Below are 46,059 nucleotides of genomic sequence, written 5' to 3' on the forward strand. Positions count from 1 at the left end.
CCGCGCGGGCGCTCGCGTCTTGCGCCGCACGCGTGGCGAAGCGCTCGCGCACGCGCAGCGCCGGGCCGGAAAGCACCTGCCAGTACTGCATCAAGAAGTGCGACATGGCTCGCCTCCTGATCGATTCGATGACTCGAATCTAGGCCACTGAGAACGGTTCCACAAACAAGCTTTTCTGCAATGCATTGCACGCGGCGGACACGTCATCGTTCGCCTCATATCCAATGGCATCGAGCGCGATATCGATAGCGCCCGAAATTATTTGCCGCACCGCATCCGGGCCTCTAGGATCACGTCTCTCTCAACTGATGAAGTCCGCATCCATGAAGATCACTACGCCAATCAAGTCGGCGCTTCTCTCCGTCCTGCTCGTCTGGGGCGCGGCAAGCCTGCAACCGGTCCACGCGGCCGGCCAGACCGTGAGGGTGGGCATCATGTCAGGGGAGGACGAGGACGTCTGGCGCGCGGTGGCGGCCAACGCGGCCAGACACGGCCTGACGGTCAAGGTCACGACCTTCTCCGATTACACCCAGCCCAACGAAGCGCTCGCGCAGCATGATCTCGACGCCAACTCGTTCCAGCACAAGCCCTATCTCGACGCCCAGATCCAGGCGCGCCATTACGACATCGTGCCCGTCGGCTTTACCTATGTGCAGCCGATCGGCCTCTACTCGCGCAAAGTGAAGTCAGTGGCCGACCTGCCGCAGAACGCCGCCATCGGCGTGCCGAACGACCCGAGCAACGAGGGCCGCGCGCTCCTGCTCCTGCAGGCCAACGGCCTGATCAAGCTGCGCGACGGCGTCGGCCTGCTGCCGACCGCGCGCGACATCGCCAGCAATCCGAAGCATGTGCAGATCAAGGAGCTCGACGCGGGCATCGTCGGCCGAGCGATCGGCGATCTCGATGCGGCCGTCGTCAACACCGACTGGGCGATCAAGGCCGGCATCAAGATTCCGCAGGAACGCATCGCACAGGAGAAGGTGCCGGACAATCCGTATCGCAACTTCATCGCCGTCAACGCGAAGGATGCTCAGGCGCCCTGGGTCAAGACGCTCGTCGACAGCTATCAGCAGGCCAATGTGGCCTCGGCGATCCTGACCGTTTATCACGGCGCGACGCTGCCCGCATGGGAAGGCGCGTCTCAACGCTGAGATTGTCCCGACCGGAGCCGCATGAACGCGGCTTCATGTTCGGCCGAGCGCGCCATGAAAGCCGCGCAACGGTCGCGCGGCATCACGAGCCTGTCGTGCACGAGGCACAGGCGGCTCTCGCCCACGCTTTCCCCGTATGCCGAGCCCAGCGACGCGAGCCCGGCGATACGCGCCTCCAGCAACGCGCGGTCGTCGGCCCAATGCGCGCAGCGTCCGCACGCGGGCTGCGCATTCGCGCATCGCGCGCTCATTGCCCGAGTCCCGCCCAATACGGTGCGAACACATGCACCGACAGCAGGTAGCCGATCACGACATTGACCGCGACGCCCGCCGTGAACGCCGCGAGCGGCCTGATGCCGGTGCCGGCGAGCGTCGAGAAGCGCGTGGTCAGTCCGATGCTCAGGAAGCAGAATGTGAACGCCCACGTGCGCAGCGCGACGATCGGCGCGACGAACGCGGGCGTGACCACGCTGCGGTAGTCGGTGAGCGAGTAATGCGACGCGATCCACGTGACGATCGCCGACGCGACGACGAAGCCGATCACGAACTTCGGAAAGCGCTTCCAGATTTCGCTGGCATGCGCCTGGCCCTGCACGCCGTCCGCCGCGTCGCGATCCCAGCGCGTGGTCGCGATGATCGACAGCACGAACGCCCATATGCCGATCCAGATGTCGCGCCCCACGACCTTCATCAGCACGAACGCCTGCAGCGACGCATCGGGCGCGCCGGCCACCGCGCCTGCGGCATGGCGCGCGAAGTCGCCGTAGGCCTGGGCGGCGGCGATGCCGGCGGCATCCGCGAACTCGGAAGTGCCGATCCAGGCGCCGGCCACGCCGGTCGGCAGGCCGAGCGCGCGCGAGACGGCAGGCAGCGCGAACACCATCACGATCGCCCAGATGACCACCAGCGTGATCGCGACGGACGCCTGCTCGCGCCGCGCGCGCACCGCACCCGCGATCGCGATGGCCGCGGAAACGCCGCACACCGCGCCGCCCACGCCGAGCACCGCGGCAAAACGCTTATCGATGGAGAGCGCGCGCGCCACGCCGTAGATCACGAAGAAGGTTGCGAGCGACACGATGGTCGCCTGCCCGATCGCGACGGGCCCGGCCCAGACGATCAGCGTGAGCGGCAGCGTGGCGCCAAGCAGCACGATGCCCACCTTGATGTAGAACTCGACGCGCAACGCCGGCGCGAGCCAGGCGGGCAAGGTGAACAGATTCGATGCGATCAGCCCCAGCGCGAGTGCGATGAGGGGCGGCTCGAGATTGTAGGTGCTCGCCTGCGCCCACGCACCCGCGATGAAGATTGCCGCCGAGACGACGAAAATCACGAGGAAGCCCGGCACGAACTGCGCGACGGGCAAGCCCAGCGCCGCGATGGCGACGGAGAACACCGCCGCGAACGCGACGAACAGCGCGACGTATCCGCTCGCGTGCGCGGCAAGATCGGCTGCGAGCCGGCCGGCGCTCGACCACTTCGCCGGCGACACCGCGAGCCACTTGATGCTGCTGCCCGAGGCAAACAGCGCATAGGCGACGATGATCGCCAGCAAACCGATGGCGACCGCCCACCAGTCTTCCGTGCCGAACGGCCTGCGCTGCGCATCGGCCGTTCCTGCGTGTCCGGCGGCGGTGTCGCCGGCAATCGATCTGTCGCTCATGAGCGCGCCTCCGTCCGTTTCGAGCCACACGGGACCTTCCAGTATGGAAGCGTCCGCATCGTCATGGAAATGACTTTTTTGTCTTTGGATATAGCTTCGAGTAAGGCTCGTCCGCGGTGCGCGACGTCACGCGGGCCGGAGATCGCGCCCGGAAAAGAACTGATCGTCCGGCACGACGTTCAAGGCGATCGTCAGGCGGTTCGCGTAACTGAAGAACGCCGAGATTTCGAGCACTTCCGTCACGGCTTGCGGCGTGAATCCGATCGTGCGCAGCCCCTGCAGATCCTCTTCGCGAATGCCCGGCGCATCGCGCGTGAGGCGCTCGGCAATCTCGGCTAGCGCGGCTTCCTTCAGCGTGAGGCGCACATGATGAAAGCCCTGCGCGATGCGCTGCGCGCGCACGGTGTCGCCGAGCGGCTATCAGGACATGGTCGTGCCGTGGCGCTATGCGCAGGCCAACGGCGCCGTCGAGAAGGCCACCGGCTACAAGGTCATCTACCGCAACCTCGGCAGCGGCGCGGACGTGATCCGCGCGCTCGCTTCGGGCTCGATCCAGGTGGGTGAAGCGGGCTCGAGCCCGATCGCGGCCGGCCTCTCGCAAGGCGTCGACCTGTCGCTCTTCTGGATTCTCGACAACATCAACGACGCCGAAGCGCTCGTCGCACGCAACGGCTCGGGCGTAACGAAGCTCTCCGACCTGAAGGGCAAGACGCTCGGCGTGCCGTATGTGTCGACGTCGCATTTCCATGCGCTCGTCGCGTTGCAGCAGGCGGGCGTCGATCCGTCGTTGGTGAAGATCGTCAATCTGCGTCCGCCGGAAGTCGCCGCCGCGTGGGAGCGCGGCAACATCGACGCGACCTATATCTGGGATCCGGTGCTCGCGAAGGCCAAGCAGAACGGCCGTGTGCTGATCACGTCCGGCGAGGTCGCGAAAGAGACCGGCAAGGCGACGTTCGACGGCTTCGTCGCATCGCGCAAGTTCGCGCAGGACAACCCCGCGTTCCTCACCGGTCTCGTCAAGGTGCTCGCCGATACCGATGCGCAATACCGCAACAACAAGGCGGCGTGGACGGTCGACTCGAAAGAGGTGCAGGCGGTCGCGCAGGAATCCGGCGCGGCGCCCGCGGACGTGCCCGCGAGCCTGGCGCTCTACGCCTTCCCGAGCGCGAGCGAACAGGCATCGCCGACCTGGCTCGGCGGCGGCAGGCAGTCGGGCGCGGCGAAATCGCTCACGGCCACCGCTCAATTCCTCAAGCAGCAGGGCACGATCCAGAACGTGCTGGCGGATTATTCGACCGGCGTCGATCCGCGCTTCGTGCAACAGGCCGCGAAATGACCTCGCTTGCCATCCGCAATCTCGGCGTGACGTACGAAGGCGCGAGCGCGCCGGCGCTGCAAGGCGTCGATCTGCAGATCGGCAGCGGCGAGTTCGTCGTCGCGCTCGGCGCATCGGGATGCGGCAAGACCACGCTGCTCAATTGCCTCGCCGGCTTTCTCGATCCGACCGAAGGCGTGGCGTCGCTCAATGGCGAGCCGATCACGGGGCCGGGCGCGGAACGCGGTGTCGTATTCCAGAAATATGCGCTGATGCCCTGGCTCGACGTGGTCGACAACGTCGCGCTCGGCCTGCGCTTCGCGGCGTGAAGCGCGACGCGCGCCGCGAGATCGCGCGCCGCACGCTCGCGCTCGTCGGCCTCGCGCAGTACGAGCATGCGAAGGTCTACGCGCTGTCGGGCGGCATGCAGCAGCGCGTGGGCATTGCGCGCGCGCTCGCGAGCGATCCGGAAGTGCTGCTGATGGACGAGCCGATGGGCGCGCTCGATGCCCTCACGCGCGAAAGCGTGCAGGAGCTCATGCTCGATGTCTGGTCGCGCACGAACAAGACCGTGTTCTTCATCACGCACAGCGTCGAGGAAGCGCTCTTTCTGGCGACGCGGCTCGTGCTCATGACGCCCGGTCCCGGCCGCATCGACGAAGTGCATGAACTGCCGTTCTCGCGCGAATACGTTCGCAACCGCGATGCGCGCGCGGTCAAGTCGTCGCCCGCGTTCATCGAATGGCGCGAGCGGCTGACGCGGCGCCTGCATCGCCCTGTCGCGGAGGCCGTGTGAACGACCGCACTCACGATGCGCCTGTGCTTCGCGCAAGGCAGGCGTCCTCCGCACAGCCCTCGCGCCCGCCACGCCGCCCGCGCTATCGCGGCATGCCCGGCGCGGGCCCGACCGCCGTGCCGAGCACGCTATGCGTCATGGCGATCGCGCTGCTCTGGTGGGCAGCCACGCATTTCCACTGGGTGCCGCCGCTCTTTCTGCCCTCGCCCGATGCGGTGTGGCGCGCGTTCCTCGATGCGATCCACGGACGCCTTCAGGGCGGTCTGCCGCTCTCCGAGCATTTGCTATGGAGTGCGATCCGCGTGTTCGGCGCTTTTGCGCTCGCGGTGGTCACGGCCGTTCCGGTCGGCATTCTGATGGGCGTGAGCCACATTGCGCGCGGCGTGCTCGATCCGCCGCTCGAGTTCTATCGTCCGCTGCCGCCGCTCGCGTATCTGCCGCTCGTCGTGATCTGGTTCGGCATCGACGAGACCGCGAAGATCGTCGTGATCTGGCTCACGTGCTTCGCACCGATCGCGATGGCGGCGCGCGCGGGCGTGCGCAGCGCGACGGCGGAGCAGGTGAACGCGGCGTGGTCGCTCGGCGCGAATTTCCGCCAGGTGGTGCGGCATGTCGTGCTGCCCGCCGCGCTGCCGGAGATTCTGACGGGCTTGCGCATCGCCGTCGGCTTCGGCTGGACGACGCTCGTCGCGGCGGAGATGGTCGCCGCCACGGCCGGACTCGGACAGATGGTGCTCAACGCGTCGAGCTTCCTGCGCACCGACGTCGTCGTGATGGGCATCGTGCTGATCGGCGCGATTGCATGGATCTTCGACTTCGGCATGCGCGTGCTCGAGCGGCGCCTCGTGCCGTGGAAAGGGCGATAGCGCGGACGTCGTCGACGGCATCCGCAATGCGCTCAAGCGTGCGGCTTAGCGCGATGCCGCCGCACGCGATTCACCTCATGCCGCGCGAACCAGCCTCGCGGCGCTCCAGCATTGCGGGAGGCTTCACCTCCGCCGCCGCATTCGGATCCGTGCTCGGCGTCTCGCTCTCCGGCATCGTCGCGACTCACTTTGGCTGGCGCTGGTCCATGGGCGTCACGGTTCGGCGTTTGCGACACCGACGCTCTTCAACAATATCCCGGGTCTTGCGGCAGGCCCCTTCCTGACCGGTGCTGCAGCGGACGGGTTCGGTCTTCAGGCCGCCTTGCACTGGCTTCCTGTCCTGGCAATACTGCCGTTCGCGGTGTTTCTTGCCGGCAGGCGGTACTGCATCGCGGAAGCATCACGCGACGCACGGTCTGGCAGAAATATTTGAGTCATCGACGTCGCCGGTGAAGCGCCATGCCGGTGCCAGTCTCTCGACGGACACCGGATCACGTCTACCGCGCGACTTTCCACGATGGATTCGCCCTCGCACTGCAAGGCTTCAAAGTCAGCCACCCGGCGACGGATGCCTTGACGCATTCACGAAGACGAGTTTGCCCGCGACGTTCGCCAGAACAATCACGAGCACGTTCACCGCCAGACAAAGTAGTCCCAGGTTGAACCCGCCCAGATCGACATCCCGGACATACAGATTGATCGCCAGCAGTTGGCCTGCCGCAATCCCTAGCGCTACCGCAGATGCACGGACCTTGAGCGACAACAGAATGATCAGTACGCCGGGGAAAAACTGCGTCACACCGTAAAGCGTGGTATTGACCAGCGTCAGCATCAGATTGGGCAGGGAAAGCGTCATCACGATCGACACCAGCAGATAGAATGCAATCACGAATTTGGCGCCGCGCTTCTGCCTGTTCTCGGGCATGTGAGGCAGCAGGTTACGCGTGACGATCGGACCGATGGCAAGGCACAGGCCCGCCAGCACCAGCAGACCCGAGAGCGACGCGGCGGCCGCGACGAGCCCCAGCACCCAATCGGGCAAGAGCCGTGTAGCGGCGGCGAAGAACGCCTCATTGGGCGATCCCAGATGCAGACTCTGACTCAGCGCATAGTACGATGCCAGGACGAGGAACGGGTACATCAGCATGTACAGGGGCATGGCCATCTGCGTGCGCCGAATGGTGTCGCCGCTATTTGCCGTGAAGAAGAACTGCACGCCCACGGGCAACATGTAAAAGCCGAGCGCCTGAAACAGCATGGTGCTCATCGAGAACGTCAGTTGCCGCGTATTCATCGTGTTGCTCACGTGCTGGCTGGCAGCATGAAACACATGCGCGATACCCGCTTGCGAGGCGACTGCAACACCGGTGACGACGATCGCGACGACCATCAGAATATCCTTGAGCACGGCGATATACGCCGACGATCGCACGCCGGAAATCGTGATGTAGACGAACGCCAGCAGCGCTGCGATGAGCGTCAGATAGATGGGATCGAGTTTCCAGCCCAGCCCCTTGAATGCCGCCATCAAGCCGGTGAATTGCAATTCTCCCCAAGGCAGCAGAAAGAGAATCGCCGTAGCCGCGACCAGCAATTCCAGCGTGCGGCTGTTGTAGTAGCCCTTGAAAAGGTCCGGCAACGTGATCGCGTTGTAGCGCCTGCCGGCCTCCCATATCTTCGGTCCTATGAAATAGCCCAGCGGGTAGGCCAGCAGAATGTACCCGAGAAACCAGATACCGTAGGTCGGGCCTTTTGCATAGATTCCACCGGGGAAGCCGACCATCGTACCGATACTGTAGATCTCGCCCGCGGTCAGAAAGAACACCAGGCACGCGCCGAACTGCCCGGAAGCCACGAAGAAATCGTGCACGTCCTGCTTGCTCGATCCTCTCTTCGAACGCAATGCGAGATACAGCGATAAGGCGATGAAGCCAAGAAAAACCGCTGTTGCCATGATCGTCTCCTCAGTGTATTTGCACGGCCGGCTTGCCCGCGTCGCGGTCGAACACTCGCCAGCAGATCAGCAAGCAGCCGGAAGTCAGTACGAACCACGAAAAGATCCACGCATAGAGGAGCGGCACACCGAACACGTACCAGTCGAGGGAGGCGATCCACGGCAAGAGCCCGATCACGCCGGCATATGGAACTCCGATACCGATCAAGAATTTCAACATTGTTGTCTCCGTGCTCGTGATGAATTTATGAGTACGCGTTGGAGCGTGCATCACTCATTTTTTGCCCGCTAGTGCCAGATGCGGCTCATCGATGAGTCCACCGATTTCACGATTCACGAAGCCTCAGAGGTATTGATAAACCCACTATCGCGCATTCCAACATTTAATTTGTGGATACGGAGAGTCTCCGATATGGTGTACAGGTCCATCCACCGGGGACCATGCAACGCCATGCCGCAACGGAATCAGGACGCGTTGGAACGGTCCTGATTTCCTGAGGCAGAAACATGTTTGACCGCGTATTCGTCAACGCCGTGAGCGCTGACGGCAATCCGTTGAATCTTGCCGAAAAGAACGGCCGTTTTGCCAGTATCGGTCCGCAATGTCCTGACACCGGTAGCGCAGAGGTCATCGATCTCGCAGGACACCTGGTCCTGCCGGGCTTCGTCGATGGGCACATTCATCTGGACAAGAGCTTCGTCGGCGATCGCTGGCACCCTCACCGGCCCGTTGCCAGTCTGCGTCAGCGCCTCGCCATCGAAAAAGAGGAGCTTGCTTCCGCGCTTCCCATCGCCGAGCGCGCCGATGCACTGATCCGCCAGGCCGCATCGTTCGGCACCGTTGCAATGCGCAGTCATGTCGACGTCGATGCGACGACGGGTTTGACCCATCTGCACGCCGTCATGGGGGCGCGGGAAAAGTGGCGCGGCCTCATGGACATCGAACTCGTGGCGTTCCCGCAGGCGGGCGTCGTCTCCTGCCCGGGCACCGCGGACATTCTCGACGCGGCTGCGCGCGAAGGCGCACAAGTCGTGGGCGGCATCGATCCAACGACGCTGGATGGCGACGCCGAAGGTCAGCTCCGCATCATCTTCGGCATTGCGGAAAAGCGCGGCGTGAAGATCGACATCCACCTGCACGAAGCGGGACAGCAAGGCATCGATCAGCTACATCGCATTGCCGCGCGGACGAAGGCGTCGGGTATGCATGACAGGGTATCGGTGAGCCATGCATACGGACTGGGCGACGTCGCGCCCGAGGCGGTCGACCGGGCCGCCGCGGCGCTTGCGGAAGCCGGCGTATCGATCATGACGAACGCGCCGGGCGACCGCGCGTTCCCGCCGATCTTGCGACTGCGCGCAGCGGGCGTGCGCGTGTTCACCGGCAACGACAACATTCAGGATACCTGGTGGCCCTATGGCAACGGCGACATGTTGCAGAGAGCGATGCTCGTCGGCTACCGCTCGGGCTTCTATACCGATGACGAACTGCTCGTCGCGTTGCACATGGCGACTGAAGCCGGCGCGGCCGTGCTAGGAAAAGACGATTACGGACTGAAGGTCGGCAACGAGGCGACCTTCGTCGTCATCAAGGCGCCGAACGCCGCTGCCGCCGTCGCGGCCGTGCCGGGAGAGCGGGCCATCGTCCGAGGCGGGAAGTTCCGGGGCGACGCGTCCCGTTCGCAGTTCAAGTCCAGCAGCACCGGATTGCGCCATGGCGCCGCCCGGGAAATCACAACGTGAACCACTACGGAGAGGGTTGCATGTCACGCACCACTTACTACGCGCCTCGCGGCGGCCATCCGGCACAGACCGAACTGCTGACGGACCGCGCGATGTTCACCGAAGCATATGCCGTCATCCCCAAAGGCGTGATGAGGGATATCGTCACCAGCCATCTTCCGTTCTGGGACAAGACCCGTTTGTGGGTGCTGGCGCGTCCGCTGTCCGGGTTTGCCGAAACGTTCGCGCAATACATCATGGAAGTGGGCCCCGGCGGCGGCAGCGAGCGTCCCGAGCAGGACGAAAAAGCCGAAGGCGTGCTCTTTGTCGTGGAGGGCGAAATCGAAGTGACGCTGCACGGCCGCGCGCACGTTCTGAAGGCCGGCGGCTATGCGTTCATTCCGCCCGGCGCGGACTGGCAGCTACGAAATCGCAGCGACGACACCGCGCGCTTCCACTGGATTCGCAAGCACTATGAAGCCGTGGATGGCGTGCCGTTGCCCGAAGCCTTCGTGAAGAACGAGCAGGACATCAAGCCGATTCCAATGCCCGGCACCGACGGCCACTGGGTGACGACGCGCTTCGTCGACATGAACGACATGCGCCACGACATGCACGTGAATATCGTCACGTTCCAGCCTGGCGGGGTGATCCCGTTCGCGGAGACACACGTGATGGAACACGGCCTATATGTACTGGAAGGCAAAGCGGTCTATCGTCTGAACCAGGACTGGGTCGAAGTCGAAGCCGGCGACTTCATGTGGCTGCGTGCCTTCTGCCCGCAAGCCTGCTATGCGGGCGGACCGGACCGCTTCCGTTATCTCCTGTACAAGGATGTCAACCGGCACATGAAGCTGACGCTCAACGCACCGAGATAAAGCCGCAACGGGAAAGCGCGCCTTCCGTCCAGGCGCGCGCTTTCAATAATGGCTGCGCTGCCACAGGGTCGGCGGCGCGTCCAGCAGATGCCGCAGGCCGGCACGCTCGAATGTACGGTCCGCAACCGCCGACACGCGCTCGAGTATCTCCCCTTCGTCGATCGACAGCACGCGGTAATCCTCCATCAGGATCTTGCCGCCGACCATCGTCATGCATACGTCACCCGCATTCGCGAAGCAGGTCACGCGATAGACGGGCATGTTCATCGGCATCAGATGCGGCTTGAACAGGTCCACCAGAATGATATCGGCCAGCTTGCCCGCTTCGAGCGAACCCAGCTCCTCGTCGAGCGACAGCGCCTTGGCTGCATCGATCGTCACCATCTCGAGAACCTTGCCGTGCGGGAGGACGTTCGGGTCGCGGAAATGACGCCGATGGTAGTGCATGCATTGCCACATGTGGCGGAACATGTCGTAGCCCCGGTCGGGTGCCGCGCCATCCGAGCCGATCGCCACGGTCACGCCCGCATCGATGAGTTCCGGCGCAGGGCACCGCCCGATGATCGACATGATCGCGCTCGGGTTGTGCACGATCGAAGCGCCCGTCTCGATGCACGCGGCGATATCCGCTTCCGTCAGATCGATGGCGTGCGACATGAACGACTTCGCGTTCAGCAGTCCGAACTCGCGATGCGCGAAATCGAGCGTGCCCGCGCGATGACCGTCCTGAGTCATCCTCAAGCCCCGTTCGCGGGCCAATGCCGCATATCGCTCCGCCTCGCGGCGATAGTCGTGCTCGTATGCGGCGACGGCCGGGTAGTGCTCCGGAGCATAGACGGGCAGTGTCAGCGCAATCTGGATGCGGTCATCGGCGTCGCGATGGCAGGCATCGACGATGTCCTTGCAAACGTCGTACATCCGTTCGAAATCGACGTCGCGCGTCACGGCGCCGTTCGCACCGTGACGGGTGTACGCGCGGGGCTCGGGCGGACGCGAGGGGCCGACCGCGACGATCGAGCGGGTGCCGGTTCTGACCACCGCGTCGCAGTGACGCCGCGCATACACGGGATCGTCGACACGCATGATCGAATCGCCGCCTCCGAGCAGAGACACACCTGTTGTCACGCCCGCTTTCAGGCGCTCGAGCGCCGCCAGGTGCGACTCCATTTCCCAGAAGGCTTCGTCCGATGCGCGGGTATAGATCGCTTCGCACGCCGCCGTCCATGCTTCGCCGTCCGCGCCGCCGATCGTTCTGAGCATCGCGTGCCCGGCATGGGCGTGCGCGTCGATCAGGCCAGGCAGCACCGCCTTGCGATGCGCATCGATCACGCGCGCCGCCCGGTATCGCTGCGCGAGCGCGATCGTCTCTCCAACGGCGACGATGCGATCGCCCTTCACCGCCACCGCGCCATCCTCGATGACGCGGCGCGCGGGATCGAGCGTGATCACGCAGCCGTGCTGGATCAGTGTGTCGACGTGTTCCTGTTCGTTCATATGATGTCTTTTCTCGTGAGGCGCGCGCACGCTTATGCGACGTCGACCAACTCGCCGTCACGCGCGACGATACGTCCGTTCGCCACCACCAGCCTGCGCTTCGGTCGTGCGACAACCGCATGTGCGACGGTTTGCGCATCGACCAGCACGAGGTCCGCGCGTGCGCCGACGCGCAGGCCATAGTCCGCGAAACCGCATCCGCGCGCGGCCGCCTCGCTCACGCAGTCGAATGCCAGCGCCAGATCGTCGTCGCGCCGCAAGTCGTAGCGCAGGCCGATCAGCATCGCGCGTTCGAGCATGTCCGGCACGCCGTACGGAGACCAGGTGTCGCGAATCCCGTCGTTGCCGCCGAACATGGTGATGCCTTTGTCCCGGCAGATCTTGAGCGGCGGAACGGTGCGCGAAGGCGGCGCGCTCGTCAGCAGCGCGACACGCAGATGCGCGATCCGGTCGAGCAGCGCGTCGCGCTCGCGTTCCGGCAACGCGCCAAGGCAGAACGCGTGACTGACGACGACCTGTCCTTGCATGCCCAGCGCCTCTACGCGATCGAGCAGCAGTTTCAGCGTGAATGCGCCGACTGCACCGGGCTCGTGCAAATGGATATCGATGGGCTTGCGAGAGCGTTCCGCAAGCGCAAAGGTCGCGTTCAGCGATGCGACCGGATCGCCGTCGATCAGCGCGGGATCGAGCGCGCCCAGCACGTCGGCGCCTTCGGCGAGCGCGCTGGCGAACAGTTCGACCGTGCCGGGCCGGACCAGCATGCCCGACTGCGGAAACGCGACGATCTGCATGTCCAGCACGTCGCGCATCGTCTGCCGCGTGGCGAGCACGCCTTCGAGATTGCGCAGGCGCGCATCGGTATCGACGTCGACATGCGTGCGCAGCCGGGTCGTGCCTGCCTGCACGAATGCGCGCGACAGCGCGAGCGACTGCGCGGCCGCATCGTGCCCCGACGTCCTGCGCCATTCGCGCTCATTGCTGATGCGATCCGTAAGCAGCGGTCCGACCTCGTTGCGATACCAGGGCCGGCCCCAGTTGCTCTTGTCGATATGCGTGTGTCCTTCGACGAAGCCCGGCAGCAGCAACGCGCCGCCACCGTCTTCGACGATCGTGCCGGCCGGCGCGGCGGCTTGCGGCCCGAGCGCCTCGATATGGTCGTCCGCGACCGATACGGAAACCCGCTGGCCGTCCGCCATCCGGACGTTGAAGAGATGTAGGGCGCGAGTCATGGTGGTCATGCCGATTCGACGGAAGTGGCGATACGGGCCCGCAGCGTGCGTTGCACGGCGCTGATCAGGATGAAGACTACCGCGTTGGCGAACAGCGCGACGAGCCCCGTGTTGATGGACGTGAAGGCAACGGACGCGTTCGGGAAAACGGAAGCCAGCGTCATGCCGCCCCAGTTCACCAGTCCGAGCACGATACCGCCCGCGATGATGCCGCCGAATGCCGCTTCGCGCGTGCCGAACGGGCGCTTCAGGAAACTCGACGCGAGCATCGGCACCAGTTGCGTCAGGAGGCTCGACGAAAAGATTGCGAGGGCCACGAAGGTTGCCCCGCCGCGCAGCACGAAATACACGACGACCAGCGTAAAGAGCGGCAGCGCGATGCGGGCGACGCGCGCGACCTCCCTGTCGCTGGCCTGCGGCGCGAAGCCTTCGCGGTAGATGTTGCGCGCAATCGTCGTGGACGCGTTGAGCATGATGAGCGAACCCGGCACCAGTGCCGTAAGCAGACCCGCGCCGCCGACGATGCCGACGAACCACGGCGGGAACGTCTGCTTGACGAGGCGCAGCAGCGCGAGATCGGTTTGCGCGCCTTCCAGCCCGTGCACGGTCAGCACGGCGGCGAAGCCGACGAGAAACAGGAAGGCGATCAGCACCTGATAGAGCGGCATCAGCACCGTGTTCTTGCGCAGCGCGGACGCGTCGCGCGCCACGTACACGGCGGTGAAGCCGTGCGGATACAGATAGTAGCCGAGCGACGTCAGCAGCAGTGTCGAGTTATACCAGCTCAGATTGAAACCGTGCTCGGGCATGCGCAGCAGCTCGGGATGCACGGCCTCGATCCGCGCGAACATCTCGCCAAAGCCGCCGAAATAGTGCAGCGGCAAATAGGTGCCGAGAAAGATCGCGAGGGCGAGGATCAGCACATCCTTGAAGATCGCGATATTCGCCGAGCCGTGGATGCCGGAAATGGTCATGTACGCCACCATCAGCATCGCACTGATCCAGATGGCGGTGTTCTGCGAGATCAGACCATACGACATCTCGGAGACGATGATGCCGAGCCCGCGCAGCTGGATGATGAGCAGCGACACCATCGCGAACACGGCCACCACCGACACCAGCACGCCCACGGCACGGCTGTCGTACTTCGAGGCGAAATAATCGGCGAACGATACGAGCCCGTGGTCCTTCGCATAGCGCCAGATGGCGGGCAGCATCCAATAGCCGAATATGTACGCGAGACAGCCGTACGACAGGATGTAGAACGCCGGTATGCCCTTGCTGAAGGTCCAGCCGCTCGCGCCGAGAAACGAGAAGGTCGAGAATGCCTCGCCCGCCATCAGCAGGAAGGTGAGCAGCGAGCCGAAGCCGCGACCGCCGACGGCCCACTGTTCGAGACTGAGCGTCTTGCCGCGACGCGCATGGAGGCCGACGGCGAGCGCGAAGATCGCGAACAGTACGATGACGATCAGGGCGGCGTTCATTGTTCGCCTCGTGTGGGTTCGCCGGCGCGCGCCGCTTCGTCGCGGCTGTCGAGGTAGTAGATGAAGGCGAGGATGGCGGCCGTCGCGGCCATCCAGAACAGGTTCCACACGAGCAGAGACGGCACGCCCAACAGGAGCGGTGTATGGGCGGCAAGCGTGCCGCCCGAATAGATGCCGATGAATGGCAGCGCGGCAAGTAGAAAGCGAAGTTTCATGGGGTCCTTTGCATGTCCGGTCAGAATTTCTGCCGCAGCCCGGCGACGAACGCCAGCTGTGAAGTCGTCGACGACGGCGCGGCGATGCCGTCGATCCATGCGTGACCGATGCCCGACGAGGCCTTCTGATAAAGGCCGTTGATATAGACGTCGGTGCGCTTGGACAACAGATACTGAAGACCGGCCGAGACCTGGTGATAGTGTCCGCTCGTGTCGCCTTGCGACGTCTGGGTATAGGTGTAGCCGAGCGCCGCTGTCAGCGCGGGGCTCAGGGAATAGCGCACGCTGCCTTCATAGTTTCCGAAGCGCAGCGCGCCACCCGCCGCCATGTTGAAGTCGGTGCCGGTGTAGAGCAGCCCGAGCGTCGCGGGACCGAATGCGTAGGTCGCGCCGCCGCCCCAGATCTGCTGGCGCGTCGCGTCGGCGAGGCGTGTGCCGAAGACCGCGGCTGTCGACGCATAGTAGTTGTCCGACGCAACCGCGCCCACCGTGCTGCTTGCGGGCCGATTCATGCGCGCGTAGGCCGCGCCGACGTTGAGCGGTCCGCGCGTGTACGTGAGGCCCGCGCTCCAACTGTTGTTGTCGGAAAAGCCCGTCGCGTTCGAAAAGCCGTACAGCAGGTTCGCCTGCAAACCGGCCACGCTCGGCGAAACGTACTTGACGGCATTGTTCGTGCGGAACGTATTGTTGATGTCGTCGTTGTCGAACGGATGGGTCGAATACTGCACCAGCGTGCTGCTGATCTGCATCGCGCCAAGGATGTCCTGAACGGTGTTGTACTGGCGGCCGAGGGTCACCACGCCGAGCCTGTCGCTGCCCATGCCGACCCAGGCCTGCCGCCCGAACATCCGGCCACCCTGCCCGGCCACGCCGTTTTCGAGGTTGAAGCCGTTTTCCAGCCGGAAGCTCGCCTTCAGGCCGCCACCCAGATCATCCGTTCCCAGCATCCCCCAGCGCGGCCCGGACTCGTTGCCGGCCGTCGCCTGCCATGCCGAATGGCCTTGCTGGTTATTCGTGTAGGTCACGCCTGCATCGACGATTCCATACAGCGTGACGCTGGACTGCGCGCCCGCCGTGCCTGCCAGCATCGTGCCCGCGCCGAAGGCGATGAGCGGCATCCTCCAATTGCTTCCGATTTGCGTTTTTGTCATACGTGTCTCCGAGCCTGGTCGCGTCATGGGGCGTTGCTTCGGCCTTCCTGGCTGCGGCGTCGTGCCGTTGCTCGCCCGCATTCGAGCCTTTTCTGTCTGACGTCGAAGCGTGGACATACACCACCGCATTCAACGTCGCTCGATGTTATCCATCGCGCCCCGCATTCAAAAATTAAATGTATGAATCGATGTCAGTTGAAAATCGAATGGTTCCGGCGGCACTCGTGCGGTCGCCTGGCACCGATTGCGCGGTCGATGCGAGATTGCCGATCTTCGTCATGCGTGATAGAAGTCGGTGTCCGCACAAGGATCAAATTGCTCGATGAAACACGCTCCCAAGGCGCGCACACCGCTGTTCGACCTGGATCTGCTGAAGGCCATCGTCATGGTGGCCGATTGCGGCACGTTCACCGCGGCATCCGCACGGCTCCATTCGACTCAGTCAACCGTGAGCCAGAAAGTGCGGCGTCTGGAGGACATGGCGGGACACAAGCTGCTCGCGCGCGGCAGCCGCGACGTGACGCCGACGGATGCGGGAGAAACACTGCTCGCCTACGCGCGCCGGATGCTAGCGCTCAACGATGAAATGATCGAAGCGCTATCGGGTGCGATGGTGGGTCTGACGGTACGGCTCGGCGTACCCGAAGACTTCGTCGGCGGCCCGACGACCCATATGCTCGCGGCGTTCAATCGCAAGCACCCGCAGGTGAAGCTCGAAGTGACGAGCGGACTGAGCCGCGACCTGAGCAGCAGCTATGATCGCGGCGATCTCGACCTGATCCTCGTGAAGCAGCGGCGCAACAGCCGCGAGGCCGTCGCGTGCTGGCCCGAGCAGCTGAGGTGGATCGACAGTGCAAAAAACCCCTCGATCCAGCTCGATCCCATTCCGCTCGTCGCGTTCCCGCCGCGCGGGCTGTACCGCGACGACATGACCAATGCGATCGAAAGTCTCGGACGGCGCTGGCGTATCAGTTTCATCAGTTCGAGCCTGAGCGGCATCCAGGCCGCCGTTGCCGACGGCCTCGGCATCAGCCTGCTTCCCGCGCGCGCCGTCACGCCGGATCACGTCGTATTGACGCCGAAGAGCGGGCTGCCCTCGATCGAAACGATGGATATCGCGCTGCTGCATCGCCCGACCGCCGACGCCGTCGTCAAGGAACTCGGGCATGCGCTGTCGCGCATGTTCGGGCCGCAGCGTCGATAGCTCGTCCCGTATCCGTCGTAGGCAGCCTGTCATATGCTGACGGAGCGCACGGTAGCTACCATCCATACTTCAGTTCGACGCCAACGTAGTCCGCATTGCTGCCGCCTGCTTCGCGAATCGAGTCGCCCACCTGGAAGTGCACTGCCTCGACGGAACCGATCAGATTCGCCGCAATGGTCCAGTCGGCACGCAATTGCACGTACATCCCCGTCCACCGGCTGCCATGCCCGGCCGTTCCGGGCACCACGGCATTGGCCTGCTGATACACGGCGTCCGCGGTCGTCTCGCGCCACTGGAATCCGAGCGCGCCGAGCAGCGCGAGCCTGCTCGTCGGCTTGAGCGTGATGGAAGGCTTGACATGGATCAGGTTGGCATACCCCGTGTAGCCTGCGAGCGTGAAGTAGTAGCCGTTCGGGAACAGCGGGTTGAACGTCTCCACCCGTCCATCGCCGGGATGCCGGTCGCCCGACGCCGCATCGATCTGCACGCCCACGCGCGGACTCCACGGAAGATCGAGGCTATAGCCCGCGAGCGAGCCAACGGCCCACGCGCCGATGGTCTTGTTGCCGACATGCCCAGACTGGTACATCGATTCCACATCCCAGTCGACGCGGCCGACCTTGCCCGTGTAGCGAAGGTCGAAGACATTGCGGTGCTCGTCGCCCGTCGCATCGAGAAAGCGCGCATTCGACCGGTTGTACCGCGAGTAGTACCCCGAGAGATCGCCGGGTCCGACGCCCTGCCGCTCGAAGCGCACGCCGCTGAAGGTGAGGTGCCGGTTGGACACGTCGTCGAACGCGGTCACGTCGCGATACTGCACGGGCTGCGTCACGTAGCCGATGAAGCGCCATTTCTCGTACTCGTAATCCGCCCAGATCGCGTCATACGCCTGCCGCACGTTCGGGCCGTCGCGAACGGAAATGAAGCGCTGCAAGTCGAACGCCATTTCCTGGCGGCCGATGCGGAATTTCACCGTGCCGGGTCCCAGCGGACTCACCCACGCCACGAAGGCCTGCTCGAGGTCGAGCGGATTCTTGTCGACGGGCGACACCGCATCCTTGCCGAACGGCCTCGCATCTTCGAGCTGCGCGAAGAACTGAAGGTATGGGCCGATGTGCGCACCGGCGCTGACCTGCGCGCGCTGTATCAGATAAGTATCCGAATGTCCCGTGCCGATGCCGAAGAGCGGCGCGTCGTTGACTTCGAGGCGCTCGCGCAGATTGGCGCCGAGCGACAGGTACGAATCCGGATCGCCGCCGAGCGGAATGTACTTGAGGCTGTCGAGCGGCTGCCGGCGCACGCACTTGTCCGCCAATACGGACCAGTCTTCCTGCCAGCGGTTGAACAGCACTACTGGCCGCTTCGCGGTGCACGCGGCGGCGGTCGTATCGGCGGATGCCGTTTCCTCCGTCGCCCGTGCGCTGCCGCTCAGCGCCAGTGCCAGGCCGGCCACGAAAATGGAAAGGTACGAAACAGCATCCGTACGTGCGAACGGCCTGGGCCACACACGCGTCATAGTGTCTCCGTGTCGAGAATGGGGTGCAATACGATGCGCGCGACATTCCTCAGCGCATATTCGAAATGCAGTTCGCACCCGCCGTCCAGTGAAGCGGGCGAACTGCCGCGATGAGCGGTCTGGCAGGGGCTGCTCCGACTATTTCCTTGCGTCCGCCGCAGGTGCGTGAGCTGTCATGTCCGTCTGTCCGCGGCGCGCGTTGATCGCAAGCCACACGAGGACGACGAACGGCAGCAGCAGCGCCCAGAAGCCCACATGCCGATACGCGAGCGCCCCGGCAGTCGCGCCCGCAGCGAACGCGAGAATCGCCGGCAGCATCTTGCCCAGACGCGTTCGCGCCACGGCCTTCGCGTCGGCGGGCGCCGCCGGCGACAGAATGTCGATCGCATCGAGCACGGCCTGTGTGACGTTGCCCGTCATCACGGTGTTGGGCACGCCGGCACGCGCGACGAGCCGGCCGTGCGCGTTCTGCACGCCCATGGCCGCCGCGCCGACCATCCCGCAGACGACGACGGACGCGCTGTCCGACTGAACGACGGGCGACGCGCCGACGCCGGCCACGCAAAAGGCCAGCATGAGGGCCGCCTGCACGGCGTAGAGTAGACATGCGGCACGGTTGGGCGTCGCCGATCCCATGCTCTTCACGAGCACGCTGCTGACGACCACGCCGGCAACGAATGCCGGGAACGCCATCAGCTTCATGAAGACGCCTTGGCCGAAGCCCGCGGCCTCGGCTCCGATCAGCACGAAGTTCCCCGTGACGTGCGCGGTAAACAGCCCGAACAGCGCGACGAAGCTGAGCGTATCCACATAGCCTGCGATGGCGGCGAGCACACTGTCTTCAGATTTCATCGATCATCTCCCGTCCCAGGGATGACATCAGAGCCGACCGCGGCAGATCTCCTCGCGCATCGCACACGCATCGCATGTCGCGTCGTCCCACACTGCGCCTACTGCGCCGCTGCATGAATCTCGGCAATGTAGCCACCGGGGAATTGCACGACTGCCGCTTCACGCTTGTCCGAAGTGAACGGCGGGACCAGCACCGTGACGCCTGCCGCCTTCGCCTTCTGCAGGGTGTCGTTCAGATTCGCCACTTCGTAGCCGGTCATCTCATGGCCGAACGGATAGGGCAAATGGCCGTCCGTCGCAAGCACCGTCATCTTGCCGAAGCCCGATTCGATACGCACGCGCCGATAGGTATCGTCAGGCCGGCCGATCTCGACACCGGGCGCCTTGCGATCGTCGGAGACAACCTTACCGCGCGAGAATGCCACGAAGTTGCGGATCAGCGCATCGGCGCGCTCCGGCGACACGTAGACGCGGTTTTCCGGCACGGTCTGCAGCGAATCATAGTTCGGCGCCTGCGTGTGCCAATAAAGCTGCATGTTGACTCCGCCGGGCCACGCGATGATCGCGTCGCGTCCGATCGGGTCCGGGAACGTTGCGACCGTCACGTCCGCGCCGTGCGCCTTCGCCGACTTCACGGCCGCATCCATGTCGGTCACGAGGTATCCCGTGCGCTCGTTGCCGAACGGATATGGAACAGGCGTCTTGAAGCCGAACACGGAGATCGTGCCGACGGGTGTGAAGACGAGTTGCGACATCGTCTGGCTCGGCGTGGGCGTCACCTGAAAGACGCCTTGCTGCGACTTGTGACCGCCGAAGGTCGCCACGAAGCTGTCGGTGAATTTGTCGAAGTCGTCCGGCGCGACGTAGACGTGCGTGGTGTCATATTGCGGTCCGACGGACAGTGGCGGACTCGCCGCCGGTTTCGCGGACGCAACGGACGATGCGGCGAGACCGACGGCAACGAGCGTCGTCACAATCAGGGAGCGGAGGGTACGCATGATGGTGATGGTCCTCTAAGGTTCTTATTGAACACCGGCATGGCCGGAAGAATGTTTGACGCCGGCGAGGCATGTGGCCATGACGAGCGCAGCGATGAGTCCAAGGTGCTCGAAAAAGGCGTTCAACGCGAAAAAGTGCGCGTTGCCAGTCAGGTTCCAGAAGTCGTTCGCGACGAACATCGCCACGGCCGTCAATGCGGCGAGCGCGCCCGCGCCCAGCCACACGAAGCGATCGGCGATCACGCAGGCCGATCCGCCAAGCTCGACGACGATCGCGAGCGCTGCCCATAGCCATCCCGGGTGCAACCCGAAATGCTCTTGCTCGAGGACCGCGGCGTGAAAGTTCGCGAGCTTGGCGAGCCCGCCGATGACATAGGCGGACACGAGCGCCGTGCGTATGAGCATCAGCACCCACGGCTCCGCGAGAACCGCAGCGATCCAGCGAGGATTCTTTTGTGCGCCCGTGCTCATGTCAGACCGCCCAGCAGGCGCAGCCGAGCGCGCCCCAGAACGAGCGCGGATCGGACGCCGGCGCCTTGTTCGACCAGGCGCGCGCGTGATCGTGGCCATGGACCGCGCACCCGCTCGAGCAGCCGCACGATGCCGCCGCCATCTGCTGCAACGAAGCCTCGCCTTCCCCCTTCGAATCCTTCCACGCGGCAAAGCCTCCGAAGCGACGCACGGGCGACCAGTCAGGCATCGCGGACGGCGGCGCGTTGTCGTCGAGATGAGCGAACGCTCCGCCGCCATAGACGACGCGGCCGCCGACGATCGTCAGATCCGAGACCGTGCCGGCGATCTCGTCCTCGGGGCACGCGTAGAAGTCGCGGTCGGGAACGATCAGATCCGCGAGCTGGCCGACCGCGATCCGGCCTTTCGTGCCTTCCTCGTTGGAGAACCAGGTGACTTTCTCGGTCCACATCCGTAGCGCCGTATCGCGGTCGAGGCGATTGCGCTGCGGGTAAAGGCGCAGGCCGCCGACCGTCTTGCCCGTCACGAGCCACGCGAGCGACACCCACGGGTTATACGACGCAACGCGTGTGGCATCCGTACCCGCCGACGTGCGGACACCCTTCTCGAGCATGCGCGCGACGGGCGGCGTCGCTTCGGCTGCCGCCGCGCCGTAGCGTTCGACGAAATACTCGCCCTGATAGGCCATTCTGTGTTGCACCGCCACGCCTCCGCCAAGCGCCGCGATACGGTCCATCGAACGCTCGGAGATGGTCTCGGCGTGATCGAAGAACCAGTTGATGCCATGGAGCGGAATGTCCCGGTCGACCTTCTCGAAGACATCCAGCGCGCGGCTGATGGTCTCGTCATAGGTCGCATGCATTCGCCAGGGCCAGCGGTTTTGGGCGAGAATGCGCACGACCTCCTCCAGCTCGCCTTCCATCTGCGGCGGCATGTCCGGCCGCGGCTCGCGGAAGTCCTCGAAGTCCGCCGCCGAGTACACGAGCATCTCGCCCGCGCCGTTATGCCGGAAGTAATCGTCGCCCTGCTTGTACTTCGACGTCTTCGTCCAGTTCAGGAAGTCCTGCTTCTCCGCCTCAGGCTTCTGCGTGAAAAGGTTGTAGGCGAGACGCACGGTCATCTGCCCGTCGTCCGCGAGCTTGCGGATGACTTCGTAATCCTCGGGATAGTTCTGGAAGCCGCCGCCTGCGTCGATGACGCTCGTCACGCCGAGCCGGTTCAGTTCGCGCATGAAATGGCGCGTCGAATTGAGCTGATAGTCGAACGGCAGCTTGGGCCCCTTCGCCAGCGTCGCGTACAGGATCGACGCATTCGGCCTGGCGAGAAGCAGACCCGTCGGGTTGCCGTCGCTGTCGCGCATGATCTGTCCGCCAGGAGGCTCCGGCGTGTCTTTGGTATAGCCGACCACTCGCAGCGCCGCGGCGTTCAGCAACGCGCGGTCGTAGAGATGCAGGATGAAGACGGGCGTATCCGGTGCAACGGCATTCAGCTCCTCCAGCGTCGGAAGCCGCTTCTCGACGAACTGCTGCTCGGTGAAGCCGCCGATCACGCGCACCCATTGCGGGGGCGGCGTGATGGCCACCTGGCGCTTGAGCATGTTCATCGCGTCGGCGAGTGAGCGCACGCCGTCCCAACGCAATTCCATGTTGAAGTTCAGGCCGCCGCGCACGACGTGTGTGTGGTTGTCGATGAGTCCCGGCAGAACGGAGCGTCCCTTCAGGTCGATCACCTTCGTCGCGGAACCTCTCAGCGGCATCACGTCGGCGTTGTCACCGACGGACACGAATTTGCCGTCCTTGATGGCGACTGCGCTCGCGCTCGGGTTCGCCCGGTTCAGCGTGGTGAAGCGGCCGTTGTGCAGGATGAGGTCAGGGGCGGTTGCAGATACGGTCATGAACGGTTTTCCTTGATATCGGCACGATCGGCATTCTCGCGGCTGGTCTGCTCGACGGCATGACGCCCCGGCAGCATGCCGAGCATGTGCGCTGCGCCGCGCGCTTCGTGCCATGCCGTCGAAAGCGGCGAGCCCGAAAGAAGATGCCTGCTGACGGGAATGATCTGCTCGCCTCCCAGGATGCCGAGCAGGCCGACGAGCGCGACGAGCGGCGGCGCCGGCGAACGCACGTTCATCAGGCTGTAGATGACGCCGACCAGAACGCCGGCGCCCAGTGACAACAGATACATTTTTATCGACTCACCTCGGGTCGCGTCGTCGGATCATGAAAACGGCGGCCGGCGCGCGAACGCGCCAGCCTCGCCACTGTTGCGCGAGGTCGATCAGTGACCTTCGCTGCCGCCGAACATCGTCTTCGCATAGATCAGGCCGAGGCCGTAGCCGCCGCCGTGCTGGACCGACGTGGCGACCGTCTGGGTGTACGTCTCGCTGCGCGCCCAGTCGCGCTGCAGTTCGAGCAGGTATTGCAGCGAGGTCATCGGACGCGCGCCCGCCTGCACCATGCGCTCCATCGCGCGCTCATGCGCTTCGTCGGTGACGTCGCCGCATGCGTCGGCGATCACATACACTTCGAAACCCTGATCGAGCGCGGACAGCGCCGGGCCCACGATGCACACGCTCGTCCACAGACCCGCGAAAACGATGCGCGGCTTGCCGATTGCATTGACGCGATCGGCAATGCGCTGGTCTTCCCACGTATTCATCGACGTGCGGTCGATGATGTCCGCTTCCGGGAACACCGACTTGATCTCATCGAAGATCGGGCCGGAGAAAGTCTTCGAGGCGACCGTGGTCAGAATGGTCGAGACCGAGAACTCCTTCGCGGCCTTGGCCACGAGCGCCGCGTTATTGCGCAACAAGACAAGATCGATCGACTTCGTCGCGAAGGCCATCTGCGACTGGTGATCGATCATGATCAGCGTGTGATCGGACGGCGAAAGCAGCAGTTTTCCAGGCTTGGCTTGAGCTTGAGGCATCGTGTTCTCCAGGTTGAATCAGCAAACGTGACGTTGCGTGATGAAGACCGTTCCGCGTTGGGGGTGCACTCGAGATTCACGGGAGCACCTGAAACGCCGATCGCGGAGAAGCGATAATATTGGACCTCCTCAACCTAATAAATAGAATGGATCGAATAGATTCCATTCTGATTTTCATGCACCCTCTTCCCGATCTTGAAGCTTGGGCCATATTCGCCCGCGTTTCCGATCTCGGTTCGTTTGCCAAAGCGGCCGAGTCGCTTGGCATGTCGCAGCCCACCGTATCGAAAGCTATTGCGCGTCTCGAGCAACGACTCGGCACAGCGCTGCTGTATCGGACCTCGCGCCGCCTGTCACTGACGCCGACGGGCGTGATGGCTCTGGAACGCGCTGTCCGCATCCTGAACGAAGGCGAAGCGGTCGAGGCCGAGGCGTCCGCGCAAGCACTCACGCCGCACGGCACGGTGCGCGTCACCGCGCCGATGTCGTTCGGCCTCAAGTATCTGACGCCGCTGATTCCCGAATTTCTCAACCGCTATCCCGACGTCAACATCGAGTTGTCGCTGACCGATACGCTGATCGACGTCGTCGCCGAGGGCTTCGACGTGGCGTTGCGTATCGCCGAACTACCGGACTCCTCGCTGCGTTCACGCAAGCTCTGCGCGGTGCGCCGGCCGCTCGTCGCCAGCCCGGACTATCTGCGCCGTCACGGCCGGCCGAAGCATCCACAGGACCTCGTGGACCATGCGTGCCTGATCTACACCAATCTGCCGACGCCGTTCCAGTGGCGCTTTCACCACGAGTCGGAAGGAGAATACGTGGTGTCCGTGAAGGGCAGGATCAGCAGCAACAATGCGGACGCCATCAGCCCGGCGCTGCTTGCCGGACACGGTATGGCGCTGCAGCCGGAGTTCGTCGTCTGGGATGCGCTGTCCGAAGGCGAACTGGAGGAAGTCCTGCCCGACTGGCAGATCGCGAGGGTTCACCTCAATCTGATCACGCCGCCCGGCATTCTCAGGCCCGCGCGAGTAACGGCGCTGCTGGACTATCTCGTCGACTCTCTTGCGAACGCGCCTTGGGCGCACGCCGAAGAATGACTTCACCTGAATGCAGAAGGCGATAGCGCAAGCTATCGCTCCTTGCATGCGCTTGCCCGTCGACACGATCCGCCGAGTCATCCGGCTCATCCTCCGTCGTCTCAGATATCACTGCGATCAGCCGCAGCCGCGCTGATTCCACGGCTGCGTTACCCCGCTCTCTCCCTTGACCGGCAAGCATGAGCGAACAGAAAGCGCCGGGCGCACCGGGCCCGCCATTCCCTCGCGTCATCGCCGCGTCATTCGCATGCCTACCTCGCTACGGACGCCGCCACGGGCGCGAGTACTTCGTGCTTGTCCTTCACGCGCTGAGGCGCCTTGTGGACCATCGTGTATGCGTAATCGACGCCCATGCCGTATGCGCCCGAATGTTCCTTGACGATCGCCATCACGGCGTCGTAAGTGTCCCTGTGAGCCCAGTCGCGCTGCCATTCGAGCAGGACCTGCTGCCACGTCACCGGCACCACGCCCGCCTGAATCATGCGCTGCATCGCATAGTCGTGGGCTTCCTTCGAGGTGCCGCCCGACGCGTCTGCAACCATGTAGATTTCGTAACCGCCCTCTGCCATTGCGCATAGCGCAAACGTGTTATTGCAGACCTCGGTCCATAAGCCGGAGACGACAACTTTCTTGCGCCCGTGCTTAGCCAGCGCATCACGCACTTTCTGATCGTCCCAGGAGTTCATCGACGAGCGCTCGAGCAGCGGATGACCGGGGAATACATCCAGCAATTCCGGGTAGGTGTAGCCAGAAAAGCTCTCGCTTTCCACCGTCGTGATCGTCGTGGGAATGTTGAATACTTTCGCCGCTTTTGCCAAGCCGACAACATTGTTCTTCAGTACCTGGCGGTCGATCGACTGAACGCCGAATGCCATCTGTGGTTGCTGATCGATGAAGATGATCTGACAGTTGGAGGGCGTCAGTACTTCAAGATTTGGATTACTCATGATGTTATCCGCTCGCGTTTCGATGGAAGTGAAGAACCGCTCTGCCGCCAGCATTCCGGCAAGACAGATCGCTGTCGTCGGCCCGAATGATCTTCCGCATGGCCAACGCGCTTCGGAGTGTACGACATGATTCTCGAGTTTTGAAACCTGATTCGGATGTTATCTAAAAAGATGACTTGATCAAAAACATCCCCCGCATTTCCTCTTTAACGCATAAGAAGAAAAATTGGTACCAAAGAAATCGAATAGATTCGATTCCAAAAAGTGCACGCTTTAGAAAGTACTTCACGAGCTCTTTTCATTGCGCTTCAAACCCGATACTCTTTCGCGTGCCGGCAGTCACTGGAACGACGGAACAATGCATCCGTGCATATAACCGTCAAAGGCCAGATGACGATTGCGCGTTCTTTCTCATCTTTCCGCCAACATGCGTGGCGACCCGTTGTCGACGTTTCCTACCAATCGCTGCGTTGCGACGCTCTCGCACGACGCTTGAACAACAGGAATACGAGCCAATGAAACTCTATCTATTCTCCTTGCTTGCAGGAGTACTGGTTGGTGTGATTTACAGTCTGATCAACGTGCGATCTCCGGCTCCGCCGCTCGTCGCCCTTGTCGGGCTGCTCGGCATTCTTGGTGGCGAGCAGATCATTCCAGTCGCGAAGCAGATGCTGTCGGGCAGTGGCTTCCACACTGCATGGAGCGAGTCGAAGTGCACCCAGCATATGTTCGGCTCATTGCCCGGACGTCAGGCCGGAAACCCGTCGTCCACTGCCGCCGATAATTCACCGGAGCAACGCTCATGAGCAATCGCGCTGGCGATATGCCTGATCTGATTCTTCATCACGGCCGCTTTACGACGCTCGACAGAAGCAAGCCCGAAGCAACGGCTGTCGCAATACGCGAGGGCCGTTTCAGCGCCGTGGGAGACGACACGGAGATCCTGCCGCTCGCGGGCGATGCGACGACCGTGATCGACATGCAGGGCCGCCGCGTCTTGCCCGGTCTGATCGACAACCATCTGCACATTATTCGAGGCGGCCTGAACTTCAACATGGAATTGCGTTGGGACGGCGTGCCCTCGCTCGCTGTCGCGATGGAGATGCTCAAGCGTCAGGTGGCCATCACGCCGCCGCCGCAATGGGTGCGGGTCGTCGGCGGCTTCACCGAGCATCAGTTCGCCGAGAAGCGTCTTCCCACCATCGAGGAACTGAATGCCGTTGCACCCGATACGCCTGTCTTCATCCTGCATCTCTATGACCGGGCCTTGCTGAATGGCGCTGCACTGCGAGTGGTCGGCTATACGAAGGACACACCGGCGCCGCCTGGAGGGGAAATCGTGCGCGACTCCACAGGCAATCCAACGGGCCTGCTGCTCGCCAAGCCGAATGCCGGCATCCTGTACGCGACACTTGCAAAAGGCCCCAAGCTGCCGCTCGACTATCAGATCAATTCGACGCGCCATTTCATGCGTGAGCTGAACCGGCTTGGCGTAACGGGCGCGATTGACGCGGGCGGCGGCTTTCAGAACTACCCGGAGGACTATGAAGTCATCCAGAAGCTGTCCGACGAAGGACTGCTGACGATCCGCCTCGCCTACAACCTCTTCACGCAGAAACCCAAGAGCGAGAAGGAAGACTTTCTGAACTGGACGCGCACGTCGAAATACAAGCAGGGCGACGATTACTTCCGGCATAACGGCGCGGGCGAGATGCTCGTGTTCTCGGCAGCGGATTTCGAAGACTTCCGCCAGCCGCGCCCCGATATGGGACCGGACATGGAAGGCGACCTGGAGGAAGTCGTCCGTGTGCTCGCGCAAAACCGGTGGCCCTGGCGAATGCATGCGACCTATGACGAGACCATCAGCCGCGCGCTCGATGTCTTCGAAAAGGTCGATCGCGATATTCCGCTCGCAGGACTGAACTGGTTCTTCGATCATGCGGAGACGATCAGCGAACGGTCGATCGACCGGATTGCGGCGCTCGGCGGCGGCATTGCCGTGCAGCATCGGATGGCGTATCAGGGCGAGTACTTCGTCGAGCGTTACGGCGCGGCGGCGGCCGAGGCGACGCCACCCGTTGCGCGCATGCTGGAGAAGGGCGTGAAGACATCGGCGGGCACCGACGCGACACGGGTTGCCTCTTACAACCCGTGGGTCGCGCTCTCGTGGCTCGTCACGGGCAAGACGCTCGCGGGACTGCGCATCTATCCGCAGCGCAATTGTCTGGACCGTGAGACTGCGCTGCGCATGTGGACAGAGAACGTCACGTGGTTCTCCAACGAAGAAGGCAAAAAAGGCCGCATCCAGACGGGGCAACTCGCTGACCTGGTCGTGCCGGACCGCGACTACCTGAGCTGCCCCGAGTCCGATATCGCCGATACCACTGCCGTGCTGACCATCGTCGGCGGCAAGATCGTTTATGCGGCGGGTCCATTCGCCGATCATGACGCGCCGCTTCCGCCCGCGATGCCCGACTGGTCGCCCGTGCGTGCGTATGGCGGCTATGCAGGATGGGGCGCGGCGGAAGGCACGCCGTTGCAGCGCAGCCAGTACGCGCAGGCCTGCGGGTGTGCGAGCGCCTGCGGCGTGCATGGTCACGGGCACGCGCGAGCGTGGTCGAAAAGCGTGCCGGCGTCCGATCTAAAGAGCTTCTGGGGTGCGCTGGGTTGCTCGTGCTGGGCCGTTTGACGAGCGGCCAGCAAAGCGTCTTGCAAGGCCTGACCGAAAATCGTTTGCACGTTGCTCGCGGCGGTCAGCACGACGGCATGACAGTCCGTTGCCGCGGGCGATTGCAGTCGTGGGCTATTCAATCGATCACGGAAAGATCTCTGGAAGTCCTGCCTTTTCACCGCCAGCCGGTATATCGGCCAAAATTGGCCTTTTAGCGTCGGCTGTCGTGGCAAGGCTATCATTTGTCCAACAATACTGAACATGGGCGGCAACAGCGCATCGCCCTGAGCCGTTCGACGCATGCGTCGCCCGCGGCATTTGCCCCAGTGCCCGATCCTTGCCGAAAACATCCAGCATGAACAACGTCGAGCTATTCCATTACATATTGCTGCTCGTGTGCGGTGCTGGCGTACTGACATGGATTGCCGAGCGCATGGCCGTTCCGCCCGCGGTCGTCCTGCTGTTCGGAGGGGTTGCAATCGCGCTGATGGGGCGCAATACGACCGTCGACATGGATCCCAATCTGGTGCTGACGGCCGTCCTGCCTCCGTTGCTGATGTCGAGCGCGTTCTACACCGCATGGTCGGATTTCCGCCGCGAGATCTTCAGCATCCTGTCGCTCGTGCTGGGCGCAGTCGCGTTCACCACCGTTGCGGTCGCTGTTACCGTGCATGCGTTCGCGCCCGCGTTGGCGTGGCCCGCCTGCTTTGCTCTGGGCGCAATCGTCTCTCCACCGGACGCCGTCGCCGCGAAAGCCATCCTCGATCGCAATCCGCTTCCGTCGCGGCTCGTTACCGTGCTCGAAGGCGAGAGTCTCGTCAACGATGCGACGGGTCTTCTCCTCTATCAGATGTCCATTGCCGCGGCATTCACCGGGCAATTCACGGCAGGCCGCGCGACGGGCGTCTTCCTGATGTTGACGATCGTCGGCATCGCGGTCGGAATCGCGTGCGGACAGCTCATGATGTGGCTGATCAAGCATGTCACGGACCCCATGCTTCGCATCGTCCTCACGTTCCTGATGGCATGGGCCAGCTACAGCGTCGCCGAGGAGCTCGGAGGGTCCGGTGTCCTGTCCGTCGTCACGTGTGGTTTGATGCTGGGCGTGCGCCAGCATCGCGCCTTCGATGCGCTTACGCGCGTCAAGGCGGCGGCCGCGTGGGAAGTGATCGTGTTCGTGCTCGACGCGCTCGTGTTCATTCTCATCGGGCTCGCGCTGCACGGGATCGTCGTTCGGATGGGCGACACGAGCTCGATGCTGGCGACGAGCGCCAGCGTCGCCCTCCCCGCGCTCGTGGCCGTCATTCTTTCGCGCCTGGTGTGGGTAGTGGTCGCGATCTATCTGCCCTCCCGCGTCGGATCCGGGCATCGCAACGCGGGGCGCCGATGGCAGCCTGGCGAAATCGCCGTTCTCGCCTGGGCAGGCGTAAGAGGCGTGGTCAGCCTCGCTGCGGCACTGGCGTTGCCCGAACAGTTTCCGAATCGGGACGCCATCGTATTCAGCACCTTCCTCGTCATCTTCGGAACACTTGTCATACAGGGCGGCAGCCTCGCCGTGCTCATCCGCCTCATTGGTTTGCGGGCGGTGCGAGGGTCGACCATGTCCGAACTGGAGGCGCGCTCACACACATTCCGCGCCGCATTGACGGAACTCGAGAAGATCAGCCAGGCGGTCAAGGACGAGGACAGAAGCCCGGTTCGACAGCTCATCGACGAATATCAGATGAGAGTGCGCAACAACGAGAAAGCCCATTCGGCAGGCAAGGAGCATATCGAGTTACGAGCACGCCATCTGCGCCTCGAACTCGATCTGGTCACGATTTCGCGGCAAACATTGCTGCGCTTGCATCGCGAGGGCAAGATCGAGGATTCGGTGCTGCACAGACTCGAGGCGGAGCTGGATCTGGAAGAGCTCCGTCTGCATCGCCTGCTGGAACCGTGATCACTTCAGTTGTTGCAGCGCGCTTCGAGCGCGTCGATGAACGACCGGTCCCAGGTTCCGGCCTCCATCGCCGCCATGGTGCGCGCCTCGGCGGCCAGCACATCGCGCGCCTTTTGCAGTACACGCTCGACGTCATCGGGAGGAATCGCCAGCAGCCCGTCCTGATCGCCGACGACGACGTCGCCCGGATTGACGACCATTCCCCCGACCGACACCGGCACGTTGATTTCGCCCGGGCCATCCTTGTACGGACCGCGATGCGTCACCCCCCGCGCGTACACGGGAAACGCCCGCGAGCGGATCTCCGCGACGTCGCGAATCGCTCCGTCCACCACCACGCCGGCCAGGCCGATCTTCGCCGCGTAGAACGTCAGAATGCCGCCGACCACCGCGTTGCCGATGTCGCCGCCGGCGTCGATCACGAGCACGTCGCCGGGGCGGCAAAACTCCAGCGCGCGCAGGTACGCGAGGTTGTCGCCGCCACGCGAGCGGACCGTCACGGCAGTCCCAGCCATCGTCTGCCTGGAGGCCTGATGAAAAGGCGCAAGTCCGACCGTCCCGATGTTTCTGTGCATGTTGTCGCTCAAGGTCGACACCGGGATGTCGCGCAACGCTTCGAGCACGCGGCCGTCGTACTGCCCGGCGGAAGGGTTCTTGCGAATGGCTTGATAGGCGCTCATGGGAGTTCAGTGTTGAGATAAAAGGATCGAACGAGCCCCATCACGCGAGCTCTTTCGGCTTCCGTCCGGATGCGCGATGCGGGGCACGCTCAGAGCGTGGCCGTCACGCCGCCATCGACATAGAGAATGTGACCGTTCACGAACTTCGAAGCATCGCTCGCGAGAAACACGGCCGCGCCGACGAGGTCCTCGACATCGCCCCAGCGACGCGAAGGCGTGCGGCCAATGAGCCACTTGCTGAAGGTCTCGTCATTCACGAGCGCCTGCGTCAGTTCCGTTTTGAAGTAGCCCGGCCCGAGCCCGTTGACCTGAATGCCGTGCTGGCCCCAATCGATCGCCATGCCTTTGGTCAGCATCTTGACCGCGCCCTTGGTGGCCGTATAAGCGGCGATGTTCGGACGACCGAGCTCGCTCTGCACCGAGCAGATGTTGATGATCTTGCCCGCGCCGCGTCCGATCATGAAGCGCGCTACGGTCTTGCCGACCAGAAAGACGCTATCGACATTGGTCTGCATCAGTTCGCGCCATTGCTCCTGCGAGAATTCCTCGAGCGGCGCGCGGCGCTGCATGCCCGCGTTGTTGACGAGTATGTCGATCGGCCCGAACCCGGCCTCGACACGCTCGATCGCCGTCTCCACTTCCGATTGCGATGTCGCATCGAAGCCCGACGCTTCCGCCTCGATTCCCTCGTCGTGAAGCGTGCGCACGGCGTCGCGCAAGCGCGCTTCGTTGCGGCCGTTCAGGATCACGCGCGCGCCCGCGACGCCAAGCCCGCGCGCGAGCGCAAAGCCGATGCCGGTGCTGGACCCGGTGATCAGGGCGCGCCGACCGGTTAGGTCGAACAATTTCAAAACGCTGTTCAAGGTACTCGTCTCCTGTTCGAATGCCGGTCCGCGCCTCAGGATACCGGCGTGAACTTCAGCTGATTGATGGGGGTAACTTTGTCGGTGCGCGAGAGCCCATAGGGCGTGTTCGGCCCGAGCCACTTGTTGAAGATGGCATTCATCTCGCCGCTTTGTTCCAGCGTATTGAGCGCCTTGTTCACCGCCGCGAGCATGGCCGGTTCGTCCTGACGCAAGCCCACCGCGATCGGCTCGATCAGCATCGGCTCCGATGCGATCGCCACGGCGCCGTCCGAGCCCTCGACTTGCTTCGCGATCTTGATTGCCGTCATCTGGTTCGTCACGAAGCCCTTCACCTTGCCCTGTTGCAGCGCGAGGAACGCCGAGCTCGTGTCATGGAAGGTCACCGCCTGGCCGCCCTTGATCGAGAGCGGGATCGATTGCGCCGACGTCGAGCCATCGGCCGCGCTGATCTTGAGGCCCGCGAAATCGGCGAGCTTCTTGCTCGCGTCCTCCTTCTTCACGACGAGTACTTCCTTGGTCGAGTAGTACGCGTCGCTGAATGCGACCTGTGTCGCGCGTGTCTTCGTATAAGCGAGATTCGCGACCACGATGTCGACGCGCCCGAGCTTCAACTGGGGAATGCGCGCTTCCACGGCCAGCGGCTGAAGGTTGACCTTGACGCCGAGCTGCTTTGCGATGGCCGTGCAAAGGTCGACGTCCATCCCTTCGAGCTGCCGCGTATTCGGATTCGGATACGAGAACGGCTCGACGTTCGAATAGACGCCGCAACTGAGCGAACCGCGGCTCTTCACGTCCGCGAACTGGTCCGCGTGAGCCTGGCCAATGGAAAAGCCGATGCTGGCGAGCGCCATGATTCCTGCAAAAACCGACTTGAACTGCATCGTGATACTCCTCACCTCGAGAGATTGATGGTGCAGCGGGAACGCACCGTTCCGCGCGGCCGTTCAGGGGCTGAAGCAAAAGCTCAATGCGCGCGAAGATCCGAGAGAAAGCGCTTCGCGCGTTCGTGCTTCGGGTGCGAGAAGAACTCGTCGGGCGTGCCCGTTTCGATGATCTTTCCCGCATCCATGAACCACACACGGTCCGCCACTTCGCGCGCGAAACCCATCTCATGCGTCACGCACATCATGGTCATGCCGTCCTGGGCGAGGCTCTTCATGACGCTCAGCACTTCGCCAACCATTTCCGGATCGAGCGCGCTCGTGGGCTCGTCGAAGAGCATGGCGGGCGGATCCATCGCGAGCGCGCGGGCGATTGCCACGCGCTGCTGCTGCCCGCCCGAGAGCTGTCCCGGGAACGATTGAGCCTTGCTCGACAGACCGACGCGCGCAAGCAGATCGGCCGCCTTCTGCTCGGCGACGCCGCGCTTGATGCCGCGCACGCGCATCGGCGAAAGCGTGATGTTGTCGAGCACCGACAGATGCGGAAACAGGTTGAACTGCTGAAACACGAAGCCGATGCGGCTGCGATAGGCATTCAGGTTCATCTTCTTGTCGTGGATGTCCTGATCGTCGAACGAGATCTTGCCGCCGTTGATCTCCTCCAGCCGGTTCACCGTTCGAATCAGCGTCGACTTGCCCGAGCCGGACGGACCGCAGACCACCACGACCTCGCCCTTGTTCACTTCGGCATTCACGTCGACGAGCGCGTGATATTCGCCATACCACTTGTTCACGGCAGAAAACTTGATCATCACTGTTCCTTTGGGTTCGACGCTCAGCTTTCGCTTGCGACCGGTTCGACGAGAGGTTCGCGGTCGCCCTTGCGCGGCTTGCCTGCACGGCCTGCGCGCTTTCTGGTGATGCGCCGCTCCAGATAATGCGCGAGCTGCGTGAGCGCATAGCAGAGAACGAAATAGCTGAGCGCCACGATCAGATAGACCGGAAACGGCTTCGTCATCAGGCGGTTGTTGATCTGGTCCGCGGCGAAGGAGAGCTCCTGCACGTTGATGATGTAGCCGAGCGACGTTTCCTTGATCGTCGAGACGAACTGCGTGACCATGCTCGGCACGACGTTATAGAGCGCCTGCGGAAGGATCACCGAGCGCATCGTCTTCATGTAGCTCATGCCGAGCGCGCGCGACGCTTCGGTCTGTCCTTTGGGCAACGCCTCCATGCCGCCGCGAATGATTTCGCCGAGATAGGCGGAGTCGTAGATCACGAGCGCGCACAGCATGGTGACGAACCCCGTGACCGGATAGCCCGTCAATACCGGCACGAGAAAATACACCCAGAAAATCACCATGAGCAGCGGCACGCCGCGCACGGTATAGACGAGCGCGGTGGCCGGCGCGCGCAGCACCTTGAAGTGGCTGACCCGTGCGAGCGCCACGAGGATCCCGAGGGGAAACGCGATCGCCAGCGCGCACAGCGACAGCAGAATGGTGACGACGATGCCGCCGAGCGGCCCATGAGGGTATTGACCGATGACGAGCAGAGCCCAGTTGTCGCGCAGGATGTCGAACATGATCACTTGACTCCCGGGATGCGGTAATGCGCCGCGAGCCGCGCGCCCGCCATCATGATGGCGAGCGAGAGCACCAGATACACGACGGTCGCGACCAGATACGTTTCGAACGACAGGAACGTCTCGTTCTCGATTTTTCGCGTCACGTAGGTCAGCTCGGCCGCGCCGATCGCCATCGCGAGACTCGTGTTCTTGAAGAGCAGGACCGCGTGATTGACCATCGGAGGAATGGCGTTGCGCAATGCCTGGGGCAGCACGACGTAGCGCATGGCCTTGAAGAAGTTCAGCCCCAGCGCGCGCGATGCTTCGAACTGACCATACGGAATCGCGCGCAGGCCGCTTCGGATGTCCTCCGAAAGGTACGCGCCGCTGCACAATCCGATCGCGATGACCGCGAAGATGAACTGGCCGTTGTAGTCGTTCAGGAAGTCCTGCAAGCCGCTCGGCAGGATCGCCGCAATGCCGAAGTACCAGAAGAGGATCTGCACCAGCATCGGCACGTTGCGGTGATACGCAACATAGCTCGCCACGAACGATGTCGCGACGCGAAGCTGCGTCATTCGGATCAGCGTGAGCAGAATGCCCATGAACAGCGAAAGCAGCCACGCGAGCCCCGTCATGGCGAGCGTGAGTTCAATGCCGTGCAGGAACAGTGCGCCATAGTCGCCCTGAAGCACGGTTGCCAGATCAAAGTGAAGTTTCATATCGCACGTCCAGAGTTTTTCAATTCCGCTTGGCGCTTCCATCCTTGCCACGAATCGATACTAGCTCGCTCAAAAATGGCAATGCAGACGCCTTTCTTCTGGTGCGATAAGTTTCAGAAATGAATGCCGCCAAAGGCGCGAGGACCGCGCGGACAGGGCTTCTCACGATTGTGTCTCCTGATTTCGCCGCGCCTCTTTCGGGCGCCTCATTCGTCGCGAAACGAGTTCGGCAGAGCCTCGTTCGACGCTCCGCCGATCATGGTTGTTGCATTTACGCCGGCGCCCGCAGCTCGCCCAGCACTTCAGGATTGACGGGCGTCGGCGGCCTGCCCGCGTCGGGTCCCACGCCCATCGCCGCGATCAGGTTGTCGACGCACAGGCGAGCCATCGCGCGACGCGTCGCAACCGATGCGCTGCCGATGTGCGGCGTCAGCACGACGTTTCTGCACGCAAGCAGCTCCGGATGGACGCGCGGCTCGCCCTCGAACACGTCGAGGCCCGCCGCCGCGATGCCGCCTTCCTTCAATACGGCGGCCAGCGCGGCGTCGTCGACCACGCCGCCGCGCGCGATATTGATGAGCGTCGCGGAGGATTTCATCTGCTTCAGTTCGGCCGCGCCGATCGCGTGATGCGAGTTCGCCGAATACGGCACGACCACGATCAGATGATCGGATTCGCGCATCAACGCATCCTTGTCGACATAGCACGCGTTGCATTGCGCTTCGATCTCCGGCGCGAGCGGCGTGCGGTTGTGATAAATCACCTTCATGCCGAAGCCGAGCGCGCCGCGCCGGGCGATCGCCTGCCCGATGCGTCCCATGCCGAGAATCCCGAGCGTCGAGCCGTGAATGTCGGCACCGAGCAGCATGTCGAAGCGGCCCGTCGTCACCCATTTGCCCTCGCGCACGAAGTGCTCGGACTCCGTGATGCGCCTCGCCGCGGCCATCATCAGCGCGAAGCCGAAGTCGGCGGTGGTGTCGGTGAGCACGTCGGGCGTGTTGGTCAACAGCACGCCACGCGCCGTGCAGGCGGCCACGTCGACGTTGTTGTAGCCGACGCCGATATTGCATACCGCCTTGAGCTGCGGGCACGCATCGAGCAGGCGCGCATCGATGCGATCGCTCCCCGCCGTGAGGGCGGCCTGCCTGCCTTGCAGACGCTCGATCAGCTCGTCCTGCGTCCAGAGCGTGTCGGACGGATTGTCGGTGACGTCGAAATGCGCGCGCAGGCGCTCGACGATGTCGGGAAAGGACGCGCGGGTAACCAGCACCGATGCACGCATGAAAGAATCTCCTGAAACCTTGAATCGTATGAGTCGATGATCGATATGCGACGAAAGCGAACGCTCAGCGCGCTTCGGGCTCGCGCTTGATCGTCGTGAGGCCGCCCGGCACCTGCAGGGTCGGCAGGATTTCCATGTTGCTGATGTTCACGGCGAGCGGCGCGGCAATCGCGAAGGCGATCGCATCGGCGATATCGGACGGCTGCGGCAATTCGAATCCGTCGATGAACTCCTTGCGCGCGGCCTCGATGTTGCCGCTGACATGCCCGAAGATGTCCGTCGCCACGCGCCCCGGGCAGATCTCCGTCACGCGCACGCGCTTGCCCGTCGCGTCGACGCGCAGTTGTCGCGAGAGCGCGTGAATGCCTGCCTTGGTCGCGTGATAGATCGAGTTGCCGCCGAAGTTGTAGATCGCCGCGATCGAGCTGATGTTGACGATATGGCCGCGGTCGCGCGCCACCATGCCGGGCATCGTGAGACGCACCAGATGCAGCACGGCTTGCAGGTTCACTTCCACTTGAAGGTCGATGTCGCCTTCCGTCGCGCTCAGGATCGAGCCCTTGGTCGATACGCCTGCGTTGTTCACCAGAATGTCGAACTCCACCTCGCTGGTGAGCCGGGTCACCGCGTCGAGATCGCAGACGTCGATCGCGTGCGGAATGCAGCCGGTTCGTTCGGCCAGTTCATTCAGACGCTCGGCGTTGCGCGCGAGCGCATGCACTTCCAGCCCTTCGCGACGGAATCGCTCGACGATCGCCGCACCCATGCCGGTCGAAGCGCCCGTCACCAGCGCGGTCTTGTAATCGGAGAAAGGCATCGAATGCTCCTGTTTGATGTTTGGTTGGTGTCGAAACAAATGTACGTGGACGCATGCGCACGCGCCAAGACGAAATGTCTTTGATGAGATAAGCGCGGCCTATGGCGCGATGAGCCTGGAGAGAGGCACGACGCGTCCGCCCGCCGTTTCGATCGCGCTGCGCACCGTGCGCGCCAGTTCGACCGCCCCGGGCGTGTCGCCGTGCAGGAGGATCGATTGCGCCGTCATCTTCAGGCGCTTGCCCGAATGCGTGGTGACCGTGCCGTCCTCGAGCAGCTGCTGCACGCGCGCGAGCACGGCCGTGCGATCCTTGATGACCGCGCCATCCAGCTTGCGCGAAACCAGATTGCCCGCGTCGTCATAGGCGCGATCCGCGAGAAAGGTGTTCGCGACACGCATGCCCAGCTTGTCGGCGGCACGCTCGATCTGCGTATTCGTCGACACGCTGATGACCACGTCGCGATCGAAGTCCGCCACCGCGCGCACGAGCGGCTCGGCGAGCTCATACGATGCAGCCGCCATGTTGCCGAGCGCGCCATGAAAGCTCATGTGCGTGAGACGCGCGTGCGCGGCCTTCGCGATGCCCGCAAGCGCGCCCATCTGATACAGCACGTATTTGGCGAGTTCGAGCGGATCGGCCTGAATCGGTCTGCGGCCGAAGCCGAGCAAGTCGGGAAAGCCGACGTGCGCGCCCACATCGATGCCTTTCCGGAGCGCGAGCCGCACCGTCTTGTCCATGATGACGGGATCACCCGCGTGATAGCCGCACGCGATATTCGCGGACGAAACGATGTCCATCATCGCTTCGTCCTCACCCATGCGATAGGGGCCGAAGCCTTCGCCGAGATCGGCGTTCAGATCGATTTGCACAGCAGACTCCGTTACGTTGATCTCTCGGCAAGCGAGGCGAGCGCGGCGCCGAACCCGACGACCGTTCCTTCATCGACGAGCCATTCGCCGAGCACGCCATCGGCCGGTGTGACGACCGGCAAGCAAAGCTCGGCGACCTGCAGGATCGCCACGATGTCGCCCGCGCGCACGCTCGCGCCGGCTTCGACAAGCGCCGTCGCACGGCCGGGATGCGTTCGCAGGAAGCGGCCCGCGTGACAGGCCTTGACTTGCATCGGCGCGGGGCGTTCGAGACTTGCCGTCTCGACCTTCGCGGCAGGCTCACGCGCGGTCGGGTGATCGAGCGTCAGGCGCGCCACGCTGCGCCCTCTCGCGATTTCGATGAAACCCACGCCCGCCGCTTCGAGCCAGCCCGCGATCTGCCTCAGCTCGCCGATATCCAGTTCGTTCTCTCGTGTCATGTCGGAAGCCTGGGCGCGCTGCGATGAAGACCGATCAATTGACGAAGCTTGTTCAGATACCACTGCAGTTCGTCTTCCGCGTCGAGTGCTTCCTGATAGTTCGTCTTCGCAAAGCGGATGGTCGAGCCGATGCGCGCCTGCGCGAGACGCCACAAGTCGGCCTCGATCACGGTGCCGATCTTCGGGTAACCGCCTGTCGGCTGCGCATCGCGCAGTTGAATGATGGGCTGGCCGCTGGGCGGAACCTGAATCACGCCGGGCACGATGCCGTGCGAGCGCATCTCCAGCGGCTGCCGGGACTTGAGCGCCGCGCCCGCGAGCCGGAAGCCATAGCGGTCACTCTGCGGCGTGACCTTCCAGCTTTCGCGCCAGAACGTCTGGACGGATGCGTCGTCGTATGCGTCGTACTCGGCGGCCGGGAGCACGCGCACGACGGTCTCATTCGGACCGGCCGCCGGCGTCGCGGCGCCTTGCAGCAGCGTGCGCGCCGGCGCCGTGACGCCGAAGCCCGCGTAATCGGCCGGCTTAGTATCGGGAGCCGATTGCGCCGCGCGCAGCACGTCGCCCTTTTGCAGCGCTCGCCCGTCGTGTCCGCCGAACTCGCCGCGCAATTGCGTGCTGCGCGATCCCAGCACCACGGGCACGTCCACACCGCCCGCGAGCGACAGGTAGCAACGCGCGCCCGCCGTCGGCACACCGAGCGTGAGCACGTCGCCTTCGCGCGCCTGAAGCGTCCACCACGGCAGCACGGGACGATCGTTGAGACGCGCCGCGCAATCCGCGCCCGTCAGCGCGAACGCGACGTCGGCCGTGAAGCGCACGCGGAACGGGAACATCGGAATCTCGATGCCCGCGGCGCCGCTGTCGTTGCCGAGCAGGAGGTTGCCCACCGCGAGCGCGATGCGGTCCATCGCGCCGGACGTGCCGACGCCATAGCGCAGATAGCCTTCGCGCCCCTGATCCTGAACCGTGGCGAGCGCGGCATTGGAAAGCACTTCGATCATCGGATGATCCTCTCGGCACGGAACCGAATCATGTCGCCCGGCGCGAACAACGCGGGCTCGTCGCGCGTGGGGTCGAAGAACGACATCGACGTGTGCCCGATCGTGTTCCATCCGCTCGGGCCCGTGGACGCCGATACGCCCGTCTGCACCCCGCCGATGGACACCGCACCTCCGGGCAAGCCGAGCACCGGCACCTTGCGGCGCGGCGTGGCGATACGCGGGTCCATGCCGCCGAGATAGCAGTAGCCGGGATGGCTGCCGAGCGCGTAGACCGTGTAGAGCGGCGCGGTATGAAGCGCGACGATCTCATCGACCGACAAGCCCGTGTGCGCCACCACGTCCGCCATATGCGGGCCGAACTCACCGCCGTATTCGACGGCGAGCTCGACGATCTTCCCTTCGAGCTGAAGCTCCTGTCCTTCGGCCCACGCATCGCGCAACGCGGACGTCAGCGCGTCGATGTTGCGCGGCGGGCGGTCGAACGTGAGCATCAGGTTGGATACGCCGGGAACGGCCTCGCGCACCGACGGCCACGTCGCCGCTTTCCGGCTGAGCGCCCAGATGCGCCGCTGCGTGGGCAAGTCGAGATCGCCGGGCGCCTCGAACAGCAAGCCCGACGTGCCGAGCAAGCTGATGCGCGGCGACGGCTCGACTGACTTCATGGGTTCTTCGTTCCTTTCGTCGGCTCGAAGCGTGCGTTCGATCAGCGCGGTCATGCCGTTCTCCTCGCCGCGAGCCAGCGTTCAAGATGGTGAATGTCGACGCCGCCCGCGCGGAAACCGTCGTCGTCGAGAATGGATCGATGCAGCTCCACGTTGGTCCGTATGCCGCCGACACGCATCTCCGCCAGCGCGACGCGCATGCGGTCGAGCGCTTCGTCCCGGCTCGCGCCATGCGTGATGATCTTGGCGATCAGCGAATCGTAATAAGGCGGCACCTGCGCGCCGGCGCTCAGATGCGAATCGACGCGTATGCCGTTGCCGCCAGGAATCTCCCACATCGACACATGCCCCGGGCTCGGCACGAACGTGAACGGGTCCTCGGCGTTGATGCGGCACTCGAGCGCGTGGCCTTGCGTCGCGATGTCGGCCTGTCGGGCGTCGAGCGCATGCCCCTGGGCAATGCGTATCTGTTCGCGAACGATGTCGATGCCCGATGTCATCTCCGTCACCGGATGCTCGACCTGCAAGCGCGTATTCATTTCGATGAAGTAGAACTGTCCGTTTTCGAAGAGAAACTCGAAGGTGCCCGCTCCGCGATAGCCGATCTGCCTGCAAGCCTGAACGCAACGCTCGCCCACTTGCCGGATCAGCTCGGGATCGATGCCCGGCGCGGGCGCCTCCTCCAGCAGCTTCTGATGGCGGCGTTGCAGCGAGCAATCCCGCGAGCCGAGCCAGAGCGCGTTGCCGTGCGTATCGCACAGCACCTGAATCTCCACATGACGCGGATGCTCGAGGAACTTCTCGATATAGAGCTCGGGCTTGCCGAACGCGCGGCGCGCTTCCTCGCGCGTGACGGCCACCGCATCGAGCAGCTCGTTCGCCGCTTTCACTACTCGCATGCCGCGACCGCCGCCGCCGCCCGCCGCCTTGACGATCACGGGATAGCCGATTTCCCCGGCGATGGCGAGCGTGCTCGCGGCATCGTCCGGCAAGCCGCCGTCAGGGCCCGGCACGCACGGGACACCGGCCGCGCGCATCGCACGCTTGGCCGCGACCTTGTCGCCCATGATGCGGATCGACTCCGGCTGCGGCCCGATGAAGCTCATGCCGGCGGCTTCGACCTGTTCCGCGAAATCCGCGTTCTCCGAGAGAAAGCCGTAGCCCGGATGAATGGCTTGCGCGCCGCTCACGTGCGCCGCGAGCAGAATCGCCGAGCGGTTGAGATAGCTGAGCCCGGGCGCGGCCGGACCGATGCACAACGCTTCGTCGGCGAGGCGCACGTAGCGTGCATCGGCGTCGGCTTCCGAATGGATCGCCACGGTCTTCAGGCCGAGCTCGCGGCACGCGCGCTGGATGCGAAGCGCGATCTCGCCCCGGTTTGCAATCAGGACTTTTTCAAACATGATCGTTCTGCCGGCGTGGCGCGATGCGAAAGAGCGGCTGCCCGGATTGCACTTCATCGCCCGCGGCGACGAGCACTTCGACGAGCGTGCCCGCGCAATCGGATTCGATCGCGTTGAACATCTTCATGGCTTCGATCGCGCACAGCACCTGGCCTTCGGCGATGGTGTCGCCCAGGCGCGCGAACGGGGGATCGGCGGGCGCGGGCGTCAGGTGGACCACGCCGAACATCGGCGCGTGCAGCGTGTGAGATTCAGGTTGCGAGGGTTGCGGCTTCTCGCTTTGCCCGCTCGTTTCAGGCGCTTCAGCGCGCTCGGGCCGTTCCGCTTCCTGTGCGGCCTCCTCGGCGCGCACTTTCGCGCCAAGCGTCTTGACGAGCCTGACGCGGTCCTCTCCTTCGATCAGTTCAATTTCGGCGAGCGGCGACTGCGCAAGCAGGTCGATCAACGCCTTTATTCGCTGCAAATCCATGTCGAGTCCGTGGCGCATTAATCCGGACGGCACGCTGTCTCCGTCGTGCCGCGATCGCGGCCGCGTCATCGAACGGGGCGGCGATCCGCAATGGACTCAATGTATCCGGCAAGAAAATTTCGCGCCAAGATTGTTTGGCTTTGCCGTGATAAGGCGCGCTTATGTATCCGACGAAACCTCCGGCGTGGCGTCGAGCGTATCGGCGGCCAGTTCGAGCAGGATGTCCTTGACGGCAGTGGCCGGCTCGGAAAGCGGCAGATGGTCGGAGAGGCACAGCGACAGCGGAATCTTGATGACCGGCGACACGATCCTGCATTGCACGCTCTCACCCGCGCCCGCCACGACGCGTGCCGTCGACGCCGGCAGAATGGTCGCGCCGACGCCCGCGTTGACCGCCGCGGCGAGCGTCGTGGCCGACTCGATCTCGGCGACGACCTTGGGGATCATCTGCACGCGGGCAAAGCCCTCGTCGACGTATTTCCTCAGATAGTTGTAGGGTCTCGGCAGCAGCAAGGGCACGCCGGCCAGCTCCGACACCGCGATCTGCCCGGGCGCGATGCCCATGCTGGCGGGCGCCACGAGGAACATTTCCTCGTTCATGAGAAGCTGGAATGACAGGCCGTGCACGGGCTTGTCGCCGTAGAGCACGGCCATGTCCATGCGGCCGTTCATGATCAGCTCGCTCAGGGTCGTGCCGAAATTCTCGTTGATGTACAGCACGATCTCCGGATGCCGCGAACGCACCGCGCGTAAAAGCGGCAACGACAGCGCGGACGCGCCCGTGCCCGGCGCGAGTCCCACGGAAACGTGGCCCGACAGCGTCTGCCCCGCGCTCTTGACATCGGCCTGCGCCTGCTCGAACTGCCGCAGGATCAGCTGCGCATGCCGATACAGCGTGGAGCCGGCCTCGGTCGGCGTGACGCCGCGCTTCGTGCGCACGAGCAATTGCTGGCCGAACTCTTCCTCGAGCGTGATGAGTTGCTGGCTGAGCGCGGGTTGAGCGATGTGCAGCACTTCGGAAGCCTGCGTCAGGCTGCCGATATCCACCGCCTTCACAAAGTACTTGAGTCGCCGCAGGTTCACGATTGCCGCCTTGTCTGTCGTTCGATCATGAAATCATAGGAGAAGCCCCGGCGTGCGGACAGCCCAAAAAATACCGATGTCCTTCACGATGGCCGTACGCGCTGTCATAAGCGGACGCTATTACACCAGCTTAAAGATGTCTTGGCGCGAATAATTTCATGCGCTTACCTTTAGGCCTCGACAAAGAGGCCTAGAGGAGCCAAACGTGAGCACTTCCCGCATTGCCGGCCGCATTCGGCGCATCAAGCCATCGCCCAGCAGCGCAGCCGCCGAGCGCGCGGCAGCGTTGCGCCGCGAGGGAAAGAAGATCGTCAATCTGGTGGTCGGCGAGCCGGACTTCGATACGCCGGAGCACATCCGGCGCGCCGCATTCGAAGCGATGGAGCGCGGCGAAACGCGTTATACCGCGACAGCGGGCACGCCCGCGTTGCGCACGGCAATCGCTCAGAAGCTTGCGCGCGAGAACGGCCTGGACTTCGATCCCGCGCAGATCATCGTGACCTGCGGCGCGAAGCACGCGATCTTCAATGCACTGGCCGTCACCGTCGATAGCGGCGATGAAGTGCTGATTCCCGCGCCCTACTGGGTCTCCTATCCGGACATGGCGCTTGCGTGCGACGGCACGCCCGTGATTCTGCCGTGCCCGGAAGAACAAGACTTCAAGCTCACCGCGCAAACGCTCGCCGCGCACATCACCCCGAAGTCGCGCTGGCTGATGCTCAATTCACCGACGAATCCGACGGGCGCGACCTACTCGCCCGAGGAACTGCGCGCATTGGCTGACGTGCTCATCGAGCATCCGCGCATCCTCATCCTGACCGACGACATCTACGAGCACATCCGTTACGACGGGCGCAACGTGCGGCATCTGCTGAGTGTCGAGCCCGCGCTGCAATCGCGCGTGGTCGTGGTGAACGGCGTCTCGAAGACCTATGCGATGACGGGATGGCGCATCGGTTATGCCGCAGGTCCCGCCGACATCATCGCCGCGATGGATACGCTGCAGTCGCAGTCCACCAGCAACGCGAGCTCCGTGGGCCAGGCCGCCGCACTGGCGGCGCTCACCGGCGATCAATCGTTCGTCGCCGAGTGCGTGCAGGTCTACGAGCGGCGCCGCAATCGCGCGGTCGAGCTGCTCAATCAGATTCCCGGCCTGAGCTGCAAGGCGCCGGGCGGCGCGTTCTATCTCTTCGTCAACTGTGCCGGATTGATCGGACGCAAGACGCCTACGGGGCAAACGCTCGAAAACGATTCGGACGTCGTGCTGTATTTCCTCGAAACGGCGGGCGTCGCGCTCATCGCCGGGTCGGCCTACGGCACGCCGAACTACTTCCGGGCGTCGATCGCAACGAGCATCGAGATCATCGACGAAGGCTGCGACAAGTTGCGCCGCGCGGTCGGCGAACTGAGATAAGCAGCAACGCTTGCGACAACGAGAAGGCGAGCGCGCCGTGAGAGCGCGCCGCCAGCCGTGAGATTTCGCTTCAAACAAACTCAATCCGTCACGACAAAGGGAAGAAGATGAAGAAGTCTTGCTTGGCTATCCTAACGGCCGCATGCGGCATCGGTTCGGCTCACGCGCAGTCATCGGTCACGCTGTACGGCATCATCGATGCGGCCGTGCGCTTCGATACGCACGCCAATAGCAAGGGCGACCATCTGTTCACGATGGGCAGCGGCGGCGAGCTATCGGGCAGCCGTTGGGGCCTGCAAGGCACGGAAGACCTGGGCGGAGGGATGAAGGCGTTCTTCCAGCTGGAAGCGGGATTCACGCCGAACACCGGCGTATCGCAGCAGTCGACGCCGAACGGCACGGCGCGCCTCTTCGGCCGCACGGCGATGGTGGGTCTGTCATCGCCTTACGGCACGGTCACGCTGGGCAGGCAATACACGCTCGTGCACGAGATGGGTTATACGCACGACATCTACGCGTTTTCGAATTACACCGGCACCACGGGATTTCAGGGCGCGGGCCTGACGGGCGGCGGACGCCTCGACAACACCGTGCGGTACACGTCGCCGAACCTGTACGGCTTCACGTTGCGCGGCGCCTACACGTTCGGTCAGGTGGCGGGCAACGTTCACCAGAACTCCTCGCCCGCCGTGAGCCTCACGTATGATCGCGGGCCCTTGAGCGTGGGCGCGGCCTATCAGATCATCAACAACATCGGCGGTCTCACGCCCGCGACGACGGCCTACGGCAGCACGTACTTCGGCATCACGATTCCCGACAGCGCGCAGAAGGTCTTCACGATCGGCGCGACATACGCGATCGGCAACGCGAAGATCTACGGCTCGTACATCTACAGCCACGTCTATCCCGCCGACTATCGCAACGATTCGTTCTCGGTTGCATTGGGCTACTACATCACGCCGGCCCTCGTGCTCGACCTGCCGCTGTATGTCGACTTCGTGCATCACGGCGGATCGAGCGGAACGCGCATCACCGGCGGTCCGACCATCGACTACCTGCTCAGCAAGCGTACCGACGTGTATGCGGGCATCGACTATAACCATCTGACAGGCGCCTGGACCACGCTCGCCGCCTTGCCGAATTCGAATCAGCCGTTCTATGGCAGCAACTCCGTGTTCGAAGCCACGATCGGCATTCGCCACAGGTTCTGATTCCACCCACGATGAAACGAACACGATGCAGCGATATCCACGTCAGCAGGAGATTTCATGATAGTCGGAGTGCCTGCTGAAACGCGGGCGAACGAGGCGCGCGTCGCCGCCACGCCCGAGACCGTCAAGAAGCTCGTCACG

Annotated in this window: 46 protein-coding genes and 2 pseudogenes (1 of these 48 running past the window's edge); 14 read left to right on the plus strand and 34 right to left on the minus strand. The window is 63.8% G+C overall.

Annotation, left to right across the window (positions count from 1 at the left end; translation table 11 throughout):
- A protein-coding gene (locus AWB83_RS26280; RefSeq protein WP_087048546.1) for a hypothetical protein crosses the window boundary here: on the minus strand, nt 1-106 show its 5' portion. 143 nt of this gene lie to the left of the window's left edge; the window shows 106 of its 249 coding nt (coding positions 1-106); the start codon lies at nt 104-106; its stop codon lies off the left edge, out of view.
- Nucleotides 107-323: 217 nt separating this feature from the next.
- On the opposite strand from AWB83_RS26280, the gene AWB83_RS26285 reads away from it, so the two are divergent.
- Entirely contained in the window at nt 324-1,151 is an 828-nt protein-coding gene (locus AWB83_RS26285) for a MetQ/NlpA family lipoprotein (protein WP_087048592.1), read from the plus strand.
- Here AWB83_RS26285 and AWB83_RS26290 read toward each other — a convergent pair.
- The 3 genes from AWB83_RS26290 to AWB83_RS26300 all read right to left on the minus strand — a co-directional run bounded on the left by AWB83_RS26290 (nt 1,142) and on the right by AWB83_RS26300 (nt 3,216).
- Nucleotides 1,142-1,402 carry a hypothetical protein gene (locus AWB83_RS26290; protein ID WP_087048547.1) on the minus strand — a complete coding sequence of 87 codons (261 nt, stop codon included), beginning with the start codon at nt 1,400-1,402 and terminating at the stop codon, nt 1,142-1,144. The two genes, AWB83_RS26285 and AWB83_RS26290, sit on opposite strands and share 10 nt — an antisense overlap.
- Nucleotides 1,399-2,814, minus strand: coding sequence for a YeiH family protein (locus AWB83_RS26295; RefSeq protein WP_087048593.1), 1,416 nt, complete (start codon nt 2,812-2,814; stop codon nt 1,399-1,401). The genes AWB83_RS26290 and AWB83_RS26295 overlap by 4 nt, the downstream gene beginning before the upstream one ends.
- 126 nt (nt 2,815-2,940) lie before the next feature.
- Complete coding sequence (locus tag AWB83_RS26300; RefSeq protein WP_244197894.1) at nt 2,941-3,216, minus strand: carboxymuconolactone decarboxylase family protein; 276 nt, start codon at nt 3,214-3,216, stop codon at nt 2,941-2,943.
- 16 nt (nt 3,217-3,232) lie between these two features.
- Between AWB83_RS26300 and tauA the strand changes: the two are divergent.
- From tauA to AWB83_RS26315, 4 genes and pseudogenes are all read left to right on the plus strand, one after another.
- A pseudogene (gene tauA, locus AWB83_RS26305) lies at nt 3,233-4,150 on the plus strand (taurine ABC transporter substrate-binding protein); the annotation flags it as partial.
- Nucleotides 4,147-4,368, plus strand: a pseudogene (locus AWB83_RS37360) (ATP-binding cassette domain-containing protein); the annotation flags it as partial. The pseudogenes tauA and AWB83_RS37360, both read left to right, overlap by 4 nt.
- Nucleotides 4,269-4,925 carry an ATP-binding cassette domain-containing protein gene (locus AWB83_RS26310; RefSeq protein ID WP_244197895.1) on the plus strand — a complete coding sequence of 219 codons (657 nt, stop codon included), beginning with the start codon at nt 4,269-4,271 and terminating at the stop codon, nt 4,923-4,925. The pseudogene AWB83_RS37360 and the gene AWB83_RS26310, both read left to right, overlap by 100 nt.
- Nucleotides 4,871-5,791: an ABC transporter permease subunit gene (locus tag AWB83_RS26315; protein ID WP_374729142.1), complete on the plus strand. Its 921-nt coding sequence runs from the start codon at nt 4,871-4,873 to the stop codon at nt 5,789-5,791. Before AWB83_RS26310 ends, AWB83_RS26315 begins: the two co-directional genes overlap by 55 nt.
- Nucleotides 5,792-6,341: 550 nt before the next feature.
- On the opposite strand, the gene AWB83_RS26325 is transcribed toward AWB83_RS26315, so the two are convergent.
- Together AWB83_RS26325 and AWB83_RS26330 are read right to left on the minus strand one after the other, a co-directional pair.
- Nucleotides 6,342-7,745 carry a sodium:solute symporter family protein gene (locus tag AWB83_RS26325; RefSeq protein ID WP_087048548.1) on the minus strand — a complete coding sequence of 468 codons (1,404 nt, stop codon included), beginning with the start codon at nt 7,743-7,745 and terminating at the stop codon, nt 6,342-6,344.
- 10 nt (nt 7,746-7,755) lie between these two features.
- Nucleotides 7,756-7,965, minus strand: coding sequence for a DUF3311 domain-containing protein (locus tag AWB83_RS26330; RefSeq protein WP_087048549.1), 210 nt, complete (start codon nt 7,963-7,965; stop codon nt 7,756-7,758).
- A 287-nt stretch (nt 7,966-8,252) separates the two neighbouring features.
- Between AWB83_RS26330 and AWB83_RS26335 the strand changes: the two genes are divergently transcribed.
- Both AWB83_RS26335 and AWB83_RS26340 read left to right on the plus strand, forming a co-directional pair.
- Nucleotides 8,253-9,488 carry an amidohydrolase family protein gene (locus AWB83_RS26335; RefSeq protein WP_087048550.1) on the plus strand — a complete coding sequence of 412 codons (1,236 nt, stop codon included), beginning with the start codon at nt 8,253-8,255 and terminating at the stop codon, nt 9,486-9,488.
- Nucleotides 9,489-9,508: 20 nt separating this feature from the next.
- On the plus strand, nt 9,509-10,345 hold the full coding sequence (locus AWB83_RS26340) for a bifunctional allantoicase/(S)-ureidoglycine aminohydrolase (protein ID WP_087048551.1): 837 nt from the start codon (nt 9,509-9,511) through the stop codon (nt 10,343-10,345).
- 42 nt (nt 10,346-10,387) lie between these two features.
- Here the strand turns inward: AWB83_RS26340 and AWB83_RS26345 are convergent, their stop codons facing one another.
- Genes AWB83_RS26345 through AWB83_RS26365 form a run of 5 tightly spaced genes read right to left on the minus strand, consistent with a single transcriptional unit; the run spans nt 10,388 to nt 15,885 of the window.
- Nucleotides 10,388-11,839 (minus strand): amidohydrolase family protein, encoded by a 1,452-nt coding sequence (locus AWB83_RS26345; protein ID WP_087048552.1) that lies wholly within the window; start codon nt 11,837-11,839, stop codon nt 10,388-10,390.
- Nucleotides 11,840-11,871: 32 nt separating this feature from the next.
- A complete protein-coding gene (locus AWB83_RS26350; protein WP_087048595.1) occupies nt 11,872-13,068 on the minus strand; it encodes an amidohydrolase family protein in 1,197 nt (398 codons plus the stop codon).
- Between the two features lie 5 nt (nt 13,069-13,073).
- A complete protein-coding gene (locus AWB83_RS26355; protein ID WP_087048553.1) occupies nt 13,074-14,552 on the minus strand; it encodes a sodium:solute symporter family protein in 1,479 nt (492 codons plus the stop codon).
- The gene (locus tag AWB83_RS26360) at nt 14,549-14,767 is read right to left on the minus strand and encodes a DUF3311 domain-containing protein (RefSeq protein ID WP_087048554.1); all 219 of its coding nucleotides are present in this window, start codon (nt 14,765-14,767) and stop codon (nt 14,549-14,551) included. The genes AWB83_RS26355 and AWB83_RS26360 overlap by 4 nt, the downstream gene beginning before the upstream one ends.
- A 20-nt stretch (nt 14,768-14,787) precedes the next feature.
- Nucleotides 14,788-15,885 carry a porin gene (locus AWB83_RS26365; RefSeq protein WP_087048555.1) on the minus strand — a complete coding sequence of 366 codons (1,098 nt, stop codon included), beginning with the start codon at nt 15,883-15,885 and terminating at the stop codon, nt 14,788-14,790.
- Nucleotides 15,886-16,240: 355 nt separating this feature from the next.
- Here AWB83_RS26365 and AWB83_RS26370 point away from each other — a divergent pair, with 355 nt between their 5' ends.
- Complete coding sequence (locus AWB83_RS26370; protein ID WP_087048556.1) at nt 16,241-17,122, plus strand: LysR family transcriptional regulator; 882 nt, start codon at nt 16,241-16,243, stop codon at nt 17,120-17,122.
- 55 nt (nt 17,123-17,177) lie between these two features.
- Here AWB83_RS26370 and AWB83_RS26375 read toward each other — a convergent pair whose 3' ends face one another.
- From AWB83_RS26375 to AWB83_RS26405, 7 genes are all read right to left on the minus strand, one after another.
- Complete coding sequence (locus AWB83_RS26375) at nt 17,178-18,638, minus strand: alginate export family protein (protein WP_087048557.1); 1,461 nt, start codon at nt 18,636-18,638, stop codon at nt 17,178-17,180.
- Between the two features lie 138 nt (nt 18,639-18,776).
- Nucleotides 18,777-19,490, minus strand: coding sequence for a YoaK family protein (locus AWB83_RS26380; protein WP_087048558.1), 714 nt, complete (start codon nt 19,488-19,490; stop codon nt 18,777-18,779).
- Nucleotides 19,491-19,588: 98 nt separating this feature from the next.
- Nucleotides 19,589-20,488 carry a VOC family protein gene (locus AWB83_RS26385; protein WP_087048559.1) on the minus strand — a complete coding sequence of 300 codons (900 nt, stop codon included), beginning with the start codon at nt 20,486-20,488 and terminating at the stop codon, nt 19,589-19,591.
- A gap of 24 nt (nt 20,489-20,512) precedes the next feature.
- Nucleotides 20,513-20,959, minus strand: coding sequence for a DoxX family protein (locus AWB83_RS26390; RefSeq protein WP_087048560.1), 447 nt, complete (start codon nt 20,957-20,959; stop codon nt 20,513-20,515).
- 1 nt (nt 20,960) lies between these two features.
- Nucleotides 20,961-22,853, minus strand: coding sequence for an amidohydrolase (locus AWB83_RS26395; protein WP_087048561.1), 1,893 nt, complete (start codon nt 22,851-22,853; stop codon nt 20,961-20,963).
- Nucleotides 22,850-23,149 (minus strand): XapX domain-containing protein, encoded by a 300-nt coding sequence (locus tag AWB83_RS26400; protein ID WP_167389171.1) that lies wholly within the window; start codon nt 23,147-23,149, stop codon nt 22,850-22,852. The genes AWB83_RS26395 and AWB83_RS26400 overlap by 4 nt, the downstream gene beginning before the upstream one ends.
- A gap of 87 nt (nt 23,150-23,236) precedes the next feature.
- Entirely contained in the window at nt 23,237-23,890 is a 654-nt protein-coding gene (locus AWB83_RS26405) for a hydrolase (protein WP_087048563.1), read from the minus strand.
- Between the two features lie 176 nt (nt 23,891-24,066).
- Between AWB83_RS26405 and AWB83_RS26410 the strand changes: the two genes are divergently transcribed.
- Nucleotides 24,067-24,987 carry a LysR family transcriptional regulator gene (locus tag AWB83_RS26410; protein ID WP_087048564.1) on the plus strand — a complete coding sequence of 307 codons (921 nt, stop codon included), beginning with the start codon at nt 24,067-24,069 and terminating at the stop codon, nt 24,985-24,987.
- A 251-nt stretch (nt 24,988-25,238) separates the two neighbouring features.
- Here AWB83_RS26410 and AWB83_RS26415 read toward each other — a convergent pair whose 3' ends face one another.
- A complete protein-coding gene (locus tag AWB83_RS26415) occupies nt 25,239-25,934 on the minus strand; it encodes a hydrolase (protein ID WP_087048596.1) in 696 nt (231 codons plus the stop codon).
- A 515-nt stretch (nt 25,935-26,449) separates the two neighbouring features.
- On the opposite strand from AWB83_RS26415, the gene AWB83_RS26420 reads away from it, so the two are divergent.
- From AWB83_RS26420 to AWB83_RS26430, 3 genes are all read left to right on the plus strand, one after another.
- Nucleotides 26,450-26,740: a XapX domain-containing protein gene (locus AWB83_RS26420; RefSeq protein WP_087048565.1), complete on the plus strand. Its 291-nt coding sequence runs from the start codon at nt 26,450-26,452 to the stop codon at nt 26,738-26,740.
- Nucleotides 26,737-28,623 carry an amidohydrolase gene (locus AWB83_RS26425; RefSeq protein WP_087048566.1) on the plus strand — a complete coding sequence of 629 codons (1,887 nt, stop codon included), beginning with the start codon at nt 26,737-26,739 and terminating at the stop codon, nt 28,621-28,623. The genes AWB83_RS26420 and AWB83_RS26425 overlap by 4 nt, the downstream gene beginning before the upstream one ends.
- A 337-nt stretch (nt 28,624-28,960) precedes the next feature.
- Entirely contained in the window at nt 28,961-30,547 is a 1,587-nt protein-coding gene (locus tag AWB83_RS26430; RefSeq protein ID WP_087048567.1) for a Na+/H+ antiporter, read from the plus strand.
- A 5-nt stretch (nt 30,548-30,552) separates the two neighbouring features.
- Here AWB83_RS26430 and AWB83_RS26435 read toward each other — a convergent pair whose 3' ends face one another.
- From AWB83_RS26435 to nac, 15 genes are all read right to left on the minus strand, one after another.
- On the minus strand, nt 30,553-31,227 hold the full coding sequence (locus AWB83_RS26435) for an RraA family protein (protein ID WP_087048568.1): 675 nt from the start codon (nt 31,225-31,227) through the stop codon (nt 30,553-30,555).
- An 89-nt stretch (nt 31,228-31,316) separates the two neighbouring features.
- Nucleotides 31,317-32,090, minus strand: a complete 774-nt coding sequence (locus AWB83_RS26440; protein WP_244197897.1) for an SDR family oxidoreductase — start codon at nt 32,088-32,090, stop codon at nt 31,317-31,319.
- Between the two features lie 35 nt (nt 32,091-32,125).
- Nucleotides 32,126-32,974: a transporter substrate-binding domain-containing protein gene (locus tag AWB83_RS26445; RefSeq protein WP_087048570.1), complete on the minus strand. Its 849-nt coding sequence runs from the start codon at nt 32,972-32,974 to the stop codon at nt 32,126-32,128.
- An 83-nt stretch (nt 32,975-33,057) separates the two neighbouring features.
- A complete protein-coding gene (locus AWB83_RS26450) occupies nt 33,058-33,786 on the minus strand; it encodes an amino acid ABC transporter ATP-binding protein (RefSeq protein WP_087048571.1) in 729 nt (242 codons plus the stop codon).
- 23 nt (nt 33,787-33,809) lie between these two features.
- Nucleotides 33,810-34,559 carry an amino acid ABC transporter permease gene (locus AWB83_RS26455; protein ID WP_087048572.1) on the minus strand — a complete coding sequence of 250 codons (750 nt, stop codon included), beginning with the start codon at nt 34,557-34,559 and terminating at the stop codon, nt 33,810-33,812.
- A gap of 2 nt (nt 34,560-34,561) precedes the next feature.
- Complete coding sequence (locus AWB83_RS26460) at nt 34,562-35,263, minus strand: amino acid ABC transporter permease (protein WP_087048597.1); 702 nt, start codon at nt 35,261-35,263, stop codon at nt 34,562-34,564.
- Between the two features lie 271 nt (nt 35,264-35,534).
- On the minus strand, nt 35,535-36,545 hold the full coding sequence (locus AWB83_RS26465) for a 2-hydroxyacid dehydrogenase (RefSeq protein WP_087048573.1): 1,011 nt from the start codon (nt 36,543-36,545) through the stop codon (nt 35,535-35,537).
- A gap of 64 nt (nt 36,546-36,609) precedes the next feature.
- A complete protein-coding gene (locus tag AWB83_RS26470; RefSeq protein WP_087048574.1) occupies nt 36,610-37,362 on the minus strand; it encodes an SDR family oxidoreductase in 753 nt (250 codons plus the stop codon).
- Nucleotides 37,363-37,461: 99 nt separating this feature from the next.
- Nucleotides 37,462-38,232, minus strand: coding sequence for a LamB/YcsF family protein (locus AWB83_RS26475; protein ID WP_087048575.1), 771 nt, complete (start codon nt 38,230-38,232; stop codon nt 37,462-37,464).
- Between the two features lie 11 nt (nt 38,233-38,243).
- Nucleotides 38,244-38,672: an acetyl-CoA carboxylase biotin carboxyl carrier protein gene (locus tag AWB83_RS26480; RefSeq protein ID WP_087048576.1), complete on the minus strand. Its 429-nt coding sequence runs from the start codon at nt 38,670-38,672 to the stop codon at nt 38,244-38,246.
- Nucleotides 38,669-39,676, minus strand: a complete 1,008-nt coding sequence (locus tag AWB83_RS26485; protein WP_087048577.1) for a 5-oxoprolinase subunit C family protein — start codon at nt 39,674-39,676, stop codon at nt 38,669-38,671. Before AWB83_RS26485 ends, AWB83_RS26480 begins: the two co-directional genes overlap by 4 nt.
- Nucleotides 39,673-40,338 (minus strand): 5-oxoprolinase subunit PxpB, encoded by a 666-nt coding sequence (gene pxpB, locus AWB83_RS26490; protein WP_087048598.1) that lies wholly within the window; start codon nt 40,336-40,338, stop codon nt 39,673-39,675. Before pxpB ends, AWB83_RS26485 begins: the two co-directional genes overlap by 4 nt.
- A 50-nt stretch (nt 40,339-40,388) precedes the next feature.
- Entirely contained in the window at nt 40,389-41,741 is a 1,353-nt protein-coding gene (gene accC, locus AWB83_RS26495) for an acetyl-CoA carboxylase biotin carboxylase subunit (protein WP_087048578.1), read from the minus strand.
- A complete protein-coding gene (locus AWB83_RS26500) occupies nt 41,734-42,243 on the minus strand; it encodes an acetyl-CoA carboxylase biotin carboxyl carrier protein (protein WP_159463081.1) in 510 nt (169 codons plus the stop codon). Before AWB83_RS26500 ends, accC begins: the two co-directional genes overlap by 8 nt.
- A 126-nt stretch (nt 42,244-42,369) precedes the next feature.
- Nucleotides 42,370-43,293 carry a nitrogen assimilation transcriptional regulator NAC gene (gene nac, locus AWB83_RS26505; RefSeq protein ID WP_087048580.1) on the minus strand — a complete coding sequence of 308 codons (924 nt, stop codon included), beginning with the start codon at nt 43,291-43,293 and terminating at the stop codon, nt 42,370-42,372.
- 205 nt (nt 43,294-43,498) lie between these two features.
- Here nac and AWB83_RS26510 point away from each other — a divergent pair, with 205 nt between their 5' ends.
- Together AWB83_RS26510 and AWB83_RS26515 are read left to right on the plus strand one after the other, a co-directional pair.
- Complete coding sequence (locus AWB83_RS26510) at nt 43,499-44,707, plus strand: aspartate transaminase (protein WP_087048581.1); 1,209 nt, start codon at nt 43,499-43,501, stop codon at nt 44,705-44,707.
- A gap of 107 nt (nt 44,708-44,814) precedes the next feature.
- Nucleotides 44,815-45,918 (plus strand): porin, encoded by a 1,104-nt coding sequence (locus tag AWB83_RS26515; protein ID WP_087048582.1) that lies wholly within the window; start codon nt 44,815-44,817, stop codon nt 45,916-45,918.
- The last annotated feature ends 141 nt before the right edge of the window (nt 45,919-46,059 follow it).

This window comes from Caballeronia ptereochthonis, from assembly GCF_001545075.1.
GTDB classification, from domain to species: Bacteria; Pseudomonadota; Gammaproteobacteria; order Burkholderiales; family Burkholderiaceae; genus Caballeronia; species Caballeronia ptereochthonis.

Coding starts and splice junctions, on each gene's coding strand:
- AWB83_RS26285 (WP_087048592.1), top strand. CDS start 324: ATGAAGATCACTACGCCAATCAAGTCGGCGCTTCTCTCCGTCCTGCTC.
- AWB83_RS26290 (WP_087048547.1), bottom strand. CDS start 1,402: ATGAGCGCGCGATGCGCGAATGCGCAGCCCGCGTGCGGACGCTGCGCG.
- AWB83_RS26295 (WP_087048593.1), bottom strand. CDS start 2,814: ATGAGCGACAGATCGATTGCCGGCGACACCGCCGCCGGACACGCAGGA.
- AWB83_RS26310 (WP_244197895.1), top strand. CDS start 4,269: ATGCGGCAAGACCACGCTGCTCAATTGCCTCGCCGGCTTTCTCGATCC.
- AWB83_RS26315 (WP_374729142.1), top strand. CDS start 4,871: ATGGCGCGAGCGGCTGACGCGGCGCCTGCATCGCCCTGTCGCGGAGGC.
- AWB83_RS26325 (WP_087048548.1), bottom strand. CDS start 7,745: ATGGCAACAGCGGTTTTTCTTGGCTTCATCGCCTTATCGCTGTATCTC.
- AWB83_RS26330 (WP_087048549.1), bottom strand. CDS start 7,965: ATGTTGAAATTCTTGATCGGTATCGGAGTTCCATATGCCGGCGTGATC.
- AWB83_RS26335 (WP_087048550.1), top strand. CDS start 8,253: ATGTTTGACCGCGTATTCGTCAACGCCGTGAGCGCTGACGGCAATCCG.
- AWB83_RS26340 (WP_087048551.1), top strand. CDS start 9,509: ATGTCACGCACCACTTACTACGCGCCTCGCGGCGGCCATCCGGCACAG.
- AWB83_RS26345 (WP_087048552.1), bottom strand. CDS start 11,839: ATGAACGAACAGGAACACGTCGACACACTGATCCAGCACGGCTGCGTG.
- AWB83_RS26350 (WP_087048595.1), bottom strand. CDS start 13,068: ATGACTCGCGCCCTACATCTCTTCAACGTCCGGATGGCGGACGGCCAG.
- AWB83_RS26355 (WP_087048553.1), bottom strand. CDS start 14,552: ATGAACGCCGCCCTGATCGTCATCGTACTGTTCGCGATCTTCGCGCTC.
- AWB83_RS26360 (WP_087048554.1), bottom strand. CDS start 14,767: ATGAAACTTCGCTTTCTACTTGCCGCGCTGCCATTCATCGGCATCTAT.
- AWB83_RS26365 (WP_087048555.1), bottom strand. CDS start 15,885: ATGCCGCTCATCGCCTTCGGCGCGGGCACGATGCTGGCAGGCACGGCG.
- AWB83_RS26370 (WP_087048556.1), top strand. CDS start 16,241: ATGAAACACGCTCCCAAGGCGCGCACACCGCTGTTCGACCTGGATCTG.
- AWB83_RS26375 (WP_087048557.1), bottom strand. CDS start 18,638: ATGACGCGTGTGTGGCCCAGGCCGTTCGCACGTACGGATGCTGTTTCG.
- AWB83_RS26380 (WP_087048558.1), bottom strand. CDS start 19,490: ATGAAATCTGAAGACAGTGTGCTCGCCGCCATCGCAGGCTATGTGGAT.
- AWB83_RS26385 (WP_087048559.1), bottom strand. CDS start 20,488: ATGCGTACCCTCCGCTCCCTGATTGTGACGACGCTCGTTGCCGTCGGT.
- AWB83_RS26390 (WP_087048560.1), bottom strand. CDS start 20,959: ATGAGCACGGGCGCACAAAAGAATCCTCGCTGGATCGCTGCGGTTCTC.
- AWB83_RS26395 (WP_087048561.1), bottom strand. CDS start 22,853: ATGACCGTATCTGCAACCGCCCCTGACCTCATCCTGCACAACGGCCGC.
- AWB83_RS26405 (WP_087048563.1), bottom strand. CDS start 23,890: ATGCCTCAAGCTCAAGCCAAGCCTGGAAAACTGCTGCTTTCGCCGTCC.
- AWB83_RS26410 (WP_087048564.1), top strand. CDS start 24,067: ATGCACCCTCTTCCCGATCTTGAAGCTTGGGCCATATTCGCCCGCGTT.
- AWB83_RS26415 (WP_087048596.1), bottom strand. CDS start 25,934: ATGAGTAATCCAAATCTTGAAGTACTGACGCCCTCCAACTGTCAGATC.
- AWB83_RS26420 (WP_087048565.1), top strand. CDS start 26,450: ATGAAACTCTATCTATTCTCCTTGCTTGCAGGAGTACTGGTTGGTGTG.
- AWB83_RS26425 (WP_087048566.1), top strand. CDS start 26,737: ATGAGCAATCGCGCTGGCGATATGCCTGATCTGATTCTTCATCACGGC.
- AWB83_RS26430 (WP_087048567.1), top strand. CDS start 28,961: ATGAACAACGTCGAGCTATTCCATTACATATTGCTGCTCGTGTGCGGT.
- AWB83_RS26435 (WP_087048568.1), bottom strand. CDS start 31,227: ATGAGCGCCTATCAAGCCATTCGCAAGAACCCTTCCGCCGGGCAGTAC.
- AWB83_RS26445 (WP_087048570.1), bottom strand. CDS start 32,974: ATGCAGTTCAAGTCGGTTTTTGCAGGAATCATGGCGCTCGCCAGCATC.
- AWB83_RS26450 (WP_087048571.1), bottom strand. CDS start 33,786: ATGATCAAGTTTTCTGCCGTGAACAAGTGGTATGGCGAATATCACGCG.
- AWB83_RS26455 (WP_087048572.1), bottom strand. CDS start 34,559: ATGTTCGACATCCTGCGCGACAACTGGGCTCTGCTCGTCATCGGTCAA.
- AWB83_RS26460 (WP_087048597.1), bottom strand. CDS start 35,263: ATGAAACTTCACTTTGATCTGGCAACCGTGCTTCAGGGCGACTATGGC.
- AWB83_RS26465 (WP_087048573.1), bottom strand. CDS start 36,545: ATGCGTGCATCGGTGCTGGTTACCCGCGCGTCCTTTCCCGACATCGTC.
- AWB83_RS26470 (WP_087048574.1), bottom strand. CDS start 37,362: ATGCCTTTCTCCGATTACAAGACCGCGCTGGTGACGGGCGCTTCGACC.
- AWB83_RS26480 (WP_087048576.1), bottom strand. CDS start 38,672: ATGACACGAGAGAACGAACTGGATATCGGCGAGCTGAGGCAGATCGCG.
- AWB83_RS26485 (WP_087048577.1), bottom strand. CDS start 39,676: ATGATCGAAGTGCTTTCCAATGCCGCGCTCGCCACGGTTCAGGATCAG.
- pxpB (WP_087048598.1), bottom strand. CDS start 40,338: ATGAAGTCAGTCGAGCCGTCGCCGCGCATCAGCTTGCTCGGCACGTCG.
- accC (WP_087048578.1), bottom strand. CDS start 41,741: ATGTTTGAAAAAGTCCTGATTGCAAACCGGGGCGAGATCGCGCTTCGC.
- AWB83_RS26515 (WP_087048582.1), top strand. CDS start 44,815: ATGAAGAAGTCTTGCTTGGCTATCCTAACGGCCGCATGCGGCATCGGT.